The sequence below is a fragment of the Pseudonocardia sp. genome, from assembly GCF_050246655.1.
GTDB lineage: Bacteria > Actinomycetota > Actinomycetes > Mycobacteriales > Pseudonocardiaceae > Pseudonocardia.
Window position 1 is genome coordinate 1 of sequence record NZ_JBFWVQ010000037.1, and the last position, 50,349, is coordinate 50,349.

Sequence of the window (50,349 nt, forward strand, 5' to 3'; positions counted from 1 at the left end):
GCCCCTGCGAAGCGCACCCGCCCCCAGCGAGGCGGGGCGCGGCCGGGCGGCGCAGACCCCCGCCACCCCTCGCAAACGCTGCAGCCCCTGCGAACCGCACCCGACCCCTGCGAGGCGGGCGCCGAGCCCTGCGAGGCGGGCCCGGCCGGGCGGCGCAGACCCCCAACACCCCTCGCAGGCGCTGCAGCCCCTGCGAAGCGCACCCGACCCCTGCGAGGCGGGGCGCGGCCGGGCGGCGCAGACCCCCGACACCCCTCGCAAACGCTGCAGCCCCTGCGAACCGCACCCAAGCCCTGCGAAGCAGGAGCCCAACCCCTGCGAAGCGCGCACCCCCGCCGCTCGCACGACCACGGGGCTCAGAACCGCCTCCTGCGCCGCGATGTGCCACGGCGCCGGGCCCGCTCCGCCCCGAGATCGACGACCGGGGCCACCGGGCCGTCCAGCCACGCCGTGACCTCCGCCCAGCCGCAGCGGGCGTGCCGGGCCAGCTCGCGCAGCACCTCGTACCCGAGCCTGCCGCCCCCGCGGGCGAGCAGCTCCACCGCGCGGGCCCGGGTGTCGTCGTCGGCCCGCTCCGGGTACGGGACCTCGTCGCGGGCCGCGACCAGGTGTACGGCCCCGACGCTGCGCAGCGCCCGCGGATGCGCTGCGAGCCACAGCAGCAGCGCGACCGCCTCGCCCTCGGCGGTCAGGCAGCGGCCGTAGCTCAGCTCGTCCGCCGGCGGGCCCACGCCGACGGCCAGCAACTCGGCCGCCGTCGCCCGCATCTGCGCCTCGGTCGGGCCGTCGTGCCACTGCACGACCCATCCGCTCCAGGCTCCCGTGCCGGGACGGCCCGACCACGTGAGCCGTACCTCGGTCCCGGTGGCTGCACCGAGCAGCTCGCCGCAGCGCCACGCGTCCCACGACCTGGTGCTCACGGTCCACCTCCCGCCGAGCACGATGCTGAGGGAGGTGGCCGCTGCCCGCCAGTCGAGCGGTCGTCAGGCCCAGCGGGCGGAGCGTCCCGCGGGGGGATCGGACTCGCCCGCGCGGTGCCGCCCCTGGCGCAGGCCGCGCTGGTAGCCGTCGAGGCGTTCGCGGACCCGTTCGGGCTCGCGTTCCTCCGAGGCCCTGCTCTCCCGGGGCTGCGCGGCGGTGGAGCGGCGCAGCGGAGGCGTGACCATCTGGCGGCCGGGCCGGCGACGTGGCAGGCCCGACGCCGTCGTGTCGGCCTGCTCGCCACCTGTGGACGCGGCCCGGGCAGTGGCGGCCTGCCATTCGACGTCGCCGGCGGCTTCCCAGTCCGCCGCGGTGCCGCCCTCGCGGAACCACGCGGACGCCACTGCTTCGTAGATCGGTGTCTGGACGGGGTCGCGGCCGCCGCCGGGCAGGGGGCCGAAGAGCGCCTCGGCGCCGGACGGAAGGTCGACGACGGGGCCGGGCGCGTCCGCCGGCCGGTCGGGTTCCGCGGGGGCAACCGGACCGGCCTCGGGCGTGGTGACCGAGCCCGCCGCATCGGCGTTGCGGCCCGCCGAGCCCACCGCGCTCACCGCACCGGGGGCGGCGGGCTGGGCGACGGCCCCGTGCGGGCCGCCTCGGCCGTTCCCGTTGGCTGCGCCGCCCCCGCCGTTCCCGTTGCGTCGCACGCCCCCCTCGCCCGAGCGGCCGAAGAGCGCGGACCCACCCGCCGAGCCGGCCGAGCGGACGCCGAACATGTTCTGCCCGAGCGGCGACCCGGAGCGTCCGCGCGGTGCACGCGCCGCGAGCGGGCCGTCCTCGGCGGGCTGCGTGCCCTCCGGCGGAAGGGGATCGGTGAGCGGATCGGGCCGACGCGACCGCAGGGACTCCAGGCGCGTGGCGTCGTCGACGTCCGGGCGGCGCTGCAGCGGGACCGTGAGCTCCCCCGACGGGCACAGCACGATCGCGAAGGGCCCGGACTCGGCTGCGCTGTCCGGGCGGTGCAGCTGGACGCCCGTGGCGGTGCGCCGCGCGAGCGCCTCGGCGACGGGGATCGGCCCCCGGTCGCGCGTCGGGCCGTCCGGAACGACGTCGACGGTGAGCCCGGCAGGGCCGAGGCGCGCACCGAGGGTGACGTCGAGCGCGGTGCCGGCGAGTGCGGAGTCGAGGACCTCGGCGAGCACGTGGACGAGCTCGACCGAGGCCAGCGCCGAGACCGTGGCGATGGGGGCCGGCCGGACGGTGACGCGGACGGGCTCGGACGCCGCCGCGGCGGCATCACCCAGGACGTCCGCGACGCTGCGCGCGCCGGCGACGGACGCGCGGGCACCGCAGAGGATCCGCAGCCGCTCCCCGTCGCGCTGCATGCGCCGGGTGACGTGCTCCAGGTCGCCGAGGATCGCCGGGACCGGGCCCTCCGCACGGGCGCGCTCGCGCAGACGCCGGAGCTGGGCGAGCTGCTGCTCGATCTGCCGCGTCAGGCGCTGGGTCACGTCGAGGAGGGCGTCCTCCTCCGGGGCGACGGACCTCGTGTCGACCATTCGATCGGTCCCTCCGCACATCGTCGGAAGTCGGGACAGTACCGCGCCCGATCGGACGATCGGCCGCCCAGGGTCCGCACGGTCCGCCGGGATCGGCCAGGGCGCGACCTGCCGCGCCCAGCGGTTTTCCTCCGGACGCCACCCCCGTCGGTTCGCCCGACCGGTGGTGGGCGGGGGGCGGTCAGTGGCGCCACACCCCGACCTGCCGGGACCGGCGTCGGGTCAGTCGTGGTGCTCCACCCCGCGCACCTCGACCTGGTCGCCGACGGCGAGGGTCTCGTAGAACCGCCGTGCGTCGTCGCGCCTCATCCGGACGCATCCGGCGGACTCGGTGTAGATCGAACCCTGGTGGAAGGCGATGCCGCCGGGTGCGAAGAACACCGAGAACGGCATCGGCACGCCGGACTCGCCGCTGATGTGGTGGAGGTTCTTCCACTCGACGCGGAACGTGCCGGTCGGGGTCTCCTCCTCGGCCGCACCGGTGCTGACCAGCACCGGACCGAAGGTGACCACGCCGTCGTCGATGAGCCAGGCGACGCCTTCCGCGCGGTCGACGCAGGCCCGGGCGACGACGGTGCACGGCGTGCCCGGGACCAGGGCGGGCGGGGATGCCGGATGGGCGGCTGCGACACCCCCGACCGTCGCGAACCCGAGTGCCGATGCGGCCCCGAGTGTCCCGATCACCATCCCGAGCCGACCCGCCCGCGCGCGGTCCCGCCGCGCGCGGCGGACGCCATGTCCGCCCATCCACCACCTCCGCCGTGTTCTCCCGGCCGCTCAACGAGGCACCCCGACGTCGGGTGACGGATCGCCCCGATCGGAGTATCACCATCCCGAGTGGCGGATCCTGACTGGTGACAACCCGTGATCGGATGCGCGGAGCGGTCCACGTCACACGCGAACAGATACCCCCCAGTGGTATCGTCGCGTACGCCGCCGAGCCGAAGGGAACGCGCATGAACGGCTACGCGCAGGACAAGGACGCCTACCTCAACCGTATGCGGCGGATCGAGGGCCAGGTCCGCGGCATCGCCCGGATGATCGAGAACGATCAGTACTGCATCGACGTGCTCACCCAGGTATCGGCGGTGACCAAGGCGCTGCAGGCCGTCGCGCTCGGGCTGATGGACGAGCACCTGCGCCACTGCGTGACCGAGGCCGTCTCCGAGGGCGGCCCGGTGGCGGAGGCCAAGGTCGCCGAGGCGAGTGCGGCGATCGCGCGGCTGGTGCGGTCGTGACCGACGCGACCCATGTGTCGGATGTATCGGACGTGACGGACGTGACGGATGCGCCGGCGCCACCCCGGACCCGCACCCTGCCGGACGGCACGACCATCGAGCTGTCCATCGGCGGGATGACGTGCGCCTCCTGCGCGAACCGCATCGAGCGCAAGCTCAACAAGCTCGACGGCGTCACCGCATCGGTCAACTACGCCACCGAGAAAGCCCGTGTCCACGCCCCCGCGGGGACCGACCCGGCCGAGCTGGTCGCGGTCGTCGAAGCCGCCGGGTACACCGCGGTGCTGCCGCCACCGCCCCGCTCGGCCGAGCCCGCCGCGAGCGGCGACAGCGGCACCGACACGGGCACCGGAGACGACGAGACGCGCGCCCTGCGCGACCGCCTCGTCGTCTCGGCGGTGCTCGCGGTCCCGGTGGTCGCCATGGCGATGGTGCCCGCCCTGCAGTTCACCTACTGGCAGTGGATCTCGCTGACCCTGGCCGCACCGGTGGCGGTGTGGGGAGCGCTGCCGTTCCACCGCGCGGCCTGGACGAACCTGCGCCACGGCGCGGCGACGATGGACACGCTCATCTCGATTGGCGTCCTCGCCGCGTTCGGCTGGTCGCTCTACGCGCTGCTGCTCGGCACCGCCGGCATGCCGGGGATGACCCACCCGTTCGAGCTCACGATCTCCCCCGCGGACGGGGCGGGCCAGATCTACCTGGAGGTCGCCGCCGGCGTCACGACGTTCATCCTGGCCGGTCGGTACTTCGAGGCCCGCGCCAAGCGGCGGGCGGGTGCGGCGTTGCGCGCGCTGCTGGAGCTGGGCGCCAAGGACGTCGCCGTGCTGCGTGACGGCCGCGAGGAGCGGGTGCCCGTCGAGCGCCTCGCGGTGGGCGACCGGTTCGTGGTGCGCCCCGGCGAGAAGATCGCCACGGACGGCACCGTCGAGGAGGGCACGTCGGCGGTGGACGCGTCGATGCTCACCGGCGAGTCCGTGCCGGTCGAGGTGGGACCGGGCGACGCCGTCACCGGCGCCACCGTGAACGCGGGCGGCCGGCTGGTCGTGCGTGCCACCCGGATCGGCGGGGACACCCAGCTCGCGCAGATGGCGAAGCTCGTGGAGGACGCGCAGTCCGGCAAGGCCGAGGTGCAGCGGCTCGCGGACCGCGTGTCCGGGGTGTTCGTGCCGATCGTCATCGCGCTGTCGGTGGCGACGCTCGGCTTCTGGCTCGGGACGGGCGGCGGCGCAGCGGCGGCGTTCACCGCGGCCGTCGCCGTGCTGATCATCGCCTGCCCCTGCGCGCTCGGCCTGGCCACGCCCACGGCGCTGCTGGTCGGGACGGGCCGGGGCGCCCAGCTGGGCATCCTCATCAAGGGCCCCGAGGTCCTGGAGTCCACCCGCCGCGTCGACACCGTCGTCCTGGACAAGACCGGCACCGTGACGGCGGGGCGGATGTCGCTGGTCGGGACGCACGCCGACGGGATGGCCGAGGACGAGCTGCTGCGCCTCGCGGGCGCGGTCGAGCACGCGTCGGAACATCCGATCGCCGCCGCGATCGCCGCCGGCGCCGCCGAGCGGACCGGTGCGCATCCCGCGGTCTCCGGGTTCGCCAACCGCGAGGGCCTCGGCGTGACGGGCACCGTCGAGGGCCACGTCGTCGAGCTCGGCCGCCCGCAGCTGCACGACCTCCCCGAGGCGCTCGCGGGAGCGGTCACGGCCGCGCAGGATGCGGGGCGCACCGCCGTCGCCGTCGCGGTCGACGGCACCCCCCGCGGCGTCCTGGTGGTCGCGGACACCGTGAAACCGACCTCGGCCGAGGCGATCGAACGCCTGCGCGGTCTCGGGCTGCGCCCGATGCTCGTCACCGGCGACAACGCCGCCGCGGCCCGGCACGTCGCCGCGCAGGTCGGGGTCGCGGCGGAGGACGTCGTGGCCGACGTGCTGCCCGCCGAGAAGGTGGACGTGGTGAAACGCCTGCAGGACGAGGGCCGGGTCGTGGCGATGGTCGGCGACGGGGTGAACGACGCCGCCGCGCTGGCCCAGGCCGATCTCGGGCTCGCCATGGGCACCGGCACGGACGTCGCGATCGAGGCTGGGGACATCACCCTCGTGCGCGGCGACCTGCGCGCGGCCGCCGACGCGGTCCGCCTGTCCCGCCGGACGCTCGCGACGATCAAGGGGAACCTCTTCTGGGCGTTCGCCTACAACGTCGCCGCGTTGCCGCTGGCCGCGGCCGGCCTGCTGAACCCGATGATCGCCGGGGCGGCGATGGCGTGCAGCTCGGCGTTCGTGGTGGCGAACAGCCTGCGGTTGCGGGGCTTCCGCGCCGCCGCGTAACCCGGCTCCCCCGGCCGTTCAGTGCGCGAGGAAGACGTTCTTCACCTCGCTGAACGCCTCCAGGGCGTCCGGGCCGAGCTCACGGCCGAGGCCGGACTGCTTGTAGCCGCCGAACGGGGTCCAGTAGCGCACCGACGAGTGCGAGTTCACGCTGAGGTTGCCGCTCTCGACACCGCGCGCGACCCGCAGGGCGCGGCCGAGGTCGCGGGTCCAGATCGAGCCGGACAGGCCGTACTCGCTGTCGTTGGCGATCCGGACCGCGTCGTCCTCGTCGGTGAACGGCAGCACGACGATCACCGGGCCGAAGATCTCCTCGACCGCGACGCGGTCGGCAGGCGACGGTGGCAGCAGCACCGTCGGCGGGAACCACCAGCCCGGGCCGTCCGGGCTGGTGCCCCGGAACGCGACCGGGGCGCCGTCCGGGACGAAACCGGCGACGGTGTCGCGATGCGCGGCGGAGATGAGCGGGCCCATCTGGGCGTCGGGGTCGCGCGGGTCGCGCACCCGGAAGCCGGTGACGGCGGGTTCGAGCAGCTCCAGGAAGCGGTCCAGCACCGAGCGCTGGACGAGCACGCGGGAGCGGGCGCAGCAGTCCTGGCCCGCGTTGTCGAACGCGGCGTCCGGGGCGGTGGCGGCGGCCGTCTCCAGATCGGCGTCGGCGAAGACGATGTTCGCGGACTTGCCGCCCAGCTCCAGCGTCGCCGGCTTGAGCTGCGGGGCGCAGCCGGCGAGCACGGCGCGTCCGACCTCGGTCGACCCGGTGAACACGATCTTGCGCACGAGCGGGTGGTCCACGAACCGCTGCCCCACGACGCCGCCGCGCCCGGGCAGCACCTGGAACACGTCCTCGGGCAGGCCCGCCTCGCGGGCGAGCCCGGCCAGGTGCAGCGCGGTGAGCGGGGTGAGCTCGGCAGGCTTGAGGACGACGGTGTTGCCCGCGGCGAGCGCGGGGGCGAACCCCCACGACGCGATCGGCATGGGGAAGTTCCAGGGCGCGATGACGCCGACGACCCCGAGCGGTTCGAGGAACGTGACGTCGACGCCGCCCGCCACCGGGATCTGGCGGCCGCTGTGCCGCTCGGGGGCACCGGCGTAGTAGTGCAGGACGTCGCGGACGTTGCCCGCCTCCCAGCGGGCGTTGCCGATCGTGTGCCCGCTGTTGCGGACCTCCAGGTCGGCGAGGGTGTCCACGTCCTGGTCGACGAGGTCGGCGAACCGCCGGAGCAGGCGTGCCCGGTCGCCCGGTGCGACGGCCCGCCACGCCGGGAACGCGGCATGGGCGCGGGCGATCGCGGCGTCGGTCTCCTCGACGCTCGTCGGGGCGACCGTCCCGACGGCCTCGCCGGTGGCGGGATCGACGAGCCGGGTCATCGCGGGGCTCCCGGGGGGTCGAGGCGCCAGCCGGCGGCGAGGGCCTGCTGCGCGTGCACGCGGCCGAGCGTGAGCTGCTGCTCCGCGTACTCGGGATCGAACAGGACGAGGCTCAGCAGCTCGTCGCGGCCCGGACCGTCGCCGAGCACGTCGAGGATGCGCCCGATCGCCCAGAACGCGTCGGGGGGCAGGATCGAGGGCCGGAACACCTCGGCGGCGATGCGCGCCAGCACCCCGTCCTCGGGGGCGACCAGCAGGTACGGGACGGTGCGGTAGCCCCGCTCCGCCTCGCGGTTGCGCCGCCCCAGGGCCTGGAGGTCGTCGGTGAGGGCGTCGGCGAGCACCGCCCGCAGGGAGACGGCGGTGCTCGCGGCCATGTCCGGCCGGGTGCCCGGGTCGACCGGCTCCGGCCGGGGCGGCACGGCCGCCGAATGACCCGACACGACCACCACGCGCGTGACGCCCGCGGCGAGCGCGGCGCCGAGCGGGGCATTGAGCCGCACCCCGCCGTCGACGTACCAGCCCCGGACGTCCGCGGGCTCGGACACGTACTCGGGCGGGAAGAGCACGGGGATGGCCGCCGAGGCCAGGAGGTACTCGATGGACATCGTCGCGACCGGGACGACGTCCACTGCCGGATCCGTCAGCTCCGCAGGCAGCGGCTCGCCGTGTACGAACAGCCGCGAGCGGGCCGCCGCACCGCCGGTCGGGCAGGTCGTCGCGGCCACCGCGAGGGTGCGGGGACGTCCCGCGGCGACGTTGCCCGCCACCCGCCCGCCGTCGAACAGTTCGGCCGCGCGCCGGTGCAGCGGCGCCGTGTCCAGCAGGGCCGCCGCCGGGCCGACCAGCTCCTCCGCCGGGGTGCCCGCGACGAGCGTACGGCCCAGCAACCGCAGCGTGGACGCCGTGTAGAGCGGGTTGGTGAACACCGGGCCGAACCGGGCCCACACGTCCGCGACGTGCGCGCCGGCCTCGTCGCCGGTGTCGGCGAACTGCGCGAGCAGCGCCGCGTTGATCGCCCCGGAGCTCGTCCCGAGGATCACGACCGGCTCGTGCCCCGCCGCCCGCAGCGCCGGGACCAGCACGGACAGCGCTCCCGCCTGGTACGGCCCGCGCGCGGCCGCTCCGGCGAGCACGAGGCCCACCCGCTCCTGCATGCGGTCAGCCTAGGCCCGCGGGGCGGTGCGGATCGCCCGGCTGCTCTCGGCGAGACCGGTCGCGGGGCGGCCGAGAACCCGCTGCACGCCGTCGGACGTGGCGACGTTGCGACCGTCGAAGATCTCGCCGAACAGGTCGGCGAGGGCGGCGGCGAACGGCTCGGGCAGGCCCGACGCGACCGCACCCGCCACCCACTCGGCGGGCGTCACCGGCGCGAACGCCACCGGTCGTCCGGCGGCCTCGCCGAGCACGTCGGCGGCCTCGGCGAACGTCATCGACCGGGGCCCGGTGAGCTCGTACACGGCCGCCTCGTGGCCGGGCCGCGTGAGCGCCGCGACGGCGACGTCGGCGATGTCGCCGGCGTCGAGGAAGGGTTCGACGATGTCCGGGGCGACGGGCATCGCGATCACACCCTCGGCGACGGCGTCGCGCAGCGCGCCCTCGGTGAAGTTCTGGGCGAAGAAGGCGCAGCGCAGCGCCGTCGAGCGGGGCAGCGCCTCCAGCAGCGCATCCTCGCTGGCCAGGGCACCCTCCTCGCCACGGCCGGTGAGCAGCACGGCGCGCTCGACCCCCTGGCTCGCCGCCTCCCGGGCGAGCGCGCCGACGCGCGCGGCGGCACCCGGGAAGGACAGGTCGGGGTGGTAGGTGATGTAGGCGGTCCGGACGCCGCGCAGCGCACCCGGCCAGGTGGCGGGGCGTTCCCAGTCGAACGGGACGGGCGTCGAGCGCGACACCCCGCGTACTCCGATGTCGAGGCGACGCAGGCGCTCGACGACGCGGCTGCCGGTGGTGCCGTGGGGGCCGATGACGAGGACAGGTTCCATGGCACCGATGCCACCAGCGCCGGTGAGACTTCTCCATGGCTGATCGGGTCATCGGCATTCGTGTTCGTCTAGTCTCGGCAGAGTCTCGGCAGGGTCTCCGCGTAGTCTCCGGGGCGTGGACGCCGTCACCGCGATGCTGGACGGGCACAGCGCCCGCGGCGCGTTCCTCCTGCGCTGCGTGCTGGACGCCCCGTGGTCGATCCTCATCCGGGACCGCTCGGCCGTCTCGCTCACCGTCGTCGCGGCGGGTTCGGCGTGGCTGGTGCGCGGTGGCGATGAGGTCGCGGTCGGCACCGGGGACGTCCTGCTGGTGAAGGGGGCCGAGCCGTTCGTTCTCGCCGACGACCCCGGCACCCCGCCGGTGGTCGCGATCGAGCCGGGCCAGGAGTGTCGCAGCCTGACCGGCGGCTCCCTCTCGCTCACCCGGTTCCTCGGCACCCGGACGTGGGGCAACGCCGCACCCGGCTCCCCCGGCGACACCGTGCTGCTCACCGGCGTGTACGAGCGGGACTCGCAGGTCACGGGACAGCTGCTCACCGCGATGCCGCCGGTGGTGCTGCTGCGCGCCGACGAGTGGCACTCCCCGCTGCTGGACCTGCTGCGCGTCGAGATGGCCCGGGAGGCGCCCGGCCAGGACGCGGTGCTGGACCGGCTGGTCGACCTCCTGCTCGTGTCCGCGCTGCGCGAGTGGTTCGCCCGTGCGGAGGCGGACGCCCCGCCCTGGTGGCGGGCCCGGCACGACCCGGTGATCGGCCGGGCGCTCGACCTCATGCACAGCCACCCGGAGCGGGGGTGGTCGGTGGAGACGCTCGCGCGCGAGGTGGCGGTGTCACGGGCGACGTTCGCCCGCCGCTTCGGCGAGCAGGTCGGCACCCCGCCGATGGCCTACCTCACCGGGTGGCGGCTCGCGCTGGCCGCGGACCTGCTGCGCGGGACGGACCGCACGCTCGCCTCCGTGGCCACCGAGGTCGGGTACACGAACCCGTTCGCCCTGTCGGTGGCGTTCAAGCGCCGCTTCGGGGTGTCGCCGCAGGGTTACCGGCGGTCGCCGCCCGCCGTCGCCGCAGGTGGTGGCGCTCCGTCGTGAGCCCCCGCGCCGGCGCGGGACGGCACGCCCGCGCGCCGTGGCGCACGCCCGGCGACCGTGGCACCCACCCCGCGGCCCGCGGCGGTGGCGCACGCCCCGCGACCGTCACACACACCCGCGGCGCTGGCACACACCCCGCGGCGCTGGCACACAGCGCCGGCGCCGTGTGCGAGCACTACTCGCTCTGTGCGAACCATCGAACATGTGTTCGAGCGATCGGCCCGTCGGCCCAACACCCGCGACCGTGGCACGCCCGGTGACCGTCACACATATCGCGCGGCGCTGGCACCCCTCGACCCGCGCTGCGACCGTGGCACACACCCCGCGGCGCTCGCACACACCCCGCGGCGCTGGCACACACCGCCGGCGCCGTGTGCGAGCACCACTCGCTCTGTGCGAACCGTGGAACATGTGTTCGAGCGATCGGCCCGTCGGCCCGGCACCCCCTCCGCGACCGTGACACGCGCCGGCGCACGGCGGGGTGGCCTGCTCACCCCAGGTCGAGCCGGGGCCACGCCGCGAGGTCGTGCAGCAGCTGCCGGTCGTGCGTCGCGACGATCACCGCCGCCGGTGTGGCGTCGACCGCCGCGGTCAGCTCGTCGACCAGGGTGGGCGAGAGGTGGTTGGTCGGCTCGTCGAGCAGCAGGACGTTCGGTCGCCCGGCGAGGGCGAGCGCGAGGTGCAGCCGACGCTGCTGGCCCTGCGACATCCGCCCGACCGGGGTCGCGGTCGCCGCCCGGTCGAGCAGGCCCGTCGATCCGAGCGGCACGGCCTCCCCCGGGCGGACGACACCGTCCGTCACCAGCCGCCCGACGCGGCGCTCGTACAGGTCGCGCGCCGTCCGGTGGGGATCCCAGCCGGGCACCTCCTGGGCGACGTGGGCGATGCGAGCCCCCGCGAGCGCCCTGACCGAGCCCGCCGTCGGCGATGACGCCCCGGCCAGCACGGCCAGCAACGTGGACTTCCCCACCCCGTTGGGCCCGGTCACCAGCAGGTGGTCACCGCCGTCGACGGTCAGGGTCACCGGCCCGGCCAGCCGCCCGGCGACCTCGACGCCGTGCGCACGGAGGAGCCCGGTCCCGCGCCGGACGACGAGGTCGGGCCAGCGCAGCTGCAGCGGCGGCTCCGGGACGGTGACCAGGTGTGCGGCGAGCGCGTCCTGCTGCCGGTGCAGGGCCTGGACGATGCCCGGGGCCCGCGACTGCCGCTGGTGACGCCCGGTGCCCTTGTCCGGCCGCCACCCGCTGCGGAGCCGGTCGCGGGCCTGCGTCACGGCCGCCGTCAGCCTGCGGTGCTCGTCCTGCTGCTCCTCGTGCTCCTGCACCCACCGCTCGCGTTCGCGGCGGCGACCCTCCTGCCAGGCGTCATAGCCGCCCGCGTACAGGCGCGGCCGTCCGTCGCGGCTGGGATCGAGGTCGAGGTACTGCTCGGCGACGGCGCGCAGCAGCGCACGGTCGTGGCTCACCAACGCCAGGCCACCGGGGTGGTCGCGCAGCCGACGGGTGAGGAACGTCAGCCCGTCGGCGTCGAGGTGGTTGGTCGGCTCGTCCAGCAGCAGGATGTCGTGGCGGGCGCCGAGCAGGCACGCCAGCCGGACGCGGTAGCGCTGCCCCACCGAGAGCGTGCTCAGCTCGCGGTCGCGGTCCGGGCACGCGCCGAGGGCGTCCAGGGCGACGTCGACCCGCCGCTCGGCGTCCCAGGCGTCGAGCCGGGTCGCCGCGTCGAGCGCCGCGACGTAGCGCTCGTCCGCGCCGGGGCTGCCGTCGGCCAGGTCGAGGGCGGCCCGGTCCAGCGCGCGCACCGCGTCGTGCGACGGGCGCAGCGCCGCGGAGGTCAGCGTCGCGACCGTCATCCCCGGACGGACGGCGAGCTCCTGCTCGGCCAGGCCGATCGTCCCGGTGCGCGTGACGGTGCCGTGGTCCGGGACGAGGAGACCGGCCAGGACGTGCAGCAGGGTGGTCTTGCCGCGGCCGTTCTCGCCGACCACGGCGAGCCGGGAGCGAAACGAGACGGTGATCGAGACGTGCTGCAGCACGCGCCGCGCACCGCGGGTGACGCCGACGTCGTCCGCCCGCACGTGGGCGCGCTCGCCGGCGGGCAGCGGGTCGTCGAGGGTCGTGGGGGACGGCAGGAACGGTTCGGGAAGGGAAGCCAACAGGAACTCCGCAGCTCGCGAGGGAGCCGGGCAGCAGGCGTGGGCCGCCCGGCGGATGGCCGGGACGGCGAGCGCGGATCAGGTGAGGGTGAGGGCGCCGCCGTCAGCGGGCGGCACGCACCTTGTGCGACCAGATTCCTGTGGACATGGCCCCGACGCTAGCAGCGCGGCCCCTGGCGGGCCGAGCGGTTTCCGGTCCGGGCGGCGACCCCGGCCGACCCAGTGGGCGGGCAGTCACCGCACCGGCCGCCGACCCCCGGGGCGAGTGTGCACTCCGTCAGCCTCGGGCATGCCTCAGCGCACGCTCGGTGGCCGACCCCCGGGGCGGGCGTGCACTCCGTCAGCCCCGGACCGGAGTGAGTGCACCCTCGGGCTCGGTGGCGAGCGCGGCCCGCCGCAGCGCCCGGTACACGAGGGCCTGCTCCCCCATCCGCCGCCGCAGCCCGCGTTCCAGCCCGGCGATCGGGTAGAGGTTCTGCGGGGCCCGGGAATCCTTGTACTCGGTGGAGGCGTAGCGCGGCAGGGTCACCTGGCTCACGGAGGCGAGCGTCGCGACCTGCGCCGCCGGGAGATCGGCGCTGCACTCCACGCGGACGACGCCCGCCCACGGCGTGTCCACCGCGCACGGCAGCCGCAGGTACCAGGTGTGGCGCTCCCACGACGTCCCCAGCCGGAACACCGGCGTGCGCTCGCCCGCGCCGAGCCGCGCCACGACGGCGCCCAGCTCCGGTGGCAGGTACTCGCTGCGGTGGGTCTTGACGAACCCGATCGTGCGCGCGAGGTGCTGGCGGCCGCGCAGCGGGCCGTCCACGACCAGCAGGTCCTCCTCGCCGGGCTCCCGGTCCCGCGCGTCCGCCGCGGCGAACAGCTCGACCTCGCCCAGCGCGTTCTGCAGGGCCAGCGACAGCAGCTGCATCGGTGCCGTTCCGGGCTTCTCGACGACGCGCGCGGCCCGATAGGTGCCGGCGGTCGTCGTGACGTCCTCGGGCGTGGCGGCGGTCGTGAAGAGCCCCCGTCGCACGTAGGTGGCGTCCAGCCGCGCCCCACCGGGCCCGCAGCGGACCACCCCGGCCGCGTACGAGGCGCACAACCCGGGCGCGGCGCCGACCGGCTCGTCCAGCCAGACCTGCGCGTCCACCCGGCGCACCCCGTCCACGAAGAGCACGACCGGCGGCGGGGCGAGCCGCGCGTCGGGTGGCACCGGCGCCCAGTCCTGCACGGGTCGTTCGACGGCCGCGTCCACCTCCTGGTGCGAGGCGCCCAGCTCGGCGTCCAGGCCCGTGCCGTAGCTCGGATCCCAGGGATCGACCCGGAACCGCATCAGCGCTCCTCCCGTTCGATCGACGACGTCCGCCCGTCCCTGCGCAGCACGAACCTCACCGGCACCCGCTCGGCCAGCGCCGGCACGTGCGTCACGACACCCACCATGCGGTCGCCGCCCGCGGCGAGCGTCTCCAGCGTGGTGGCGACAATGTCCAGGTTCGACTCGTCCAGCGTCCCGAAACCCTCGTCGAGGAAGATCGACTCCAGGCGGGTGGCGCTGCGGGCGGCGAGCCCGCCCAGCTGCCCGGACAGCGCCAGCGCCATCGCGAGGCTCGCCTGGAACGTCTCCCCGCCGGAGAGGGTCTTCACCGGGCGGCGGGTGTCGGCGTCGGCGTGGTCGATCACCTGGAAGTCGCCGCGGTCGTCGTGGGTCAGCGCGAACTGCCCGCCGGACAGCTCTGCGAGGATCTCCGACGCGTCCGCGACCAGGGTGTCCAGGACCGAGTTCATCAGCCAACGAGGGAACCGGTCCGACCGGAGCTGCTGGCCGAGCAGCCGCGCGACCTGCTGCTCCTCCAGCGCCGTGGCGCGGTCCGACCGCAGCAGGTCCGCGTCGGCGCGGCGCTCGGCGATCCGGGCGTGCGCCGCGCGGACGGTACCCAGTGCGGCGGTGACGGCCAGCGCGGCCCGGCGGGGATCGACGAGCGCGGTCCCGGGTGACGCGACCACGTCCGCCGGGTCGATCCCGCGGCCGGCGAGCGCATCCGCGAGGCGCCCGGCCAGGCGGGCCCGCTCGTCGCGGGCCCGGGTGATCGCGGCCTCGGCCTCCGCCAGCCCGGCGTCGCGGGCCGCTGCGGCGACGACCGCCCAGGTCACCAGGCCCTCCCAGGCCGGGCCGAGGGCGTCCCCGGCGAGGGCCGGCGCGCCGAGCGCCACCAGAGGGTCCCGCGCGCCGCGCAGCACCTCCCACGCCGCGGTGACCCGCCGCGCCACGTCCGCGACGGCCCGTTCCGCCTCCTGACGGGCGACGCGGGCCGCGCGCAGGGCGGCCGCCGCCGTCCGGGCCCGCTGCTCCAGCGCGGACGACCGCGCCAGCTCGGCGGCGATCTCCGCAGGTGACGGGGCACCCGCCAGCTCGGCCCGCAGCGTCGCGGCGCGCCGCTCGGCAAGCCTGACGTGCCCGTCGGTCTCCTGCTCGGCGCGCTCCGCCCGGGTCTCCGCCCGCCGCCGCCGCTCCTCCTCACGCTCGGCCGCGGCGAACGCCCCGTCCGCGTCGGCCTGCTCCGCCTCCGCCGCGACCCACGCCGACCGGCCGGCAGCCAGCTCCTCGTCCCGGGCGGCGGCCTCGGCCCGCACCCAGTCGGCCAGCTGCCGCCAGCCGGCCAGTGCGCCGGCGGGCAGCGTCGGCGCACCGAGCGGGGCGAGCGGCTCCCGCGCCGCCCGCAGCCGCTCGATCGCCTCCGCCTCCGCCGTGCGAGCCGCCTCGGCCTGCGCGGCCGCCGCGTCCCGGGCGCGGCGGGCCGCCCGGAGCGCGGTGTCCGCGTCCGCGACGGCCCGGTCCGCGCGCTCCCGCTCCACGAGCGCGGCGTCGACCGCCTCGACCGCCACGGCGCGGACAGCGGGGACAGCGCCCCGACCTCGTGGGCCCTCACCCGGCCCCGCCGGACCGTCGGCGGTGTCGCCGGGCCCGGATCCGGGCCGATCCGGGCCGCCGGATGCTCCCGCCTGCGGTTCGGGCCCGAGCAGTCCCGCCGCGCCCGCAGCCTCGTGCAGCAGCTCGGCCACCCGGACGGTCTCACCGTCCAGCCGCTCCAGCTCGGCCACCGCGACCGCGAGCGTCGACGCGGCCCGCCCGTGCACCCCCCGGCACTCGTCGTGCTCCTCCTCGGCAGCGGCGAGGGCGTGGCGAGCGACGTGCAGGTCCGCCACCGGCAGCTCCGGTGGCAGGGTCGCGATGCGCTGCGCGCACACCGGGCACTCCTCGCCGACCGCGAGCACGGGCCGCAGGGTCGCCGCGACGTCCGCGCGCTGGAGCGCCTCCAGCCGTCCCCGGGCCTGCTCCCACCGGGCCGCTGCGGCGTCCGTGGCCGCCCCCGCCGCGGCCGCGGCCTCCTCGGCGGCCGTCCGGGCCGCCACCGCGCGGGTCCGCCGCTCCCGCAGCGCCGCCAGCTCCCCGTGCCGGCGGCGCGCCTCCTCCAGCGGGGCCCGCGCGGGCGCGGCACCGGCGTCCGCCCTGGCCCGCGCCTCGGCCTCCTCCGCGGCGGTGAGCTCCCGCGCGGCCCGGCGGGCGCCCAGCTCGGCCGCCGCGCGGCGCTCGTCCAGGTCCGCGAGGCCGCCCGGACCGTCCGGGACGGCGAGCAGCTCGCGCTCGGCGGCCAGGCGGTTCACCTCGGCCGCGGCCGACGCCGCCGCCTCCCGCGTCGCGTCGCGGGCCTTGCGGGCGTCCTCCAGGGCGACGTGCGCCGTGGCGGCGTCCGCCGATGCCGCCGCGAGCGCCGCCGACGCCGCCGCGAGCGCCTCGACGAGCCCCGGCAGCCCGTCGAGCGTGGCACCCAGCTCGTCCTGTGCGGCCCGCCACCGCTGCAACGCCGTCCGGTCCGGCCCTGCCGCGAGGGCGTCCCGGGCGGCCGTGTCCGCCTCGTCGGCGTCCTGCTCCGCGGCGAGCGCCTCGCGCACCGCCGCCGCCCCGCGCCGGTGCGCAGCGTCCAGCTCGGCGACAGCCGCCGGGACGGCGAGCGCACGCAGCCGGCCCTGCTCCTCGCACAGCCGCTGCGCCACCGCCTCCTGCCGGGCCAGCTCGGCGGCCGCGGCGTCGATCCCGGGGGCCGCCGCAGTCACCGTCCGGTCCAGCTCCTCCAGCGCCTCGACCCGGGCCGCGGCCTGCTCCTCGGCCTCCGGGGTGGCGTCCGCGTAGCGTTCGAGCTGCTCCCCGAGCAGCTCGACGCGCTGCTGGCCCGCACTCGCCTCCTGGTTCGCGCGCTGCTTCACGCGGTCGTAGACGCCGAGGCCGAGGATCTTCTCCAGCTTCTCCTGGCGGTCCTTCGCGGCGGCGTGCAGGAAGTCCGCGAAGTCGCCCTGCGGCAGGACGACACAGGTGCAGAAGTCCTCGAAGCCGAGCCCGAGCAGCGCCTCGACGTGCCTGCTGACCTGGCTGCCCTCGGCGATCGGCTCCGCGGGCTCACCCTCCTCGGCGGTGGCATCGTGATCGACCAGGCGTTCCAGCCGCGCACCCTTGACGTTCACCGCGCCCGATGCCGCCCGGCGCAGCTCGCGGGCGACGACGTAGCGCTCGCCCGCCGCGTCGAAGACCAGGCTGACGGTGGCGCGCGCGGTGGTCGGGGCCAGCGCGAGCGCGACGGTGCGCCGGTCGTCCCAGCGCGGGACGGAGCCGTAGAGCGCGAACGTCAGCGCGTCGATCACCGTGGACTTGCCCGACCCGGTGGGCCCGACGAGCGCGAAGTAGTCCGCGCCCCGGAAGTCGACGGTGGCGGGCTCGCGGAACGACGCGAACCCCGCCATGCGCAGCAGCACCGGTCGCATCAGCCCGCTCCGCCCATCAGGCCCACCCCATCCTCAGCCCGCTCCGCTCATCAGGCCCACCCCATCCTCAGCCCGCTCCGCTCATCAGGCCCACCCCATCCTCAGCCCACCTCGTCCAGCAGCCGCGCGAACAGCTTCTCCACCCGCGCGTCCGCGACGCCCGCGCCGGCCAGGTACTCGCCGAAGAGGTCGGCGGGGCTGCGGTCCGCGCCACCCGACGGGCGGGGCCGGGCCTCGGTGGGCGCGGCGAACTCCGGGTCGATGCGCACCTCCAGTGCGTTCGGCAGCGCGGCGACCACGTCGTCGCGCAGCCCGGCCCTGGCGGGCTCGCGGACGACCACCCGTAGCCAGTCCTCGCCGACGTCCCCGGCGAGCGCCGCGAGCTCGGCCACGGTGCCGTGCAGCGTCCGCAGCCGCCGGGCCGTGGTGATCGGGATGTCCGTGACCCGGGCGGGCCTACCCGGCGAGGCCTCCACCAGGCAGACGACCGGCTCGTTCTCCTGCTCGCCGAAGTCCACGGCCAGCGGGGCACCGGAGTAGTGCACGGGGCACGGGGCGTCCATCCGCTGGCGGCGGTGCAGGTGCCCGAGCGCCACGTAGTGCGCGTCGACGGGGAAGACCGTCGCGGGCACCGCGTACTCGAAGATCGACTGCGCCTCCCGCTCGCCGCCGCCGAACCCCCCGCCGATCACGGTGAGGTGCGCCGTCACGAGGTTGACGGCGTCGTCGCGGAACCCGGCGGTGAGGTTGGCGAGGATGTCGCGCAGCTGCTGGTCGTACGCACCGGTGTTCTCCCCCGGCGTGCGAGTGATCAGCTCGGCCGCGCTCACGGCGTAGCGCTGCGACAGGAACGGCAGCACCGCGACGTTCGCCCGCTCGCCCCCCGCGGTGAGCTGCAGCAGCCCGCCGTTGTCCGCGGTGCGCGGGGCGCCGACCAGCGTGATCCCCGCCGCGCTCGCCAGCGGCCGGTAGGCGTCCAGAGCCGGGCCGTGGTCGTGGTTGCCCGCGATCGCCACGACCTGGGCGTCGCGCGCCAGGCCCAGCAGGGTGCGGACCACCAGGCTCTGCGCGTGGGCGCTCGGCGCCGCGGTGTCGTAGAGATCGCCCGCGACGAGCACGAGGTCCACCTCGTGCTCCCTGGCGATCCCGACGATCTCGCGCAGCACGCGCTCGTGCTCGTCCAGCCGCCCGCGGCCCTTCAGCGTCTTGCCGACGTGCCAGTCGGCGGTGTGCAGGATCCGCATGGTCAGAACGGTGCATCGTCGGCCGCGGCCGGGAGCCGCCCGAACGGGTCGTGCCCGTTGGCGAGCACCGGCCCCCCACCCGACTCCGCGAGCCGGGTGGCCCATGCCGGGAACGGGAACTCGACGGCCAGCGGCACGGGGATCTCCGGCTGCGAGACGAACATCGTCCCCGGCTTCGCGATCACCGCGCGGGCCCGCTGCGACACCGGGAGGAAGCCGTACTCGGGCCGTCCCGCCTCCGCCGGGTCGAGCCGCCCCACCACCTTGATCGAGGAGTTGGAGACGATCCGCCGCTCCACCTCGCTCGCCGTCTGCTGCGCGCCGACCAGGATGATCCCCAGCGAACGACCGCGCTCGGCGATGTCCAGCAGCACCTCCTTGATCGGGCTCGACCCCTCCCGCGGCGCGTACTTGTTCAGCTCGTCGATCATCGTGAACAGCAGGCCGTCCGCTCCCGCGGCCTCCTTGCGCGCCGTCTCCGCCGCCAGCACCACGCCGACGACGAACCGCTGTGCGCGCTCGGGCAGGTTATGCAGGTCGACGACCGTGACCTGCTGCCCGTCCGTGCTCACCTGCCGGCGCGCGAGCTGGGCGAGGTCGCCGCGGATCAGCGAGCGCAGCGGGCGGACGCTGGAGCGCAGGCGGCGCAGGAACGCGTTCACCGTGCCCGTCCCGATGATCGAGCCCACCCACTCCCGGCGCAGCTCGTCGTCGGAGAGCTGCTCGGAGATGTGGTCGACGAGCTGCTCGTACGAGCGCAGCGTGCGCCCGTCCAGCACCACCCCGCCCTGGTCGACCTCCACCGCGTGCCGCTTCAGCCGCGCCGCGACCTGGTGCACCACCATCGTGTACTGGTTGCGCTCGTCCTCGACGTCCGCGAAGACGTACTGCATCAGCTCGTCGCGGCAGAACTCGGCGATCGTCCACCAGAACGGGGTGATCCCGCTGGTCCGCCCCGTCACGTGCGGGCGGCCCGACGGATCCTCCGGCAGTGGCGGCGCGAAGAACCCCACCGACCCGAACGGCTCCGCGGGCAGGCCGAGCAGCAAGTAGCGGCCGCGCTGCTCGTCGTCCAGGCGGGTGTTGCGGTGGTCGAGGAACAGGAGGTCCTCACCCTTGACGCTGAACACCAGGGCCCGCGCGTTCACCGACCGGCGGCCCAGCGCCCCGCTGGTGAACGCCGAGTAGAGCAGGAACAGCGCGAAGCTCGTCTTCGTCGCGACGCCCGAGATGCCGCTGATCGAGACGTGGCCGCCGCGGGTGCCGTCCAGGAAGTCCGCGTTGAGGTAGATCGGCTCGCCGTCGCGGCCCAGGCCGACCGGGACCTTCGCCTCCATCCCGTCGAAGTACAGCGCCGCCGCCCGTTCCTCGCCCGACGCGCGGCGGGCGGGTGCTCCCGGCAGCGGCGGGACGTAGCACTCCGGCTCGACCCGCGTCGTCGTGACCTCGGCGATCTCCTGCACGTGCGCTGGCAGCACCCCGTCCGCGATGAGGAAGACGTCCGAGCCGAACGTCGCGCCCTCGTGGCGGGCCCGGACCTCCGTGACCACGCCCGAGGTGGTGACCACCCCGACGCCCGGTACCGGGCGCTGCGTGACCACCACGTCGTCGAGCTGGAGGTACTGCTCCGGGGCGAGCCCGACGCTGAACTGCAGCGGCGTCGAGTCCGCGGTGCCGACGACGAGGCCGACGGGTTCGGGGGTCGCCACGGGTGCTCCTCGGGCTGGTGGGGTGCGTTCCGACGGTAGTGCGCGCCACCCACATCGCCGCGGGGGGCCCGGCGGGGCGGGCGCGGTGGCCCGCGGCGGTCGGGCGGGGGGCTCAAGCCCGGGGTTGCGGCCGGGCGGATCCCGGGCAGCGGCTGGGCGGATGCCCGGGTTCCCGGCAGCTGGCGGAAGCGGGGGCCGGGGCCGGGCCGTGTCACCCCGGGCTGCCGCCGGATGAGTGCCCTGGGTTGTGTGCGGGCGGGTTACCCGGGCTGCGGCCGTACGGGGTGCCCCGGACTGCGGCTGCCTCGGGCCGCGGCCTGGCGGGTGCCCCGGGTCCCGGCAGCTGGCGGGAGCAGGGGCAGCGGGCGGAGCCGGATGCCCCGGAGGGCGGCCGGGCCGAGGTACCCCGGGCCGCCGCCGGGAGCGGGTGTCGGGAGGGGTGGGGTCCTCGCAGAGCCTCTACACGCCTCGCAGGGCCCCGCGCAGGCCCTTGCAGAGCCCCCACACGCCTCGCAGGTGCTGCAGCCTCTGCGAGGCGTGGCCAACCCCTGGGAGGACAGGAGGGTGGCGCCGCGCACACCCCGCCGTGCACACCCCCACGCGCCGTGCACACCCCCACGCGCCGTGCAGACGCTGACGTGGCCGTGCATGCCGCCCGAGGTGTGCACCGTGACGCCGCGGTGTGCACGGCCCGGACTCCGCCGCAGCCCACGAACGACCATCGCCGGGCCTCCGCACGCCCTCGCCGGGTCCGCGCACGCCTCCGGACGTCACCGCGCCGGGCACCTTCGCAGAGCCGCCGCACGCCTCGCAGGTGCTGCAACCCCTGGGAGGCGCCGCCGATCCCTGCGAGGCGCGGCAGCCCTGCGGGACGCGCCGAACCCTGCGAAGCAGGCCCAACCGTGCGAGGCGCGCCCAACCCGGCGGGGCGCGCCCAACCCGGCGGGGCGCGGCCGAATCCTGCGGGGCAACGGCGCACCCAGCGAACACCCGACGGTTCGGCGTCGATCGCTCCCGGTGCGACGCCGCCCCGGTCAGCCTCGCCGGCCCACGCTCCGGTACTCCGTGTCCCCGCGGTCGTGGTCGTGGCCGCCCCGATCAGCGGTGTCCCGGCTGTGGCGGCCGCCGTCGCCCGGGGTGCGGCGATCGTCGCAATCCCCGGTGTCGTCGTGGCGATCGTGCCCGTCACGGTCGTCAGGGTCGTCACTGTCGTCACGGTGCCCGCGGGTGTGGCGGCCGGTCCCGATGGACTCGCCGTCGAGGTCGTCGTCGACCCACCGCCCTGCGGTGTCGCCCGACCAGTCCTCGTCGGGGCGGGTGTGGCGACCCGACCCGTCCGCGTCGGTGACGCGCCCAGCGGGCCGCGCGCCGCGGTGGGACACGGCGGGCAGCGCGACGGGGCCGGACCCCAGCAGCTCGACGTCGTCGGCGCGCGGGGCGACCCTGCTCGCCACCCGGGTCGACGCCGACGCGTCCGGGAGATCGAGGCCGTCGAGGGCCCAGCCGTCCCAGCTGTCCCCGTCGTCCGAGCAGGCCCCGCAGCCCCGGTCGTCCCCATCGTCGTCCCCGAGGTCACGGCCGTTCCCGCCCTCGTCGGCGCCGTCCCCCCGTCGCGGATCCGCCCCCTCGGCGGCTCCCGGCGCCCGGGCGGCGCCGCCACCGGATCCCCTGCCAGACGCCGCGGCGTCACCACGGGCCGGAGCCGGACTCGCCGCGGGCGGCCGGAAGACCTGCGGAGGCGCCGGGAGCGCCTCGTCGGGCGGTGCCGGCACGGCGGTCGGCGAGCCCGGCTCGGCCGGCAGCGGCTGCGGCGCGGACGGCCCAGCGGACGGCCCGGCAGACGACCCTGACGACGTCCCGGCAGACGGTCCGGTGGACGGTGCGGTGTCCCGACCCACCAGGACCACACCGGCCACCGTGGCTCCCCCGACGAGCAGCACGCCGGCCGCGAGGCCCATCCGCACCTCCCGCCGCGCCGGGAGGATCCGGCGTTCCCGGCGCAGGAGCTCGAGGATCGGCAGCGTCGCGCGGGGTGGCCAGTGCGAGCCCATGATCCTCCGTTTCGGCCGTCGGCGCGCCGAGTCTGGCCCCCGACCGCGCCCGGCGACACCCTCCCGGCCCGGGTTGCCCCGCCCGCCTCATCAGCCGGGACCGGACGGGCGCAGCGGCGGCGATCCGTCGGGTGCAGGTTCAGTCCTCGTCCACCCTCGGCGGCAGCAGGTGCTTCACCTCCGGCTCGGTGACCGCGAACCGGCGGGCCTCCGCCTCGATGGCGCGATCCGTGCCGGTGAGCCGGCCGCCGTGCTGGCGCAGGTGCTCAGCCCAGCTCGGATACTCGGCGACCTCCACGAAGCTCGTCGGGTCGGCCCCGTCGCGGAACACCGCGCAGCTCGTGGCGCCGGTGCGCATCTTGACCCGGCGCACCCGGGCCATGGCGTCGAGGAAGGCCGCCGCCTCCGAGGGCGGCACGGTGTAGGTGACCGTGACGACTACCGGGCCGTCGTCGGGCTCCGCCTCCAGCTCCAGGTACGGCTCCGGCCAGTAGACCGCGGGGTCGCGGTCCAGGCCGGTGGTGTCGCGCAGCGGCCACCGGATGACGGTGAGCGCCCCGACCGCGAGCAGGGCCGCGGCGATCCCGAGCGCGACCGCGACGCCGAGCGCGTTCGCGACCACGCCCCACACCACCGACGCGACGGCCTGCCCGCCCGCGAACACCATCTGGTAGATCGACAGGCCCCGCGCCCGCACCCAGCCGGGCAGGAAGACCTGCAGGGAGCCGTTCATCGTCGCGAGCATGCAGAGCCACGCGAGCCCGCCGGGGACCAGCGCCGCCATCACGACCGGCAGGCTCGGCACCAGGGCGGCCGCGGTCGCGGCGGCGAACACGAGCCCGGCGGTGGCGGCGAGCCGGTTCGGGCTGAGCATCGCCGCGATGCGCGGGAGCAGGAACGCGCCGAGCACCGCGCCGACCCCGAGCGCGCCGAGCAGCAGGCCGTAGCCGAAGGCGTCCAGGTCCAGCAGCCGGCTCGCCACGAGCGGCAGCAGCGCCCACAGCGCCGCTCCCGGCGCGACGAAGACCAGCGTGCGCAGCAGGATCCGCCGGACGACCGGCGAGTGCCGCACGTACCGGGCGCCCGCCACGAGGGCGCCCGCGAACCGCTCCGGCAGCAGCGGCTCTTCGGTCTCGGGCGGGCGCAGCCGCACCAGGACGACCGCGAGTGCCACGTAGGTGGCGGCGTTGAGCGCGAAGACGGCGGCGACGCCGAACTGCGCCACGAGCAGCCCCGCGAGCGCCGGGCCGATGGCGCGGGCGAGGTTCATCGCGACGCCGTTGAGCGCCGCGGCGGCCTTCACCTGCCTGCGGCCCACCAGCTCCCCGACGAGGGTCTGGTAGGCGGGGATGGTGAGGGTCGTCCCGACGCCGAGCAGGAACGTCGCCGTGAGCAGCAGCGCGGGCGGCAGCCGGTCCAGGACGGTGAGTGTGACGAGCAGCGCCCCGACCGCGACCTGGAACAGCTGCACCCCGACGAGCAGCCGCCTGCGGTCGACGATGTCGGCGAGCGCCCCGGCGGGCAGCGCGAACGCGAGCGTGGGCAGCATCGCGGCGGTCTGGACCAGGGCGACGAGGGTCGCCGCGTTCGGCTGGTCGACGAGCAGCCACTGCGCGCCGACGGTCTGCATCCAGGTGCCGACGAGGCTCGCCAGCTGCGCGATCCACAGGGCCCGGAAGGCCGTCACGCGCAGCGGGGCCCACGCGGAGGGTGCGGTGGTACTCGTCGACACGCCCGCATCGTCCCAAGGACGGCTCACGAGCGGTGATCACCGTCGCCGTGACCTGGCGTGCACCCGTACACCTCATGTCACGCAACCAGCGATCACCGCTCGTCTCCCGGTCAGCCCAGGTGCGCGAGGAACCAGTCCCGCTGCGCCGCGCCGGACACTGCGAACGCCTCACCGACGTAGGCCTCGAAGTGCCCGCCGGGCAGCACGAGCAGCTTCTTGGGCTCGATCGCGCGTTCGTATCCCGCCAGCGCGATGTCGGCCGGGGTCAGGTGGTCGCCGGCGGCGACGACCATCATCAGCGGCGTCGGGCCGATCAGCGGCAGGTAGGCGCCGGGCTCGTAGTTGACGAACATCTCGATGCTGCGCAGCGTCACCTCGTTGCGCCACGTCTTCGCGCGGTCGCGGATGGGCCCCAGGAAGAAGTCGTGGGTGTCGGCCGTGGGCAGCGCGCACGGCTCGTCGGGGCTGTCGGTCCAGGTCACCGGGATCATCGCGGGCGGCTCGCCGCGGTAGCGGGCGAGCCGGTCGGCGTCGAACGCGGCGCGCAACCCGGCGAAGTGGTCGGAGCGGACGAGGCGGCGGGCGTTCTCGCTGCCGCTGACCAGCGGCACCTGGGACACGACGCAGCGCACCCTTCGGTCGATCGCCGCCACGACGAGGACGTGCGCGCCGGAGTAGCTCGATCCCCACACGCCGATCCGGGCCGGGTCGATCCCGTCGAGCTGCGAGCCCCAGGTGAGGGCGGCGCGGTAGTCGTCGATCTGCTGCCAGGGGTCGATCTCCCCGGGGATCGGGCCGTCGCTCTCGCCGAGGTTGCGGTTGTCGTAGACGAGCACGGCGAGCCCCGCGGCGGCGAAGACCTCGGCGAAGTCGTCCAGGTACATCTCCTTGGTCGCGGAGAAGCCGTGCGCCATCACCACGAGCGGGGTGGGGCCGGTCGCGCCGTCGGGCCGGTAGAGCCATCCCCGCAGGGTCACGCCGTCGTCGGCCGGGAACGAGACGTCCTCGCGCACTGCTGCCTCCTCGAGTCGGGTGGGGACACCGTGGCGGCGCAGCGGGACCCGCGTCTGCGCGCTGCCTGCAGACCGGGCGGCGATGCCTGCAGCTCAGGAGCGCAGGGAGCCGGGTGTCACCCCGTAGTGGCGCCGGAACGCGCGGGTGAACGTCCCCTGGTCCGCGAAACCCCACCGGACCGCCACGCTCGCGACGGTGGCCGAGCTGCGTTCCAGCTCGCAGCGGGCCCGTTCCAGGCGCCGCCGCGTGACGTAACGGGCGACGGTTTCGCCCCGTGCGGTGAACAGGTCGTAGAGCGTGCGCACCGACACCGCCGCCCCGCGGGCGATCGCCGCCGGGTCCAGGCCCGGGTCGGCGAGGTGCTCCTCGACGTAGTCGCGGACGGTCTCCCAGCGCCGCTGCTGCCAGGCCTCCGGGGGCCGTTCCCGCTGCTCCACGGCGTTGGCCAGCAGCTCGAGCGTCGCCGTGACGACCGCACCGGCGTTGCGCTCGGCGTCCTGCCGGGGGGCCTCGCGAAGGGTGGCGACGACCGCGGTGAGGAAGCTCTCCAGCAGCCGCGTCGCCGGCTCGTCGGGCAGCACCGCGCCCGCGAGGCGGGACGCCCCCGGCCCGAGATCGCCGAGGCGGGCGCGCGGGACGAACAGGGTGCGCTTGCGGATGCGCGACGGGACGGCGAACCGGGCGGGACGGGTGCTGTCCCACAGCAGCGCCATCCCCGGTTCGAGGAGGACCTCCGTCTCCCCCTGCGCGACGATCTCCCACCCGTCGTGGACGAACAGCGCCCCGACGTACTCCTGCGGGGACGCCGCGATCTGGCGACGCCCGCGGCGCCCGGACACCGCGCCGCAGGCGCACTCGACGACGCTGAGCGGCCCGACCGGCTGCGCGACCACCTCGACGCCGGGGTGCAGCGCCCGTGCGTCCGCATCGAGGTCCCAGGGCAGGTGCGTCGCGCTGATCAGGTGGTGGAAGGAGTCGATCGCCTCGCCGGCCCCGCCGGGCGGGGCGGCGGAGAGCGACCACGTCCGCGCGCCGGGCACCGCTCGACGGTAGCGCCGCCGCCCGAGGCCCGCGAGCCCCCGCCGCCCGCGACCCGGCCGGGACGGACCCGGCGGGCCTCACGCGGTGTCCGGCCGGGTCGGGGCGGGCGGCGGGGTCGCCGGGTCCGCGGCGAAGGCGGCCAGGGCGTCCTCGAGCGTGCTGAACCGGCGGTCCTGCGGGATCCGGGCCAGCAACCCGTACACGTCGAGGGTATGGACCAACCCGTCGTCCAGGCGCGCGAGCGCGAAGGTGATCCCGTGCGAGTCCAGGTAGTCGAGCAGCCCGGACAGGCTCACCCCGGCCGAGTAGTCGATGTCGTCGATCGCGCCCGCGTCCAGGATCAGCCAGCGCACCGGATCCGGGGCCGACTCGACGACCTGCTCGACGTCGTCGACGAAGCGGTTGGCGTTGGCGTAGAACAGCTGCGCGTCGTAGCGGAACACGACCAGGCCCGGCAGGCTCTGCACACCGTCGCGGGCGGCGGTGTAGGCCACGCCGCCGTGGACGTCGGGGCGGATGACGAAGTCCCGGGGGCTGTACTGGCGGCGGACGAGGTCGATCACGGACATCACGATCGCCAGGACGATGCCCTCCTCGACGCCGATCGTGAAGACGACCACCGCGGTGACGAGCGCGATGACGAACTCGCTGCGCCGCCGCCGCCACAGCCTGCGCATGCCGACCGCGTCGATGAGCTCGATGCCGATGAGGAACACGATCGCCGCCAGCACCGCCTTCGGCATGTCCTCGAGCGCCGTCGTCGCGAACAGCGCGACGGCGAGGACGGTCACCGCCATCGTCAGGTTCGCGAGCTGGGTGCGCCCCTTCTGGGTGTCCAGGATCTGGGTCTTGGTCGGGCTCCCGTTCACGACGAACGTGCCGGAGAGCCCCGCGGCCAGGTTCGCCCCCGAGAGGCCGACGATGTCGCGGTTGACGTCCACCCGGTCGCCGTGGCGCATGGCGAACGACCGCGAGGTCGCCGCGCTCTGCGCGATGATCAGCACGAAGCACGAGAAGGCCGTCGGCAGCACCTTCCAGGCATCGCTCCAGTCGATGCCGTCGGGCAGGCCGATCGGCGGGAAGCCGCCCTGCACCACGCCGACCACGGCGACGCCGTACTGCTGCACGTCGGCTGCCGCGGAGACGACGATGGACACCACGACGGCGACGATCGCGCCGGGCACCCGCGGGACGTACTTCCGGAAGCCGAGCGAGATCGCCACCGTGCCGACCGCGAAGGCCACGGTCAGCAGGTTCGCCCGGGGGATCGCGGTGATCCACTCCCACTGCTGGACGAGCCACCGACCCTCGCCCTTGGGCACCCCGAGCATGTCGGGGATCTGGCCTCCGATCACCTGGATCCCGACCCCGGTCAGGAAGCCGATCAGCACCGAGGCGGACAGGAAGTCGCCGAGGAACCCGAGCCGCAGCAGCCGCGCGATGAGCAGCAGCGCGCCGCAGACCAGGGCCGTGAGGCTGGTCCAGGCGACCCACTCCGCGGAGTTGGGGGTGAGGCCGGCGATGCCGATCCCGGCGAGCCCGGCCGCCAGGATCGCGGCGGTCGCCGAGTCGGCGCCCACGACCAGGAGCTTCGACGACCCGAGGAGCGCGAACACCATGGTCGGGAAGATCACGGTGTAGAGGCCTGTGGCGATCGGGGTCTGCGCGATCGAGGTGTAACCCATGCACTCCGGGATGGCGACCGCGGCCAGGGTGAGGCCTGCGACGATGTCGGTGGGCAGCCACGCCGGCCGGTATCCGCGGATCCAGGCAGGGACCATCCGTTCCGCCACCGACATGTCGCCTCCCACCGGACGGTCGGCCGCGGCGCTGCGCTCGCGATACCGCCGGGAATCATGACCGCGCCCGCGCCGCCGCGACATCGTCCACATCGGGTGGTCGCCGGCCCCACCCGCTGGGCAGCAGGACCCCGGCCGGCGACACCCCCCGGTGACCGACAGCGGCACGACCGGTGGTCGGGTCGCCGGTCCGCGGAGAGCCGGTCCGCGACGTTCCTGGCGCGCCCAGGTGATCCAGCCGACACCTCGTGGTGTCATCCTCCGAGTGACCGGCCGTCGAGGGGGGACGTGATGGGCGATCAGGTCACCGCGGCCGCACGCCGTCCGGCGCGGCCGTGGTCGCCCGTGCTGCCGCACAGCCCGGGGCTGGACGGCGTGCGGGCGGTCGCGGTCCTCGCCGTGCTCGGCTACCACCTGGACCTGGCCGTGCTCGGTGGCGGCTTCCTCGGCGTCGAGGTGTTCTTCACCCTCAGCGGCTTCCTCATCACCCAGCTGCTCATCGCCGAGCTGCGCCACCGCGGCCGGGTCGACGCTGCCCGGTTCGCCGCCGCGCGGGCCCGGCGGCTGGTCCCGGCGCTGGTGGCGTGCGTGGCCGGCACCGTCCTCGCGCACCGGCTGCTGTTCCCCGCGGAGGCGGCCGATCTCCGTGCGGACGCCCTCGCGGGGCTGCTCTACGTCCAGAACTGGCACCTCGTCGTCGCGGGGGTGCCCTACGGAGCGGCGTTCGATCCCTCACCACTGCTGCACCTGTGGTCGCTGGGCGTGGAGGGGCAGCTCTACGTCCTGTGGCCGCTGCTGTTCGTCGGGGTGCTGGCGCTGTCGCGGTGGCGGGTGGCGGCGACGGCCGTACTGGCCGTGCTGGCGGCGGTCGCCATGGCCGTGCAGTACGACCCTGCCGACACCACCCTGGCCTACTACGCCACCGGCACCCGGGCCTCGGGCTTCCTCGTGGGCGCCGCGCTCGCGATGCTGTGGCGGCCGCAGAGCTGGGTGCGGCCCCGCACGCGCGGGCGGCGCTACGCCCTGGACGCACTCGGGCTGGCCGGGCTCACCGTGCTGCTGTGGCTGCTCGTCAGCGCCACGGAGTTCGACGACGCCCTCTACGAGCGGGGCGGTTTCCTGCTCACCGGCCTCGCCACCGCGGGCCTCGTCGTCGCGGCGAGCCTGCGCAGCGGGCTGGTCGTGGCCGCGCTGTCGCGGCCCGTCCTGACCTGGCTCGGACGCCGCTCGTACGGGATCTACCTCTACCACTGGCCGATCCTCGTGCTGTCGCGCCCCGCGGCCGACCTGCCGGGCGAGGCCGCCGTGCTCGCCGACGTCGCCCGCGTCGCGGCGGTCTTGCTCGTCGCCGAGGCGTCCTACCGCTGGCTGGAGACGCCGCTGCGGCGGGCGGTCCCCCGTCCCGCCGCCGGCCGCAGGCGCGCGGTCGCCGCCCGGTACGCGCTCACCACGGCGGGGGCGGTCGGCGGCGTCGCCGTGGTGCTGGCCGCGACGACCGTGCCCGTGGTGTCCGGGATGGCAAGCCTCGCGCTGCCGCTTCCGGCCGGCGGCGCGGCCGGGTCCGCGGCACCGCCCGGGATGCTGACGGGGGCGCTGGCACCCGGCACGGCCGCCGGGCTCGCCGCGCGGGTACCTGCGCCGGCCGGCGCTGCCCCGCCCGCACAGCCGGTCTCGAGCGGTCCCCCCGTACTCGTCGTCGGCGACTCCATCGCCCTGGGCAGCGAGGGCGCCCTGCGCGGCGCCCTCGGCCCGACCACGACCGTCGACGCCGCGGTCGGGCGCCAGTTCGCCGACGCGCTGCCGATCGTGCAGGCGTGGGCGGCCGCCCACGACGGCCCCGTGGTGGTGGGCCTCGGCGCGAACGGCACCGTCCAGGAGGACGACGTCGCGGCGGTGGTCGCGGCTGCGGGTCCCCGCCGCGTGGTCCTGCTCGGGGTGTGCGTCCCCCGCCGCTGGCAGGACCCCAACAACACGGTCCTGCGCACGGTCGCCGCGCAGAACGCCCCGCGGGTGGTGTTCGTCGACTGGGCCGCGCTGCTCGCGGGGCGGCCGGGCATGCTAGGCCCGGACCGGGTGCACCCGACCCGCAAGGGCCAGGCCCTGCTCGCGGACTCCGTGGCCGCGGGCGTCCGTTCCTGAGCCGCCTCCCGGGCCACGCGGCGGGGTCGCGCCCGCGCTACAGCGCCGCGATGGCCTCGACCTCGATCAACCACTCCGGCCGGCCGAGAGCGGCGATCGCGACCTGGGTGTGGGCGGGCAGCTTCGGCCCGAAGAACTCGGCCCGGATCGCGACCAGCTCCTCCCGGTACCGGATGTCGGTGAGGTAGGTGGTGAGCGTGACGACGTCGCGCAACGTCCCGCCACCCGCCTCGACCTGCGCCTGCACGGCCCGGTGGACCTCACGGGCCTGAGCGGCGAAGTCGCGGGCGTGCGCCGGCGCGCCGTGCTCGTCGAAGGCGACCTGCCCGGCGACGAACAGCAGCGTCCGCGCCCCGGTCACCTTCACTGCCTGGGCGTGAGACGGGGGGTCGTACACGCTGTCCGCGGCGTACCACTCGATCTCGGCCACAGCATCCTCCCGTCGGTCCGGCGGCCCGGGCCCGCGCGGTGTGTGCGGAGGAGCGGCCGGCTGTGGAGAACACGATCGGCCGGGGGCGCCGCCGTGCCGGCGACCTTCCGACATGTGGAAGCACCGCTCGGACCGTGGCGGTGAACCTAGGGTTCGAACCGCTCGACGCTGCCGGCCCGGCCACCGGAGTCGTCGCGGCCCGGGCGACCCGACCCTGGAAGGAGCCAGCACCGATGCAGTACTTCTCCGACGGCTACCGTCCCGGCGATCCCCGCATCCACCCCGCCGCACAAGGCCGCGGCGCCGAGCAGGGTCCCCTCCCCGCGGAGGTCGACGTCCTCGTCGTCGGCAGCGGTCCCGCCGGCCTGCTGCTGGCGGCCCAGCTCTCGCGGTTCCCGGAGATCGTCACCCGCGTCGTGGAGAAGGCCGACGGTCCGCTCCAGGTCGGCAGGGCGGACGGGGTGAACTGCCGCACCGTCGAGATGTTCGAGGCCTTCGGGCTGGCGGAGAAGATGATCGACGAGGCCTACTGGGTCAACGAGACCCATTTCTGGGGCGCCGACCCGCAGGACAACTCCAGGATCACCCGCCTGGGCCGCACCCAGGACGTGCGCGACCTGCTGTCGGAGTTCCCGCACGTCATCGTCAACCAGGCCCGCCTGCTGGACTTCCTGCTGGAGTACATGCGCAACTCACCCAGCCGGCTCACGGTCGACTACGGCCTGGAGGCGGTCACGGTCGACGTCCCGGATGCCGCCGAGGAACCGGTCACCGTCACCCTGCGCCGCGGCGGAGCCGGGAACGGGGACGAGGTCACCGTCCGCGCCACGTACGTCGTCGGCTGCGATGGCGCGCGCAGCCTGATCCGCGAGTCCATCGGCCGCAGGATGGAGCGCCAGGGCGAGGACAAGGCCTGGGGCGTGATGGACCTGCTGGCCGTCACCGACTTCCCCGACATCCGGTTCAAGTGCACGATCCAGGCCGGCAACGGCAAGAGCATCCTGCTGATCCCCCGCGAGGGCGGGCACCTGTTCCGGCTCTACGTCGACGTGGGTGAGATCGCCCCCGACGCGTGGCTCACCCCGGAGGAGGTGCTGGCCGAGGCGCGGGCCGTGCTCGCTCCCTACACCCTGGACGTCAAGGAGACCGTGTGGTTCTCGGTGTACCGGGTCGGTCACGGGGTCACCGACAAGTTCGACGACGTCACCAGCGTCGACGGTGTTAGTGGTGTTGACGGGGCCGCCCGCACCCCCCGGGTCTTCATCGCCGGCGACGCGTGCCACACGCACACCGCCAAGGCGGGCCAGGGCATGAACGTGTCCATGGCCGACACCTACAACCTGGGGTGGAAGCTCGTGGCGGTGCTGCGGGGCCGCAGCCCGGCGAGCCTGCTGCACACCTACGACCACGAGCGGCACGGCATCGCCGAGGACCTCATCGCGATGGACACCCGCTGGTCGAAGGCGATCGGCGCCGCCCAGGTCGACCCGAGCAACCCCGAGGCCGCCCTGATCGGGCTGGCCGAGGTGCAGCGGCAGTTCATCACCAACCTCGACTTCACCGCGGGGATGGCGACCCACTACGACGCCGGCCCGCTCACCGGCGACAACACCCACCTGCACCTGGCCGCGGGCTACGAGCCCGGCCGCCGCTTCCACTCCGCCGAGGTGATCCGGCTCAGCGACGCGAAGAAGGTGCACCTGGGTCACGTCCATCAGGCCGATGCCCGCTGGCGGCTCTACGCCTTCGCCGACGCCGTCGACCCGCGCAACCCCGCCTCCCGGCTGAGCAGGCTGATGGACTTCCTCGCCGGTCCCGACTCACCCGTCGCGACGTACACCCCCACGGGCTGGGACGCCGACTCGGTCTTCGACGTGCGCGCGATCCTGCAGCAGCTCCACCAGGAGCTGGACTGGGTGCAGATGCATGACTTCCTCAGGCCGAGGACCGGCCCGCTCGGCCTGGTCGACTACGAGAAGGTCTTCTGTCCGCTGCCCGACACCGACCAGGACATCTTCGACCTGCGCGGCATCGACCGGGGCTCGGGCGCGCTGATCGTGGTCCGGCCGGACCAGTACGTCGCCCTGACCCTGCCCCTGGACGGCTATGCCGAGCTCGACGAGTTCTTCGCCCGGTTCATGAACCCCGCGTGACGCGAGGCACGCCGCCGGCCGCCATCGCGGCCCGGTTCCACTGCCTCGTCTAGGTTGACCCGGTGACCGTACTGCTGCTGGAGAACATCCACCCGGTCGCGGCGGAGGCCTTCCGCCGCGCGGGCTTCGAGGTGGACGCCCGCCCGGGGTCGCTCTCCGAGGACGAGCTCGTCGACACGCTGCCGGGGGTGACGCTCCTGGGGATCCGCTCCAACACGACGATCACCCCGCGCGTGCTCGACGCGGCGAAGGACCTCCTGGCGCTCGGCTGCTTCTGCATCGGCACGAACCAGGTGCACCTGGCCGCGGCGACCGAGCGCGGCATCGGGGTCTTCAACGCCCCGTACTCGAACACGCGCAGCGTCGTCGAGCTGGTCCTGGGCGAGATCATCGCGCTGGCGCGGCGGCTCACCGAGAAGACCGAGCGGATGCACGAAGGGGTCTGGGACAAGTCCGCGAAGGGCAGCCACGAGATCCGCGGGCGCACGGTCGGCATCGTCGGCTACGGCAACATCGGCACCCAGCTGTCCAACCTCGCCGAGGTCGTCGGCCTGCGGGTGATCTTCTACGACACCGCGGACCGCCCCGCGCACGGCAACGCGCGGCGCGTCGGCTCGCTGGAGGAGCTGCTCGCCGAGGCGGACGTCGTGAGCCTGCACGTGGACGGCAGGCCCGGCAACGCCGGCCTCTTCGGTGCCGAGCAGTTCGCCCGGATGAAGCCGCGGGCGATCTTCATCAACGCCTCCCGCGGGATGGTCGTCGACGACGCCGCGCTGCGCGACCACATCCTGTCCGGGCACCTGGCGGGCGCCGCGATCGACGTGTTCCCGATCGAGCCCAAGGCGCAGGGCGACCCGTTCGAGTCCCCGCTGCGGGGGCTCGACAACGTCATCCTCACCCCGCACGTCGGCGGTTCCACCCAGGAGGCGCAGGAGGAGATCGGCCACTTCGTGTCCGGCAAGCTGCTCGGGTTCGTCCGGACGGGCAGCACCGCGCTCTCGGTGAACCTGCCGGAGGTGGCGCCGCCGCGCCCGGAGGGCCTGTTCCGGATGGGGTACCTGCACGTGAACGTCCCGGGAGTGATGGCGGGGATCAACCAGGTCCTCGCCGACGCGGGCGTGAACGTCGTCGGCCAGTCGCTGTCCACCCGCGGCGGGCACGGCTACGTCGTCACCGACACGGACGCACCGCTGTCCGACACGGCGCTCGCGGGATTGCGTGGGCTGCCCCAGACGGTGTGGCTGCGCACCTGGCGGCCCTGAGCCCGTCCTGAGCCCGTCCTGAGCACAGCCGCCCGGGCGGCGACCACCCGGCTCAGGGTGCGCGGGCCGGCCGCGCGAGCGCCGCGAGCAGCTCCTCCAGCGCGTCCAGGCTGTGCGCGCTCACCACGGCGTCGCAGTGCGGCCACGCCGCCGCCATCCCGCCCGTGAGCGGGGTGAAGCCGGGGCGTCGCGCCCGGGGGTTCGCCCACACGATCCGGTACGCGACCCGCGCGAGCCGGGCCATCTCGGCATCCAGCACCGCGGGATCGCCGCCGTCCCAGCCGTCGGAGCAGATCAGCACGACCGCGCCCCGGGCCGCGCCGCGGATCCCCGCCGTGTCGTTGAACGTGCGCAGGGACTCGCCGATGCGCGTTCCGCCCGCCCAGTCCGGGGCCAACGCCCCGGCCCGTGCGAGCGCCACCGCGGGGCTCGTCCTGGCCAACGCCCCGGTGAGCCTGGTCAGCCGGGTGGCGAACGTGTAGACCTCGGCCTCGACGGCGCCCGCCGCGCAGTACAGGAACTGGATCAGGGCCCGGGCGTAGGGCTGCATCGACCCGGAGATGTCGCAGAGCACCACGAGCCTGCGGTGCTCGCGGCGCGGCAGGCGGCGCGCCAGCCGGGCGGGATCGCCCCCGGTGTCCCGGGCGGCCCGCAGGGACGCCCGGACGTCGACGCGCCCGCCGTGCGCCGCCCGCCGGGTCCGGCGCGTCCGGCGCAGCGGGGTCGCCATCCGCAGCGCCTGCATCGCGTCGGCCAGCAGGGCCAGCTCGGCCGGGTCGAGCTCGGCGAAGTCGCGCCCCGCCAGCCGCTCCCGGTCCGAGCCGACGGATCCGCGAGGCTCCTCCGGGCCGGGTCGGCCTGCCGGAGCGCCCAGGGCGGGCGCGAACCTGGCGCCGACAGGCCCGGGTTGCGGCCTCGACGTCCGCCCGGCGGGCCCGCTGGGCTGCGTGGCGCCCGTCCGGCGCCGGTCGGCCGGATCGGCGATCCCGGCGAACACCGCGTCGATGACGGCGTCGACGACGGCGAGGTGCTCGGGCGCCGACGCGAGGGTCGCCGCGGCGCAGTGGCGCACCGCCCGCGTCGTCTCCGGGGTGAGCGCCACGACGGCGGCGGCGAAGCGGCTCGCCCGGTCCGGCCCGACGGGGAGGCCGGCGACGCGGCAGGCGGCCGTCAACCGCGCGGCGAGGGCGGGCAGGTCCGCCGCGACCGGGTCGGGACCCGGCTCAGCCATGCTGCAGCAGCGCCGCAAGCCCGCCCTCGCGTACCAGGTCGACGTCCTCGGGGTACTTGAGAACGGCGCCCAGCGTGCGCGCGGCCGCGGCCTCGTCGAGGCGGGTGACGCCGAGCGCGTGCAGCGCATCCGCCCAGTTCACCGCCTCCGCGACACCGGGCGGCTTCTGCAGTGCGAGCCGGCGCATCCGGCCCACCGCGGCGGCGACCTGGCGGGCGATCCAGCCGGGCGCCTCGGGGACGCGGCGGGCGACGATCTGCTCGACCCGCTCCGGGCCGGGGTAGGCGATCCAGTGGTAGAGGCAGCGCCGCTTGAGGGCGTCGTGCAGGTCGCGGGTGCGGTTGGAGGTGAGCACCACGACCGGCGGCACGCTCGCCCGCCGGGTGCCCAGCTCGGGGATCGTCACCGCCGCCTCGGCGAGCGCCTCGAACAGGAAGGCCTCGAACTCGTCGTCCGCGCGGTCCACCTCGTCCACGAGCAGGACGGCCGGGGTCGGGCCGGGATGGGTGATCGCCGCCAGCAGCGGGCGGGCCTGCAGGAACTCCTCGGTGAACAGGTCGGTCTCCGCGAGCGGGGCACCGCGGGCCTCGGCGACCCGGATCGCGAGCAGCTGGCGCGGGTAGTTCCACTCGTAGATCGTCTCGGCGGCCGTGAGGCCCTCGTAGCACTGGATGCGCATCAGCGGGGCACCTGCCGCCGCCGCGAGCGCGCGGGCGGCGTGGGTCTTGCCGACGCCGGCCTCGCCCTCCAGCAGGACCGGCTGGCGCAGGCGGACCGCGAGGTAGAGCGCCGTCGCCAGCGCGTCGTCGGCGAGGTAGCCCTCGCGGTCCAGCGCCGAGCGCAGGTCTTCGACGTCCGCGAAGGGCTGCGCGTCGGTCACGGACGGAAGCGGTTCGGGTCGTCGAGGTAGGCCCGCCGGCAGCCCGTACCGCAGAAGTAGACCAGCCCGTCGTCGTGGTGGGCCGAGATGCTGGCCGGGGTGACCGCGACGTCCATCCCGCACACCGGGTCGACGGCGATCTCGACGGCGACCGGCGCGGTGTGCACGTGGGTCTGCGGGGTCTCCGGCGCGGACGTGTCGGCGAACGCCGGGTCCTCCTCGCCGGGGAGGGCGACGCGCGGGCGCTCGGTGATGATCTCCGCGAACACGCTCAGCGCGATCTCCGGCGCGGTGCGGGCGCCGATGTCGAGCCCGGCCGGGGAGTGGATGCGGTCGATGTCGTCTGGCGCGACTCCGGCCGCGGCGAGCTCCTCGCGCACGCCTGCCGAGCGCCGCCTGCTCGCCACCAGCGCCACGTACGGCACGCCCGCCTTGAGGGCTCCGACGAGGGCGGCGGCCTCGTCGCGCCCGTGGGAGGCGACGACGACCGCTGCGGTGTCGCCCGGGACGGGCGCGCCGGCCTCCGCCGTCGTGCGCACGTCCCAGCCGATGGCGTGCCCGACCTGCGCGAGTGCGCGCGCGACCGGGGTCTCGCCGTGCACGTGGACGAGGGCGGGCGGGATCATCGCCTCCAGGAAGATCTCCAGCGTCCCCCCGGACAGGCACGGGTTGCCCACGGTGCGCACCCCCTCCTGCGCGGGTTCGGCCGGGTCGCCCGCCCGCGGTGTGATCCGCAGCAGCCCGGACTCGCCGGACTGCAGCAGGCGCAGGCTCTCCAGCCGCACGGTCGACTCGGCGCAGACCCCGCCGACGAACCCGTCGATGGTGCCGTCGCCGAGCACGAGGGCGCAGTCGCCCGGCTTCGCGCTCGTCGGGCGCTCGGCCCGGACGACGGTGGCGAGGACGAACGGGGTGCGCCCGGTGCGCAGGTCGCCCACGCGTGACAGCAGATCTGCTCGACTCATGTGATCATCCTGTAGTCATCCGATGGCGAGGTCGGTCCGAAGTGGCCTGCCCTGCAGGGCCGACCACACGTGTGCGGGAGTGAGCGGCATGTCGGCGTGTCGCACACCGATGGCGTCGAGCACCGCGTTGACGACCGCGGCGGGCGAGCCCACGGTGGCGGACTCGCCGATGCCCTTGGCCCCGATGGGGTGGTGCGGTGACGGCGTCACCGTCTGTCCGAGCTCCCAGGACGGGCATTCCAGCGCGGTGGGCAGCAGGTAGTCCATGAAGGAGGCGCCGAGGTGGTTGCCGTCGGCGTCGAAGGCCATCACCTCCATCAGCGCCATCCCGATCCCGTCGGCGAGGCCGCCGTGCACCTGCCCCTCGACGATCGTCGGGTTGATCCGCACCCCGCAGTCGTCCACGGCGACGAACCGGCGGACCTTCACCTGCCCGGTGCCGGGATCGACGTCGACGACGCAGAGGTACGCGCCGAAGGGGAAGGTGAGGTTCGGCGGGTTGTAGACGCACCGCGCGTCGAGCTGCCCCTCGACGCCGTCGGGCAGGTCCAGGTCGGAGTGCGCGGCGCGGGCGATCTCGGCGAGGGTGGCGGCGGCGGTCGGGTCGCCACGCACGTGGAAGCGACCCTTGTCCCACTCCAGGTCCTCCGCCGAGATCTCCAGCATGGCCGCCGCCACCAGCCGCGCCCGTTCCCGGACGCGCCGCGCCGCCGTGGCGGCCGCCGCCCCGGACACGGGTGTGGACCGCGACCCGTAGGTGCCGAGCCCGAACGGCGTGCGGTCCGTGTCGCCCTGGACCACCTCGACCGCGTGCGGCGAGATCCCCAGCTCCTCGGCCACGATCTGCGCGAACGTCGTCTCGTGGCCCTGGCCCTGCGACATGCAGGACACCCGCAGCTCGGCCGTCCCGTCCGGGTGTACCCGCAGCTCGGCGGCGTCGGCCATGGCCAGGCCCGCGATGTCCATCAGCCCGCGGGGTCCCGCGCCCACCGCCTCGGTGAAGAACGACAGACCGATGCCCATGACGGTGCCCCGGCCGGTGCGCTCGTAGGCGATCCGGCCGCGGGCCTGTTCCGCACGCAGCTCGTCGTAGCCGGCCATCGCGAGCGCCTTCTCGAAGGCCCGCGGGTAGTCGCCCGAGTCGTAGTCCCAGCCGGTCGCGCAGCGGTACGGGAACTGCTCGGGACGCAGCAGGTTGCGCCTGCGCACCTCCGCCGGATCGAGCCCGAGGTCGAACGCGAGCACGTCGACCATCCGCTCCACCAGGAAGGAGGCCTCGGTGATGCGGAACGAGCAGGCGTACGCGACCCCGCCGGGGGCCTTGTTCGTGTACACACCGGTGACGCGGCAGTGCGCGGCCGTGACGTCGTAGGAGCCGGTGAAGACCCCGAAGAACCCCGCGGGGAACTTCGACGGCTGCGACGTGCCGTTGAACGCGCCGTGATCGGCGAGCACCCGCACGCGCAGGCCCGTGATGCGGCCGTCGGCGGTGGCCGCGATCTCCCCGCACATGTGGTAGTCACGCGCGAACGACGTGCTCATGAGGTTCTCGGAGCGGTCCTCGGTCCACTTCACCGGCGCACCGGTGACGGTGGCCGCGTGCACAGCGCAGAGGTAGCCGGGGTACATCCCGACCTTGTTGCCGAAGCCGCCGCCGATGTCCGGCGCGACGATCCGGATCCGGTGCTCGGGGACCCCCGTGATCGCCGAGTAGAGGGTGCGGTGGGCGTGCGGCGCCTGCGACGTGGAGTACACCACCAGGCGGCCGGTCACGGGGTCGACGTGGGCGACGATGCCGCAGGTCTCCAGCGGCGCCGGGTGCACGCGCGGGTAGAGCATGTCGCAGGTGCTGACGTGGTCGGCGGCGGCGAACGCGGCGTCGGTGGCGGCGGCGTCGCCCGTCTCCCAGTCGAAGATGTGGTTGTCGGTCCGGCCGGCGATCTCGTCGCGGACCAGCGGGGCACCCGGGTCGAGCGCGCGGCGCGCGTCGACGACGGGTTCCAGGGCCTCGTACTCGACGTCGATCAGCGCGAGCGCGTCGCGGGCGGAGTAGCGGTCCTCCGCCACCACGAACGCGACCTCCTGGCCCTGGTAGCGCACCTTGTCGGTGGCGAGAACGGCGGCGACGTCGTGGGACAGCGTCGGGTGCCAGGCCATCCCGCACCGCTGCAGGTCGGCGCCGGTGATCACGGCGCGCACCTTCGGGTGGGACTCGGCGACGCCGGTGTCGATCGAGACGATCCGGGCGTGCGCGTAGGGGCTGCGCAGGACCGCGCCGTGCAGCATCCCCGGCAGGGTGATGTCGTCGACGAAGCGCCCCCGGCCCCGGACGAAGCGCGCGTCCTCCTTGCGCAGCATCGGGCCGTGGCCGGTGGGGGCCGCGCGGGTGGTGGCCGGGTCCGGCCCGGTGGGCAGCTGAAGGGTCATCGGGCGCCCCGCTCGGAGGCGGCGGCGTGCCGGATCGACCGCACGACGTTCTCGTAGCCCGTGCACCGGCAGGTCTGCCCGCTCAGCGCCTCCCGGATCTGCCGCTCCGTGGGGTCGGGCAGGTGGTCGAGCAGCCACCGCGCGGTCATCAGCATCCCCGGCGTGCAGAAGCCGCACTGCAGCCCGTGGCACAGCACGAACGACTCCTGCACCTGGTCCAGCCCGGCCGGGCCCTCCAGCCCCTCCACCGTGCGGACGCGGTGCCCGTCGGCCTGCGCCGCGAGCACCGTGCAGGACTTCACGGGGATCTCGTCGAGCCACACCGCGCACGCGCCGCAGTTGGACGTGTCGCATCCCCAGTGGGTGCCCGTGAGGCCGAGCTCGTCGCGCAGCAGGTGCACCAGCAGCAGCCGCGGCTCGACGACGCGGGTGTACTCGCGGCCGTTCACCGTCACGCTGATCTCCATCTACCGTCCCCCGGAGACGACGAGCCCCGCGCACTCCAGCGCGGCGTGCAGGGTGCGGCGGGTCAGCTCGCCTGCCAGGTGGCGCTTGTACTCGACCGGACCGCGCTGGTCCGCGACCGGCCTGCAGTGCTCCCGGGCGGCGCCGGCGGCGGCGGCGATGGTCTCGGGCGTGGGCCTGCGGCCCCGGAGCAGATCCTCGGCCTCCTCGGCGACGAACTCCCGCGCCCCGACGGCGGTGAGCCCGATGCCGACCTCGGCGAGGGTGCCGTCCGGTGCGAGCCACACCGCGGAGGCGGCCGCCGCCACCGCCCAGTCACCCGCGCGGCGGTCGACCTTCCGGTAGCAGCTCCCCGTGCGCAGCCCCGCCGGAGCGAGCGGGACGCGCAGCCGGACCAGCACCTCCGTCGGCCGCACCGCGGTCTCGTACGGCCCGCGGAAGAACTGCCGCATCGGCACGGTGCGCACTCCGTCCGACCCGGCGATGTCGGCGACCGCGCGGAGCGCGCTGAACGCCGCGGACAGGTCCTCCGACGGGTCCGCCTGGCACACCGAGCCACCGACGGTGCCCCGGTTGCGGACCAGCGGATCGGCGATCACCCGCTCCGCGTCGTGCAGCACCGGCAGCCGCTTCCCGATCTCCGGGGAGGCGAGCAGCTCGGCGTGCCGGACGAGGGCACCGATCCGGACCTCGCCGTCACCCACCTCGATCCCGCCCAACTCCGCCACGTCGTTGATGTCGACCAGCAGCTCCGGCTGCGCGAGGCGGAGCTTCATCATCGGGATCAGGCTGTGCCCGCCCGCGATGATCCGGGCCTCGGGGGCGTGCCGGGTCAGCAGCGTGAGCGCGTGCTCGATCGAGCTCGCGCGCCGGTACTCGAAGTGAGCCGGAAGCTGCATCGCTCTCCTGGGGCCGGGGCCGGATGTCGCTCATGGTGTCCACGGCCACGCGCGCGCGGCAAGTACGGTTAAGCCTTCGCTTAGGGGGAGTGGATCCTAGGGTTGATCCCGATGCAGCATGTCGCGCACTTGACAGGCCAGCCCTCCGCGCTGTGAGGTCGCGCACCTGACCACAAGGTAAACCGCGTGACACCCAGAGTGACGGACTGACGCAACGAGGCGAGTGAGGACGCATGCCGATCGAATCCGACGGCCACAGCCAGGACAACCCCCGCTTGTACGAACTGATCGAGAACGCGCCCAGGACCGGAGGGACGAGTCCCACGATCTGGGCGTTCCAGCAGTTCACCGACTTCCTCAAGATCGCCGGGCAGCCGGTGGCCGGGCCGTGGCCGCCGCACCAGGAACCACGGCCCGAGCCGGACGACGAGTCCCTCCCGGTCGCCGTGGCCGAACGACCGCGCCCCCGCGCCTGAACCCGCTCCCCACCACCCCGCCCGACGTCGTTCGGGTAGGTCAAGGAGGACCCCGATGTATCCGTCCAAGTTCCGGTACGAAGCCCCACGAAGTCTCGACGAGCTGCTCGACCTCCTCGCCACCTACGGCGACGAGTCCAAGATCATCGCCGGTGGACAGAGCCTCGTCCCGATGATGAAGCTGCGGTTCGCCGCGCCCGAGGTCCTCATCGACATCAACGGCGTCCCCGGGATCGACCACCTCCAGGAGGAATCCGACGGGATGCTGCGCGTCGGCGCGCTGTGCCGGCACGCGACGCTCGAGCGGTCGGCGCTGCTCAAGACGAAGCACCCGCTGCTGGCCGCCACGGCGCCGCTGGTCGCCGACCCGATGGTGCGCAGCAGGGGCACGATGGTCGGCTCGATCTGCCACTCCGATCCCCAGGGCGACTGGGGCTCCGTGCTGCTGGCCCTCGGCGGGCACGTCGTGGCGCTCGGGCCGCGCGGACAGCGGCAGATCCCGGCAGCGGACTTCTCCCTCGGCCCGTTCCAGAACGCCCTGGATCCGGACGAGTTCGCCGTCGAGGCGATCGTCCCGGCGCCGGTCGGCCACCGGTTCGGCACGTACCTGAAGCTCGAACGGCGCGTGGGTGACTTCGCGACGGCGGGAGTCGCGCTCTCGGTGGAGCAGCAGGGCGGCCGGGTGGTCAAGGCCGGCATCGCCCTCACCGGTGTCGGCCCGGCGAACCTCGCCGCGACCGAGGCGGCCGAGGCGCTCGTCGGCGGGCCCCTGACGGGGGCGTCGATCGAGGAGGCGGCACAGCTCGCCGCGCGGACGGCCCAGCCGAAGGCCGACCACCGCGGCAGCGTGGAGTACAAGCGCCACGTCGTGGCGACGTTCGTCAGACGCGGGCTCTCCCGCGGGGAAGCGGTGGCGGCATGAGCTATGGACACGCTGTCGAGATCGTCGAGACCGACGAGGTCGTTCGGCGGATCACGGTCACGGTCAACGGGAAACGCCGCGTGGTCGAGGTGGAGCCGCGGCTCCTGCTCGCGCACCTGCTCCGCGAGGGGCTCAGCCTTACCGGGACCCACTTCGGCTGCGACACCACCAACTGCGGTGCCTGCACGGTGCTGTTCGACGGTGACCCCATCAAGTCCTGCACGATGCTCGCGGTCCAGGCCGACGGCCACGAGGTCACCACCGTCGAGGGGCTCGGCACCCCCAGCGAGCTCGACCCGGTCCAGGAGGGCTTCCGGCAGGAGCACGGCCTCCAGTGCGGCTTCTGCACCCCGGGAATGATGATGGCGTCGCGGGCCCTGTTGAACCGCGAGCCGGACCCCACCGAGGAGGACGTCCGGTGGGCGCTCTCCGGCAACCTGTGCCGCTGCACCGGCTACCAGAACATCGTCAAGGCCGTGCTGTGGGCAGCCGACAAGGAACGCGGCAGCGCACCGGCCGCAGGCGACCAGGAGAGTGCCCGATGACGCAGACCGCCCTCCCGACGGCGCTCGACGAGATCAAGATCGGCGGGCTGGGGGCCAGCCGGCGCCGGGTCGAGGACCACCGGTTCATCCGGGGCCGCGGCCAGTACACCGACGACGTGAAGCTGCCGGGCATGCTCTACATGGAGATCGTGCGCAGCCCGCTCGCCCACGCCCGCATCACCAAGATCGACACCAGCAGGGCATGGGCCATCCCCGGCGTGCGCCAGGTGATCACCGGCGAGACGCTGGCACAGCGCAACCTTGCGTGGATGCCGACGCTGTCCTACGACACCCAGGCCGTGCTGGCCACCGACAAGGTGCGCTTCCAGGGCCAGGAGGTCGCCGTCGTCGTCGCGGACGACCCCTACATCGCCCGCGACGCCTGCGACGCGATCGAGATCGAGTACGAGCCGCTTCCGCCGATCGTCAACCCGGAGCAGTCCAAGGCTCCCGGCGCGCCGGTCATCCGCGACGACAAGGTGGGTCAGGTCGACAACACGGCCTACCGCTGGGAGGTCGGCGACCGCGAGGCCACCGAACGCGCCTTCGCACAGGCCGACGTGGTCTCCTCGATGAAGCTGCACTACCCGCGCAGCCACCCCTCCCCCATCGAGTGCTGCGGAACGGTGGCCGACTTCGACCCGGCCACCCAGAAGCTCACGCTCTACCTGACGACCCAGGCCCCGCACATCGTGCGCGCCGCGGTCGCCCTCATCGCCGAGCTGCCCGAGCACCAGATCCGGATCATCGCCCCCGACATCGGCGGCGGGTTCGGCAACAAGGTGCCCGTCTACCCCGGCTACGTGCACGCGATCGTCGGGTCGATCCTCACCGGCCGCCCGGTGAAGTGGACCGAGGACAAGACCGGCAACCTCATCTCCACCGGCTTCGGGCGCGACATGTACCTCGACGCCCAGATGGCCCTGCGCCGCGACGGAAAGATCCTCGCCGTGCGGATGCACGCCGACACCGACCAGGGCGCCTTCTTCGGTGACGCCCAGCCCTCCAAGTTCAAGGTCGGGCTGCTGCACTCGACGTTCGCCGCCTACGACATCGACACCGGCTACCTCACCGCGCAGGGCCACTACACCAACAAGGCCCCCGGCGGCGTCGCCTACCGGTGCTCGTTCCGCGTCACCGAGGCCATGTTCTTCCAGGAGCGGATGGTGCAGGCAGCTGCCTCCGACCTGGGCATGGACCAGGCCGAGTTCCGGCGCATCAACCTGCTGCGCGACGACCAGTTCCCGGCACGCACGCCGTTCGGGTTCCTCGTCGACTCCGGCCAGTACGGCAAGTGCCTCCAGGTGGGCCTGGACGCCATCGGCTACCAGGACTTCCTCCGCGAGCAGGAGGCCGCCCGCCGCAAGGGCCGCCTGCTCGGCATCGGGATCTCGACGATGACCGAGCCGCTCGGCGCGGGCAACAGCCGCGAGTACGACATCCTCGGCATCAAGATGTTCGACTCCGCCGAGCTGCGGGTGCACCTCACCGGCAAGGCGATCCTGCGCACCGGGGCGAAGACCCAGGGCCAGGGCCACGAGACCACCTGGGCGCAGATCGTCGCCCACGAGCTCGGGATCCCCGCCGAGGACGTCGTCGTCGAGGAGGGCGACACCGACACCGCCCCCTTCGGCATGGGCACCTACGCCTCCCGGTCCACCCCCGTCGCGGGCGCCGCCGTGGCGATGGTGTCCCGCAAGGTCCGGGCCAAAGCCCGCAAGCTCGCCGCGCACCTGCTGGAGGTGTCCGAGGAGGACATCGAGTGGGAGCTCGGACGGTTCTACGTCCGCGGTGCCCCCCACCGGGGCGCGACGATCCAGGAGTGCGCGATGGCCGCGTACTCGAACATGCCGGACGGTCTCGAGCCCGGCCTGGAGGCCAACGCGTACTACGACCCGCCGAACCTCACCTGGCCGTTCGCCTGCTACATCGTGACGGTCGAGGTCGATCCGCAGACCGGCGTCTGGGACGTGCTGCGCGTCGTCGCGGTGGACGACTGCGGGGTGCGGATCAACCCGATGATCGTCGAGGGCCAGATCATGGGCGGGCTCACCGAGGCCTACGCCATGTCCAACATGCAGTTCATCACCTTCGACGAGGACGGCAACTGCATCGGCTCCAACTACATGGACTACCTCCTGCCCACCGCCTGGGAGACCCCCGGGTTCGAGCTGCACGAGGTCGTCACCCCCTGCCCCCACCACCCGATCGGTGCCAAGGGCGTCGGCGAGTGCGCCGCGGTCGGCGGCCCCGCTGCCTTCGTCAACGCCGTCCTCGACGCGATCGGCCACACCGGCGTGCGCAACATCGACATGCCGGTGCTGCCGGACCGCGTCTGGACCGCCCTGCAGACCCACCAGGACGTCTCCGGCGCGCCGCCGGTGAAGCGGAGCTGAGGACATGGAGATCACGAACGACATCGTCGTCGACGCACCGCTGGACAGGGTCTGGACGTACATGCTCGACGTCCCGAACCTCGCGCCCTGCCTGCCCGGCGCGGAGCTCACCGGCGACGACGGCAACGGGACCTACGACGGCAAGGTCGTCGCCCGGCTCGGGCCGGTGAAGCTCTTCTTCAGCGGCAAGGCGCGGATCGTCTCGACCGACGAGGCGAGCCACACGCTGGTCCTGCACGCGGCGGGCGCCGAGGACAAGGGCAAGGGCACGGCCGACATGACCCTGACGGCCACCCTGGTCCCGAGCTCGGGCGGTCGCACGACGATGAAGGTCGTGCAGGACCTGACCATCTCCGGGGCGGCGGCCCAGTTCGGCCGCGGCATGATCGCCGACGTCACCAGCGTCCTCATGCGCAGCTTCGCCGAGTGCCTGCAGTACAACATCAACAACCAGGGCGGCGGCGGGACCGCCACCGCGATCCGCGCGGCCAAGCCGGCCAGCGGGTTCGCCATCGGCGTGCGTGCCGCGTGGATGGCCCTCACGCGGGTGTTCGCCCGGTTCTTCCTGCCCTACGACCGGAACCGCTGAAGGAGCCGGACATGACCCTCTGGTGGATCGGCAACGCCGTCCTGCTCGTCGTTCTCGTCGTGGTGATCGCCCTGCTCAACCGCCTGCTCGCCGCGGTCGAGCGGATCCGGGGCGCCGCCGACGACATCCTCGCCCAGGGCGTCCGCGCCCTCGGCGGGGTGCAGGACACCCCCCAGCTGCTCGCCACGACCGACGCCACGGTGGCCCAGGTCGCCGCCGGCGCCACCCGGTACGCGGGCAGCGTCGCCAAGCTGCTCCCTGCGAAGTAGGAGGACGACGATGCCCCTCGTTGCCTGGATCACCCTCCTGATCACCACTCTGATCATCGCGTTCACCGCCGTCGGCCTGCTGCGGGTCATCCTGCACCTGCGCCACGTCCACGCGACCCTGGCCGCCCTGCAGGGCGGGGTCGACGCGATCGCCGAGCGCACCGCGACGGTGCCCACCGTCGTCGGCTCGGTCAACGGGAACCTCGCGCCGGTGCGCGCCTGGTGCGAGACGGTGTGAGGAGAAGACCATGATTCCGTTCGGATGGACCCTCGGGCTGGTCATCGGCCTGGTGATCGTCGTGGTGGTGGTCGCCCTCGTCACGCCGATCCTCGTGCTGGCATACAAGATCGGCACCCAGGCGCAGCAGCTCGACGCGTCGCTGCGCCGGTCGCGCGAGAACACCGCGGCCCTCGCGGGCCTCAACACCACCATCGACCACGCCACCGAGATCATCGGTGGCCTCAAGCGCGGCCGCGCGCGGCTGGGAGGCTGACCCGTGAACCTCTCCCCCGGTGAGATCACCTACTGGTCGGTGATCCTGATCCTCGGCGCCGTCGTCATCGTCGCCGTCGTGATCCTGCTGAGCCTTCTGGTCGCCTTCGTCCTGCGCATCCGCCGGGCGGTCGAGCAGATCGCCGGCACGCTCATCGGCATCACCGAGAACACGAAGAACACGGCGCTGATCACGGCCACCGGCGACGGGCTGGACCTGGTGCTCGCCGAGGGCCTGCAGCACCACCTGTTCCTCGGGCGGGTCGTCAACTCCATCGCCACGCCCGCAGGAAGGGGCTAGCCCATGTCCGAGTCGACACTTCTCGTGCTCACAGTCGTCGAGATCGGCGTCCTGATCGCCGGGCTGGCGTTCTTCCTCATCCTCTTGGGCTCGCTGCTGGGCAAGATCGCTTCCATCCTGGAGGCGGGCACCGGGCTCGTGACGCAGATCGCGGACGACACCGAGGCGATCCGCCCCGGGCTGGAACACATCAACCGGACCGGCGGCACCGTGGCGGGCGCGCTCCCGCTGCTCTACGGGTTCGCCGAGGAGACGATCCGCAAGGTCTCGCCGAACGAGGCCTGGCCGTCGGTCGCCGTCCCGGCGTCGGGTCGACGGCGCTCGCGCATCCACGAGACCGTCGGCTACCTGCCGTCGCGGCACTGAGCGCACCACACCGCTGAACACACACCATCGCTGAACATCACCGAGACACATCACTGAGACGGCCCCGGCCGGCCACCGCAACGGTGGCCGGCCGGTGGCGTCCCCGAGGGGGCGCGTGATCGTGGTAGTGATCGAGGCAGTGATCGAGGCAGCGGACTGGTCAGGCCCCCATCGCCTCCTGCTCCTCGCTGATGATCTCCTCACGGATGATCGGGTAGCCCGGCAGGCCCGCCGTGTCGACGGCGGCCTCGAACACCGCCCGCCCGCGCTCGAGGGCCTCCTCGCGGCTGTCCGCCTCCACGAGGAGCTGCGCCCCGTAGTGGGTACCGCCTCCGCCGGTGGCGATGCCGTTGCTGCGCGCGACGGCGTCGGCGAGTTCGACGACCTCCTCGAGCGACACGACGGCGTCCGTGTCCGGATCGCCCTGAGCGACGAAACCGACGCTCCAGCGCATGGTGTTCTCCTTTTTCCGGGTGGAACTACAGGGTGGGGAGCAGGCCGGCGAGCTCGGCAAGACTGTCGAGGTCGTGGCCGGAGAGCAGAACGTCGATGTGGGGCTCGGCGACCATCATGGCGACCGTCTGCGGCCGGTAGTCGCGGTTCGAGCCCCTGTGCGGGTTCATCCAGACGATGCTGTGCGACAGCCGCGAGAGCCGTTCCATGGCCGTGTCGAGGACCTGCGGGCTGCCGCGGTCGAGGCCGTCCGAACAGATCACGATCACCGCACCCCTGGCCATGCCCCGCCGACCCCAGGTGCGGGCGAACTCGTCGAGGCAGCCGCCGATCCGGGTGCCGCCGTCCCAGTCGACGACGGCGCCCGCGGCCTCGGCGAGCGCGGCGTCCGGGCTGCGCCTGCGCAGCGGCACTGTGATCCGGGTGAGCCGGGTGCCGAAGCAGAACACCTCGACGCGCTGCGTCGCCTGGCGGGCGGAGTGCGCGAACTGCAGCAGGGCACGCGAGTAGTCGGCCATCGAGCCGGAGACGTCGAGCAGCAGGATCAGCGGGCGCACCTTCACGCGCCGGCGCCGCCACTGCATGACGACCGGCTCGCCGAGCAGGTGCAGCGACCTCCGCACCGTGCGGCGCATGTCCGGCCGGTGCCCGTGCCGGGCGGGCCGGGAGCGGCGCGTGCGCCGCCGCGGGGGCGTGAGCCGGAACTGCTGCATGATCCGCCGCAGCGCGACGAGCTCCTCGTCCGTACAGGCACCGAAGGCCTTCGAACGCACGGCGGTGACCGACGAGGCCGCGAGTCCCATCTCGACCTCGTCCTCGTCCTGCTCGGCGGCCTCGGCCGGCGGGTCGGTCGCGGGGACGTCGACGACCGCGCCGGCCGTCGCCGTCGCCCGCAGCTGCGCGTCGAGGAGCTCTTCGACCGGGTTCTTCTCGCCGAGGAAGAACTCGCGGAAGACCTCGTCGTAGACGGCGATGTCGTCGCGCCGTTTCACCAGCGTGGTGCGGCCCGCCCAGTACAGGTCGAGGAGATCGGTCGGATCGAGCGGCACGGTCGCGGCGCTGAAGGTCAACAGGTCGCCCGCGCCGACCGACACCCCCGCCCGGCGCACCGCGCGGCCGAACGCGACCAGCAGCGAGACCAGGTCCTGAGCAGGCACGTCAGGGTCGGGTCAGGGACGACGGGCCGATGATGTCGTCGAGATCGTCGCGGACCAGCTCGATGTCCTCACGCTCCTTGAGGACCGAGCCCAGCGTCAGCTCGGCGGCCTCGGCGGTGAGCGTGGTCTCCCCGAGGAACTCCAGGGTCCGTGCCCAGTCGATGGTCTCCGCGACCCCCGGTGGCTTCGCGAGATCCACCTCGCGCAGCCGCTGCACGGCCGCCACCACCTTGCGGGCGAGCTCCTCGCCGACCTGGGGCTGCCGGACGGTGACGATCTCGATCTCCTGCTGGAGGCTCGGGTAGTCGATCCAGTGGTACAGGCAGCGGCGCTTCAGGGCGTCGTGCAGCTCGCGGGTGCGGTTGGACGTGAGCACGACGAGCGGCGGTGCGGTCGCCGCGACGGTCCCGACCTCGGGGATCGTGATCTGGAAGTCCGAGAGGATCTCCAGGAGAAAGGCCTCGAACTCGTCGTCCGCCCGGTCGACCTCGTCGATGAGGAGCACGGCCCGGTCGCCCGCGCGCACCGCCTGCAGGAGCGGGCGCTCCAGCAGGAAGCGCGGCCCGAAGAGCCGGTCCACGGCGCCGTCGTCGGCGAGCCCGCGCTCGGAGAGCGCGCGGATGTGCAGCAGCTGTCGCGCGTAGTCCCACTCGTAGAGCGCCTGGCCGGTGTCGATGCCCTCGTAGCACTGCAGGCGGATCAGCTCACGGCCGAGCACCGACGCGAGCACCTTGGCGATCTCGGTCTTCCCGACACCCGGCTCCCCTTCGAGGAGCAGGGGCCGGTTCAACGACAGCGCCACGTAGGCGGCCGTTGCGAGGCCTCGATCGGCCAGGTAGTCGCCCCGGCGCAGGGCCGCGGTCAGGTCGCCGACGCTGGCGGGTGAACTCACCGCGGCGTTCTCCTCTGTGGGTGGGGTGGGTCGGGGATCGGGGCGGCGAGCGGTCAGCGGCGGTCGGTGGTCGCGGACGTCGGCGACGCGCCGGGGTGGAACTTGCCCTCGCTGCGCAGCAGGTCCCGCCACGCGGAACGCATGTCCTCGCCCACCGGGACGGCGGTGGAGCCCTCGACGTCCTCGCCGCTGATGCCACCGAAGCCGATGTTCTTCATGTTCCGGCAGACCTTCGCCTTCGGTCGCGCCTCGTCGAGATCGGCGCCGGACTGCTGCCCGACGGCCCAGATCGACCTCAGCGCGGTCAGGGCCTCGACAGCCTCGACCGGCTCCTCGCCCTCGGCCGTGGTCCCGGCGGGCCCCTCGGCAGGGCCGCCGTGCCGCTCGGTCATCGCAAACCTCCCTCGTCACGCGGCGCAGCCGCGTCGCACCCTCCGATGGTTCCGGGCCGGTCCGGAACCGGCAACCACGGATAAGCGTTCACTTAGTCCGCTTCACCCTCCCGGTTATCGGTGTGCGCCGTGACCAGCCGTCACCGGGCAGAATCCGCCGCGTGACATTGACGCAGCTCAACGCGTTCGTACTCGTCGCTCGGCTCGGCTCGGTCAAGGC

The 50,349-nt window shown here is 74.5% G+C and carries 43 protein-coding genes; 16 read left to right on the forward strand and 27 right to left on the reverse strand.

Features of this window, described 5'->3' with window-relative positions:
- Positions 1 to 356 precede the first annotated feature (356 nt).
- From AB7J25_RS14140 to AB7J25_RS14150, 3 genes are all read right to left on the reverse strand, one after another.
- Positions 357 to 920: a hypothetical protein gene (locus AB7J25_RS14140; protein WP_428509016.1), complete on the reverse strand. Its 564-nt coding sequence runs from the start codon at positions 918 to 920 to the stop codon at positions 357 to 359.
- Positions 921 to 983: 63 nt separating this feature from the next.
- Positions 984 to 2,480 carry a hypothetical protein gene (locus tag AB7J25_RS14145; RefSeq protein ID WP_428509018.1) on the reverse strand — a complete coding sequence of 499 codons (1,497 nt, stop codon included), beginning with the start codon at positions 2,478 to 2,480 and terminating at the stop codon, positions 984 to 986.
- Positions 2,481 to 2,702: 222 nt separating this feature from the next.
- Entirely contained in the window at positions 2,703 to 3,227 is a 525-nt protein-coding gene (locus AB7J25_RS14150) for a L,D-transpeptidase (protein ID WP_428509020.1), read from the reverse strand.
- Positions 3,228 to 3,436: 209 nt separating this feature from the next.
- Between AB7J25_RS14150 and AB7J25_RS14155 the strand changes: the two genes are divergently transcribed.
- Both AB7J25_RS14155 and AB7J25_RS14160 read left to right on the forward strand, forming a co-directional pair.
- Entirely contained in the window at positions 3,437 to 3,718 is a 282-nt protein-coding gene (locus AB7J25_RS14155; RefSeq protein ID WP_428509022.1) for a metal-sensitive transcriptional regulator, read from the forward strand.
- Positions 3,719 to 3,834: 116 nt separating this feature from the next.
- A complete protein-coding gene (locus AB7J25_RS14160; protein ID WP_428509098.1) occupies positions 3,835 to 6,039 on the forward strand; it encodes a heavy metal translocating P-type ATPase in 2,205 nt (734 codons plus the stop codon).
- Positions 6,040 to 6,057: 18 nt separating this feature from the next.
- Here the strand turns inward: AB7J25_RS14160 and AB7J25_RS14165 are convergent, their stop codons facing one another.
- Genes AB7J25_RS14165 through AB7J25_RS14175 form a run of 3 tightly spaced genes read right to left on the reverse strand, consistent with a single transcriptional unit; the run spans position 6,058 to position 9,392 of the window.
- The gene (locus AB7J25_RS14165; RefSeq protein WP_428509024.1) at positions 6,058 to 7,410 is read right to left on the reverse strand and encodes an aldehyde dehydrogenase family protein; all 1,353 of its coding nucleotides are present in this window, start codon (positions 7,408 to 7,410) and stop codon (positions 6,058 to 6,060) included.
- Complete coding sequence (locus tag AB7J25_RS14170) at positions 7,407 to 8,567, reverse strand: patatin-like phospholipase family protein (protein ID WP_428509026.1); 1,161 nt, start codon at positions 8,565 to 8,567, stop codon at positions 7,407 to 7,409. Before AB7J25_RS14170 ends, AB7J25_RS14165 begins: the two co-directional genes overlap by 4 nt.
- A 9-nt stretch (positions 8,568 to 8,576) precedes the next feature.
- Positions 8,577 to 9,392: an NmrA family transcriptional regulator gene (locus AB7J25_RS14175; RefSeq protein ID WP_428509028.1), complete on the reverse strand. Its 816-nt coding sequence runs from the start codon at positions 9,390 to 9,392 to the stop codon at positions 8,577 to 8,579.
- 115 nt (positions 9,393 to 9,507) lie between these two features.
- Between AB7J25_RS14175 and AB7J25_RS14180 the strand changes: the two genes are divergently transcribed.
- Positions 9,508 to 10,479 (forward strand): cupin domain-containing protein, encoded by a 972-nt coding sequence (locus AB7J25_RS14180; protein WP_428509030.1) that lies wholly within the window; start codon positions 9,508 to 9,510, stop codon positions 10,477 to 10,479.
- A gap of 490 nt (positions 10,480 to 10,969) precedes the next feature.
- Here AB7J25_RS14180 and AB7J25_RS14185 read toward each other — a convergent pair whose 3' ends face one another.
- The 10 genes from AB7J25_RS14185 to AB7J25_RS14230 all read right to left on the reverse strand — a co-directional run bounded on the left by AB7J25_RS14185 (position 10,970) and on the right by AB7J25_RS14230 (position 28,027).
- Complete coding sequence (locus AB7J25_RS14185) at positions 10,970 to 12,610, reverse strand: ABC-F family ATP-binding cassette domain-containing protein (protein ID WP_428509099.1); 1,641 nt, start codon at positions 12,608 to 12,610, stop codon at positions 10,970 to 10,972.
- Between the two features lie 364 nt (positions 12,611 to 12,974).
- The gene (locus AB7J25_RS14190) at positions 12,975 to 13,955 is read right to left on the reverse strand and encodes a hypothetical protein (protein ID WP_428509032.1); all 981 of its coding nucleotides are present in this window, start codon (positions 13,953 to 13,955) and stop codon (positions 12,975 to 12,977) included.
- Positions 13,955 to 17,437: an AAA family ATPase gene (locus AB7J25_RS14195; protein WP_428509034.1), complete on the reverse strand. Its 3,483-nt coding sequence runs from the start codon at positions 17,435 to 17,437 to the stop codon at positions 13,955 to 13,957. Before AB7J25_RS14195 ends, AB7J25_RS14190 begins: the two co-directional genes overlap by 1 nt.
- 101 nt (positions 17,438 to 17,538) lie before the next feature.
- Positions 17,539 to 18,681: an exonuclease SbcCD subunit D gene (locus AB7J25_RS14200; protein ID WP_428509036.1), complete on the reverse strand. Its 1,143-nt coding sequence runs from the start codon at positions 18,679 to 18,681 to the stop codon at positions 17,539 to 17,541.
- A 2-nt stretch (positions 18,682 to 18,683) separates the two neighbouring features.
- Positions 18,684 to 20,390: an ATP-binding protein gene (locus AB7J25_RS14205; RefSeq protein ID WP_428509038.1), complete on the reverse strand. Its 1,707-nt coding sequence runs from the start codon at positions 20,388 to 20,390 to the stop codon at positions 18,684 to 18,686.
- 1,034 nt (positions 20,391 to 21,424) lie between these two features.
- Complete coding sequence (locus AB7J25_RS14210) at positions 21,425 to 22,441, reverse strand: hypothetical protein (protein WP_428509040.1); 1,017 nt, start codon at positions 22,439 to 22,441, stop codon at positions 21,425 to 21,427.
- Positions 22,442 to 22,580: 139 nt separating this feature from the next.
- On the reverse strand, positions 22,581 to 24,173 hold the full coding sequence (locus AB7J25_RS14215; protein ID WP_428509042.1) for an MFS transporter: 1,593 nt from the start codon (positions 24,171 to 24,173) through the stop codon (positions 22,581 to 22,583).
- A gap of 110 nt (positions 24,174 to 24,283) precedes the next feature.
- Positions 24,284 to 25,186 carry an alpha/beta hydrolase gene (locus tag AB7J25_RS14220; RefSeq protein ID WP_428509044.1) on the reverse strand — a complete coding sequence of 301 codons (903 nt, stop codon included), beginning with the start codon at positions 25,184 to 25,186 and terminating at the stop codon, positions 24,284 to 24,286.
- A gap of 93 nt (positions 25,187 to 25,279) precedes the next feature.
- Positions 25,280 to 26,227: a helix-turn-helix domain-containing protein gene (locus AB7J25_RS14225; RefSeq protein WP_428509046.1), complete on the reverse strand. Its 948-nt coding sequence runs from the start codon at positions 26,225 to 26,227 to the stop codon at positions 25,280 to 25,282.
- A 78-nt stretch (positions 26,228 to 26,305) separates the two neighbouring features.
- Positions 26,306 to 28,027 (reverse strand): SulP family inorganic anion transporter, encoded by a 1,722-nt coding sequence (locus AB7J25_RS14230; RefSeq protein ID WP_428509048.1) that lies wholly within the window; start codon positions 28,025 to 28,027, stop codon positions 26,306 to 26,308.
- A gap of 291 nt (positions 28,028 to 28,318) precedes the next feature.
- On the opposite strand from AB7J25_RS14230, the gene AB7J25_RS14235 reads away from it, so the two are divergent.
- On the forward strand, positions 28,319 to 30,166 hold the full coding sequence (locus AB7J25_RS14235) for an acyltransferase family protein (RefSeq protein ID WP_428509050.1): 1,848 nt from the start codon (positions 28,319 to 28,321) through the stop codon (positions 30,164 to 30,166).
- A 37-nt stretch (positions 30,167 to 30,203) separates the two neighbouring features.
- Here the strand turns inward: AB7J25_RS14235 and AB7J25_RS14240 are convergent, their stop codons facing one another.
- The gene (locus AB7J25_RS14240) at positions 30,204 to 30,596 is read right to left on the reverse strand and encodes a RidA family protein (RefSeq protein WP_428509052.1); all 393 of its coding nucleotides are present in this window, start codon (positions 30,594 to 30,596) and stop codon (positions 30,204 to 30,206) included.
- 233 nt (positions 30,597 to 30,829) lie between these two features.
- Between AB7J25_RS14240 and AB7J25_RS14245 the strand changes: the two genes are divergently transcribed.
- Together AB7J25_RS14245 and serA are read left to right on the forward strand one after the other, a co-directional pair.
- Positions 30,830 to 32,749 (forward strand): FAD-dependent monooxygenase, encoded by a 1,920-nt coding sequence (locus AB7J25_RS14245; protein WP_428509054.1) that lies wholly within the window; start codon positions 30,830 to 30,832, stop codon positions 32,747 to 32,749.
- A gap of 62 nt (positions 32,750 to 32,811) precedes the next feature.
- Positions 32,812 to 34,011 (forward strand): phosphoglycerate dehydrogenase, encoded by a 1,200-nt coding sequence (gene serA, locus AB7J25_RS14250; protein WP_428509056.1) that lies wholly within the window; start codon positions 32,812 to 32,814, stop codon positions 34,009 to 34,011.
- Positions 34,012 to 34,063: 52 nt separating this feature from the next.
- On the opposite strand, the gene AB7J25_RS14255 is transcribed toward serA, so the two are convergent.
- Genes AB7J25_RS14255 through AB7J25_RS14280 form a run of 6 tightly spaced genes read right to left on the reverse strand, consistent with a single transcriptional unit; the run spans position 34,064 to position 40,878 of the window.
- Positions 34,064 to 35,242 carry a vWA domain-containing protein gene (locus tag AB7J25_RS14255; RefSeq protein ID WP_428509058.1) on the reverse strand — a complete coding sequence of 393 codons (1,179 nt, stop codon included), beginning with the start codon at positions 35,240 to 35,242 and terminating at the stop codon, positions 34,064 to 34,066.
- Entirely contained in the window at positions 35,235 to 36,122 is an 888-nt protein-coding gene (locus AB7J25_RS14260) for an AAA family ATPase (RefSeq protein ID WP_428509060.1), read from the reverse strand. The genes AB7J25_RS14255 and AB7J25_RS14260 overlap by 8 nt, the downstream gene beginning before the upstream one ends.
- On the reverse strand, positions 36,119 to 37,087 hold the full coding sequence (locus tag AB7J25_RS14265; protein ID WP_428509062.1) for an XdhC family protein: 969 nt from the start codon (positions 37,085 to 37,087) through the stop codon (positions 36,119 to 36,121). The genes AB7J25_RS14260 and AB7J25_RS14265 overlap by 4 nt, the downstream gene beginning before the upstream one ends.
- Before the next feature lie 15 nt (positions 37,088 to 37,102).
- Positions 37,103 to 39,514: an aerobic carbon-monoxide dehydrogenase large subunit gene (locus AB7J25_RS14270; RefSeq protein ID WP_428509064.1), complete on the reverse strand. Its 2,412-nt coding sequence runs from the start codon at positions 39,512 to 39,514 to the stop codon at positions 37,103 to 37,105.
- Positions 39,511 to 39,981: a (2Fe-2S)-binding protein gene (locus AB7J25_RS14275; protein WP_428509066.1), complete on the reverse strand. Its 471-nt coding sequence runs from the start codon at positions 39,979 to 39,981 to the stop codon at positions 39,511 to 39,513. Before AB7J25_RS14275 ends, AB7J25_RS14270 begins: the two co-directional genes overlap by 4 nt.
- Entirely contained in the window at positions 39,982 to 40,878 is an 897-nt protein-coding gene (locus AB7J25_RS14280; protein ID WP_428509068.1) for an FAD binding domain-containing protein, read from the reverse strand.
- A gap of 233 nt (positions 40,879 to 41,111) precedes the next feature.
- On the opposite strand from AB7J25_RS14280, the gene AB7J25_RS14285 reads away from it, so the two are divergent.
- From AB7J25_RS14285 to AB7J25_RS14330, 10 genes are read left to right on the forward strand one after another with little or no spacing between them, the layout of a single operon-like run.
- Entirely contained in the window at positions 41,112 to 41,354 is a 243-nt protein-coding gene (locus AB7J25_RS14285) for a hypothetical protein (protein ID WP_428509070.1), read from the forward strand.
- Positions 41,355 to 41,409: 55 nt separating this feature from the next.
- Positions 41,410 to 42,276, forward strand: a complete 867-nt coding sequence (locus tag AB7J25_RS14290; protein ID WP_428509072.1) for an FAD binding domain-containing protein — start codon at positions 41,410 to 41,412, stop codon at positions 42,274 to 42,276.
- The gene (locus AB7J25_RS14295) at positions 42,273 to 42,821 is read left to right on the forward strand and encodes a (2Fe-2S)-binding protein (RefSeq protein WP_428509074.1); all 549 of its coding nucleotides are present in this window, start codon (positions 42,273 to 42,275) and stop codon (positions 42,819 to 42,821) included. Before AB7J25_RS14290 ends, AB7J25_RS14295 begins: the two co-directional genes overlap by 4 nt.
- On the forward strand, positions 42,818 to 45,217 hold the full coding sequence (locus AB7J25_RS14300) for an aerobic carbon-monoxide dehydrogenase large subunit (protein ID WP_428509076.1): 2,400 nt from the start codon (positions 42,818 to 42,820) through the stop codon (positions 45,215 to 45,217). The genes AB7J25_RS14295 and AB7J25_RS14300 overlap by 4 nt, the downstream gene beginning before the upstream one ends.
- A gap of 4 nt (positions 45,218 to 45,221) precedes the next feature.
- Positions 45,222 to 45,806, forward strand: coding sequence for an SRPBCC family protein (locus AB7J25_RS14305; RefSeq protein WP_428509078.1), 585 nt, complete (start codon positions 45,222 to 45,224; stop codon positions 45,804 to 45,806).
- Positions 45,807 to 45,817: 11 nt separating this feature from the next.
- A complete protein-coding gene (locus AB7J25_RS14310) occupies positions 45,818 to 46,075 on the forward strand; it encodes a hypothetical protein (RefSeq protein WP_428509080.1) in 258 nt (85 codons plus the stop codon).
- 10 nt (positions 46,076 to 46,085) lie between these two features.
- Entirely contained in the window at positions 46,086 to 46,313 is a 228-nt protein-coding gene (locus AB7J25_RS14315; protein ID WP_428509082.1) for a hypothetical protein, read from the forward strand.
- Positions 46,314 to 46,323: 10 nt separating this feature from the next.
- Complete coding sequence (locus tag AB7J25_RS14320; RefSeq protein ID WP_428509084.1) at positions 46,324 to 46,569, forward strand: hypothetical protein; 246 nt, start codon at positions 46,324 to 46,326, stop codon at positions 46,567 to 46,569.
- 3 nt (positions 46,570 to 46,572) lie between these two features.
- Positions 46,573 to 46,869: a hypothetical protein gene (locus AB7J25_RS14325; RefSeq protein WP_428509086.1), complete on the forward strand. Its 297-nt coding sequence runs from the start codon at positions 46,573 to 46,575 to the stop codon at positions 46,867 to 46,869.
- 3 nt (positions 46,870 to 46,872) lie between these two features.
- Positions 46,873 to 47,235 (forward strand): hypothetical protein, encoded by a 363-nt coding sequence (locus tag AB7J25_RS14330; protein WP_428509088.1) that lies wholly within the window; start codon positions 46,873 to 46,875, stop codon positions 47,233 to 47,235.
- Positions 47,236 to 47,395: 160 nt separating this feature from the next.
- On the opposite strand, the gene AB7J25_RS14335 is transcribed toward AB7J25_RS14330, so the two are convergent.
- Genes AB7J25_RS14335 through AB7J25_RS14350 form a run of 4 tightly spaced genes read right to left on the reverse strand, consistent with a single transcriptional unit; the run spans position 47,396 to position 50,129 of the window.
- Entirely contained in the window at positions 47,396 to 47,689 is a 294-nt protein-coding gene (locus AB7J25_RS14335; protein ID WP_428509090.1) for a hypothetical protein, read from the reverse strand.
- Positions 47,690 to 47,714: 25 nt separating this feature from the next.
- The gene (locus tag AB7J25_RS14340) at positions 47,715 to 48,845 is read right to left on the reverse strand and encodes a vWA domain-containing protein (protein ID WP_428509092.1); all 1,131 of its coding nucleotides are present in this window, start codon (positions 48,843 to 48,845) and stop codon (positions 47,715 to 47,717) included.
- A gap of 1 nt (position 48,846) precedes the next feature.
- Positions 48,847 to 49,737, reverse strand: a complete 891-nt coding sequence (locus AB7J25_RS14345; protein ID WP_428509094.1) for an AAA family ATPase — start codon at positions 49,735 to 49,737, stop codon at positions 48,847 to 48,849.
- Between the two features lie 53 nt (positions 49,738 to 49,790).
- Positions 49,791 to 50,129, reverse strand: a complete 339-nt coding sequence (locus tag AB7J25_RS14350) for a hypothetical protein (RefSeq protein ID WP_428509096.1) — start codon at positions 50,127 to 50,129, stop codon at positions 49,791 to 49,793.
- Positions 50,130 to 50,349: the final 220 nt, after the last annotated feature.

Coding starts and splice junctions, on each gene's coding strand:
- AB7J25_RS14335 (WP_428509090.1), bottom strand. CDS start 47,689: ATGCGCTGGAGCGTCGGTTTCGTCGCTCAGGGCGATCCGGACACGGAC.
- AB7J25_RS14235 (WP_428509050.1), top strand. CDS start 28,319: ATGGGCGATCAGGTCACCGCGGCCGCACGCCGTCCGGCGCGGCCGTGG.
- AB7J25_RS14265 (WP_428509062.1), bottom strand. CDS start 37,087: ATGAGTCGAGCAGATCTGCTGTCACGCGTGGGCGACCTGCGCACCGGG.
- AB7J25_RS14160 (WP_428509098.1), top strand. CDS start 3,835: ATGACGTGCGCCTCCTGCGCGAACCGCATCGAGCGCAAGCTCAACAAG.
- AB7J25_RS14305 (WP_428509078.1), top strand. CDS start 45,222: ATGGAGATCACGAACGACATCGTCGTCGACGCACCGCTGGACAGGGTC.
- AB7J25_RS14310 (WP_428509080.1), top strand. CDS start 45,818: ATGACCCTCTGGTGGATCGGCAACGCCGTCCTGCTCGTCGTTCTCGTC.
- AB7J25_RS14350 (WP_428509096.1), bottom strand. CDS start 50,129: ATGACCGAGCGGCACGGCGGCCCTGCCGAGGGGCCCGCCGGGACCACG.
- AB7J25_RS14330 (WP_428509088.1), top strand. CDS start 46,873: ATGTCCGAGTCGACACTTCTCGTGCTCACAGTCGTCGAGATCGGCGTC.
- AB7J25_RS14315 (WP_428509082.1), top strand. CDS start 46,086: ATGCCCCTCGTTGCCTGGATCACCCTCCTGATCACCACTCTGATCATC.
- AB7J25_RS14255 (WP_428509058.1), bottom strand. CDS start 35,242: ATGGCTGAGCCGGGTCCCGACCCGGTCGCGGCGGACCTGCCCGCCCTC.
- AB7J25_RS14295 (WP_428509074.1), top strand. CDS start 42,273: ATGAGCTATGGACACGCTGTCGAGATCGTCGAGACCGACGAGGTCGTT.
- AB7J25_RS14170 (WP_428509026.1), bottom strand. CDS start 8,567: ATGCAGGAGCGGGTGGGCCTCGTGCTCGCCGGAGCGGCCGCGCGCGGG.
- AB7J25_RS14190 (WP_428509032.1), bottom strand. CDS start 13,955: ATGCGGTTCCGGGTCGATCCCTGGGATCCGAGCTACGGCACGGGCCTG.
- AB7J25_RS14145 (WP_428509018.1), bottom strand. CDS start 2,480: ATGGTCGACACGAGGTCCGTCGCCCCGGAGGAGGACGCCCTCCTCGAC.
- AB7J25_RS14245 (WP_428509054.1), top strand. CDS start 30,830: ATGCAGTACTTCTCCGACGGCTACCGTCCCGGCGATCCCCGCATCCAC.
- AB7J25_RS14155 (WP_428509022.1), top strand. CDS start 3,437: ATGAACGGCTACGCGCAGGACAAGGACGCCTACCTCAACCGTATGCGG.
- AB7J25_RS14165 (WP_428509024.1), bottom strand. CDS start 7,410: ATGACCCGGCTCGTCGATCCCGCCACCGGCGAGGCCGTCGGGACGGTC.
- AB7J25_RS14285 (WP_428509070.1), top strand. CDS start 41,112: ATGCCGATCGAATCCGACGGCCACAGCCAGGACAACCCCCGCTTGTAC.
- AB7J25_RS14230 (WP_428509048.1), bottom strand. CDS start 28,027: ATGTCGGTGGCGGAACGGATGGTCCCTGCCTGGATCCGCGGATACCGG.
- AB7J25_RS14300 (WP_428509076.1), top strand. CDS start 42,818: ATGACGCAGACCGCCCTCCCGACGGCGCTCGACGAGATCAAGATCGGC.
- AB7J25_RS14200 (WP_428509036.1), bottom strand. CDS start 18,681: ATGCGGATCCTGCACACCGCCGACTGGCACGTCGGCAAGACGCTGAAG.
- AB7J25_RS14275 (WP_428509066.1), bottom strand. CDS start 39,981: ATGGAGATCAGCGTGACGGTGAACGGCCGCGAGTACACCCGCGTCGTC.
- AB7J25_RS14320 (WP_428509084.1), top strand. CDS start 46,324: ATGATTCCGTTCGGATGGACCCTCGGGCTGGTCATCGGCCTGGTGATC.
- AB7J25_RS14280 (WP_428509068.1), bottom strand. CDS start 40,878: ATGCAGCTTCCGGCTCACTTCGAGTACCGGCGCGCGAGCTCGATCGAG.
- AB7J25_RS14195 (WP_428509034.1), bottom strand. CDS start 17,437: ATGCGACCGGTGCTGCTGCGCATGGCGGGGTTCGCGTCGTTCCGCGAG.
- AB7J25_RS14210 (WP_428509040.1), bottom strand. CDS start 22,441: ATGGGCTCGCACTGGCCACCCCGCGCGACGCTGCCGATCCTCGAGCTC.
- AB7J25_RS14150 (WP_428509020.1), bottom strand. CDS start 3,227: ATGGGCGGACATGGCGTCCGCCGCGCGCGGCGGGACCGCGCGCGGGCG.
- AB7J25_RS14290 (WP_428509072.1), top strand. CDS start 41,410: ATGTATCCGTCCAAGTTCCGGTACGAAGCCCCACGAAGTCTCGACGAG.
- AB7J25_RS14270 (WP_428509064.1), bottom strand. CDS start 39,514: ATGACCCTTCAGCTGCCCACCGGGCCGGACCCGGCCACCACCCGCGCG.
- AB7J25_RS14175 (WP_428509028.1), bottom strand. CDS start 9,392: ATGGAACCTGTCCTCGTCATCGGCCCCCACGGCACCACCGGCAGCCGC.